Origin of the sequence: Paenibacillus contaminans, assembly GCF_003285015.1 — a bacterium.
GTDB lineage: Bacteria > Bacillota > Bacilli > Paenibacillales > NBRC-103111 > Paenibacillus_V > Paenibacillus_V contaminans.
This window is the reverse complement of the sequence record NZ_QMFB01000012.1, coordinates 230,686-285,136: the sequence shown is the minus strand read 5'-3', so window position 1 is coordinate 285,136 and position 54,451 is coordinate 230,686. Positions and strand designations below refer to the sequence as shown.

Annotated in this window: 58 protein-coding genes and 1 tRNA gene (1 of these 59 cut by a window edge); 46 read left to right on the top strand and 13 right to left on the bottom strand. The window is 49.0% G+C overall.

Annotated features, from left to right (window positions below; translation table 11 throughout):
- Positions 1-223, top strand: a 223-nt coding sequence (locus DQG23_RS43040; protein ID WP_238177961.1) for a hypothetical protein, incomplete at its 5' end; no start/stop codon positions are given.
- Between the two features lie 46 nt (positions 224-269).
- On the opposite strand, the gene DQG23_RS21355 is transcribed toward DQG23_RS43040, so the two are convergent.
- The 8 genes from DQG23_RS21355 to dnaA form a co-directional block, all read right to left on the bottom strand.
- Entirely contained in the window at positions 270-1,340 is a 1,071-nt protein-coding gene (locus tag DQG23_RS21355; RefSeq protein WP_113032899.1) for an HD-GYP domain-containing protein, read from the bottom strand.
- 85 nt (positions 1,341-1,425) lie between these two features.
- Entirely contained in the window at positions 1,426-3,924 is a 2,499-nt protein-coding gene (gene gyrA, locus DQG23_RS21350) for a DNA gyrase subunit A (RefSeq protein WP_113032898.1), read from the bottom strand.
- 134 nt (positions 3,925-4,058) lie between these two features.
- Entirely contained in the window at positions 4,059-5,975 is a 1,917-nt protein-coding gene (gene gyrB, locus DQG23_RS21345) for a DNA topoisomerase (ATP-hydrolyzing) subunit B (protein WP_113032897.1), read from the bottom strand.
- Positions 5,976-6,089: 114 nt separating this feature from the next.
- Positions 6,090-6,338: an extracellular matrix regulator RemB gene (gene remB / locus DQG23_RS21340; RefSeq protein ID WP_113032896.1), complete on the bottom strand. Its 249-nt coding sequence runs from the start codon at positions 6,336-6,338 to the stop codon at positions 6,090-6,092.
- Between the two features lie 34 nt (positions 6,339-6,372).
- Positions 6,373-7,488 (bottom strand): DNA replication/repair protein RecF, encoded by a 1,116-nt coding sequence (recF, locus tag DQG23_RS21335; protein ID WP_113032895.1) that lies wholly within the window; start codon positions 7,486-7,488, stop codon positions 6,373-6,375.
- Positions 7,488-7,703, bottom strand: coding sequence for a S4 domain-containing protein YaaA (yaaA, locus tag DQG23_RS21330; protein ID WP_113032894.1), 216 nt, complete (start codon positions 7,701-7,703; stop codon positions 7,488-7,490). The genes recF and yaaA overlap by 1 nt, the downstream gene beginning before the upstream one ends.
- A gap of 12 nt (positions 7,704-7,715) precedes the next feature.
- On the bottom strand, positions 7,716-8,858 hold the full coding sequence (gene dnaN, locus DQG23_RS21325; protein WP_113032893.1) for a DNA polymerase III subunit beta: 1,143 nt from the start codon (positions 8,856-8,858) through the stop codon (positions 7,716-7,718).
- A gap of 284 nt (positions 8,859-9,142) precedes the next feature.
- Positions 9,143-10,501, bottom strand: coding sequence for a chromosomal replication initiator protein DnaA (gene dnaA, locus DQG23_RS21320; protein WP_113032892.1), 1,359 nt, complete (start codon positions 10,499-10,501; stop codon positions 9,143-9,145).
- A gap of 720 nt (positions 10,502-11,221) precedes the next feature.
- On the opposite strand from dnaA, the gene rpmH reads away from it, so the two are divergent.
- From rpmH to DQG23_RS21255, 12 genes are all read left to right on the top strand, one after another.
- Entirely contained in the window at positions 11,222-11,356 is a 135-nt protein-coding gene (gene rpmH, locus DQG23_RS21310) for a 50S ribosomal protein L34 (RefSeq protein ID WP_113032890.1), read from the top strand.
- A gap of 124 nt (positions 11,357-11,480) precedes the next feature.
- Positions 11,481-11,864, top strand: a complete 384-nt coding sequence (rnpA, locus tag DQG23_RS21305; protein ID WP_113032889.1) for a ribonuclease P protein component — start codon at positions 11,481-11,483, stop codon at positions 11,862-11,864.
- 189 nt (positions 11,865-12,053) lie between these two features.
- Positions 12,054-12,797 carry a membrane protein insertase YidC gene (gene yidC / locus DQG23_RS21300; protein WP_420330248.1) on the top strand — a complete coding sequence of 248 codons (744 nt, stop codon included), beginning with the start codon at positions 12,054-12,056 and terminating at the stop codon, positions 12,795-12,797.
- Between the two features lie 36 nt (positions 12,798-12,833).
- Positions 12,834-13,451 (top strand): RNA-binding cell elongation regulator Jag/EloR, encoded by a 618-nt coding sequence (gene jag, locus DQG23_RS21295; RefSeq protein WP_113032888.1) that lies wholly within the window; start codon positions 12,834-12,836, stop codon positions 13,449-13,451.
- A gap of 180 nt (positions 13,452-13,631) precedes the next feature.
- The gene (mnmE, locus tag DQG23_RS21290) at positions 13,632-15,008 is read left to right on the top strand and encodes a tRNA uridine-5-carboxymethylaminomethyl(34) synthesis GTPase MnmE (RefSeq protein ID WP_113032887.1); all 1,377 of its coding nucleotides are present in this window, start codon (positions 13,632-13,634) and stop codon (positions 15,006-15,008) included.
- Positions 15,009-15,129: 121 nt separating this feature from the next.
- Positions 15,130-17,019 (top strand): tRNA uridine-5-carboxymethylaminomethyl(34) synthesis enzyme MnmG, encoded by a 1,890-nt coding sequence (mnmG, locus tag DQG23_RS21285; protein ID WP_113032886.1) that lies wholly within the window; start codon positions 15,130-15,132, stop codon positions 17,017-17,019.
- Between the two features lie 5 nt (positions 17,020-17,024).
- Entirely contained in the window at positions 17,025-17,747 is a 723-nt protein-coding gene (rsmG, locus tag DQG23_RS21280; RefSeq protein WP_113032885.1) for a 16S rRNA (guanine(527)-N(7))-methyltransferase RsmG, read from the top strand.
- Positions 17,748-18,284: 537 nt separating this feature from the next.
- Positions 18,285-19,103, top strand: coding sequence for a nucleoid occlusion protein (gene noc / locus DQG23_RS21275; RefSeq protein WP_113032884.1), 819 nt, complete (start codon positions 18,285-18,287; stop codon positions 19,101-19,103).
- A 793-nt stretch (positions 19,104-19,896) separates the two neighbouring features.
- On the top strand, positions 19,897-20,658 hold the full coding sequence (locus DQG23_RS21270) for a ParA family protein (RefSeq protein WP_113032883.1): 762 nt from the start codon (positions 19,897-19,899) through the stop codon (positions 20,656-20,658).
- The gene (locus DQG23_RS21265) at positions 20,651-21,508 is read left to right on the top strand and encodes a ParB/RepB/Spo0J family partition protein (protein ID WP_113032882.1); all 858 of its coding nucleotides are present in this window, start codon (positions 20,651-20,653) and stop codon (positions 21,506-21,508) included. Before DQG23_RS21270 ends, DQG23_RS21265 begins: the two co-directional genes overlap by 8 nt.
- A 77-nt stretch (positions 21,509-21,585) precedes the next feature.
- Entirely contained in the window at positions 21,586-22,740 is a 1,155-nt protein-coding gene (locus tag DQG23_RS21260; RefSeq protein ID WP_113032881.1) for an aminotransferase class V-fold PLP-dependent enzyme, read from the top strand.
- A 19-nt stretch (positions 22,741-22,759) separates the two neighbouring features.
- The gene (locus tag DQG23_RS21255) at positions 22,760-23,257 is read left to right on the top strand and encodes a DUF4446 family protein (protein WP_113032880.1); all 498 of its coding nucleotides are present in this window, start codon (positions 22,760-22,762) and stop codon (positions 23,255-23,257) included.
- On the opposite strand, the gene yyaC is transcribed toward DQG23_RS21255, so the two are convergent.
- Positions 23,220-23,846, bottom strand: a complete 627-nt coding sequence (yyaC, locus tag DQG23_RS21250; RefSeq protein WP_113032879.1) for a spore protease YyaC — start codon at positions 23,844-23,846, stop codon at positions 23,220-23,222. The genes DQG23_RS21255 and yyaC overlap by 38 nt on opposite strands.
- Before the next feature lie 163 nt (positions 23,847-24,009).
- Between yyaC and DQG23_RS21245 the strand changes: the two genes are divergently transcribed.
- The 7 genes from DQG23_RS21245 to DQG23_RS21215 all read left to right on the top strand — a co-directional run bounded on the left by DQG23_RS21245 (position 24,010) and on the right by DQG23_RS21215 (position 28,769).
- Positions 24,010-24,261 (top strand): putative Se/S carrier protein, encoded by a 252-nt coding sequence (locus DQG23_RS21245; protein ID WP_113032878.1) that lies wholly within the window; start codon positions 24,010-24,012, stop codon positions 24,259-24,261.
- 46 nt (positions 24,262-24,307) lie between these two features.
- The gene (locus tag DQG23_RS21240; protein WP_238177960.1) at positions 24,308-25,222 is read left to right on the top strand and encodes a mechanosensitive ion channel family protein; all 915 of its coding nucleotides are present in this window, start codon (positions 24,308-24,310) and stop codon (positions 25,220-25,222) included.
- A 4-nt stretch (positions 25,223-25,226) separates the two neighbouring features.
- Positions 25,227-25,448: a DUF951 domain-containing protein gene (locus DQG23_RS21235; RefSeq protein WP_113032877.1), complete on the top strand. Its 222-nt coding sequence runs from the start codon at positions 25,227-25,229 to the stop codon at positions 25,446-25,448.
- Between the two features lie 81 nt (positions 25,449-25,529).
- Positions 25,530-25,620, top strand: a tRNA-Ser gene (locus DQG23_RS21230).
- 150 nt (positions 25,621-25,770) lie between these two features.
- Positions 25,771-26,823, top strand: coding sequence for a tyrosine-type recombinase/integrase (locus tag DQG23_RS21225; protein WP_113032876.1), 1,053 nt, complete (start codon positions 25,771-25,773; stop codon positions 26,821-26,823).
- Between the two features lie 103 nt (positions 26,824-26,926).
- Positions 26,927-27,061 carry a putative holin-like toxin gene (locus DQG23_RS43795; protein ID WP_420330247.1) on the top strand — a complete coding sequence of 45 codons (135 nt, stop codon included), beginning with the start codon at positions 26,927-26,929 and terminating at the stop codon, positions 27,059-27,061.
- 724 nt (positions 27,062-27,785) lie between these two features.
- Positions 27,786-28,769: a tyrosine-type recombinase/integrase gene (locus tag DQG23_RS21215; RefSeq protein ID WP_113032874.1), complete on the top strand. Its 984-nt coding sequence runs from the start codon at positions 27,786-27,788 to the stop codon at positions 28,767-28,769.
- 154 nt (positions 28,770-28,923) lie between these two features.
- Here the strand turns inward: DQG23_RS21215 and DQG23_RS21210 are convergent, their stop codons facing one another.
- Positions 28,924-30,237 (bottom strand): hypothetical protein, encoded by a 1,314-nt coding sequence (locus DQG23_RS21210; RefSeq protein ID WP_146762347.1) that lies wholly within the window; start codon positions 30,235-30,237, stop codon positions 28,924-28,926.
- Between the two features lie 126 nt (positions 30,238-30,363).
- Positions 30,364-30,576: a helix-turn-helix domain-containing protein gene (locus DQG23_RS21205; RefSeq protein WP_113032872.1), complete on the bottom strand. Its 213-nt coding sequence runs from the start codon at positions 30,574-30,576 to the stop codon at positions 30,364-30,366.
- Between the two features lie 167 nt (positions 30,577-30,743).
- Here DQG23_RS21205 and DQG23_RS21200 point away from each other — a divergent pair, with 167 nt between their 5' ends.
- The 16 genes from DQG23_RS21200 to DQG23_RS21110 all read left to right on the top strand — a co-directional run bounded on the left by DQG23_RS21200 (position 30,744) and on the right by DQG23_RS21110 (position 43,400).
- Positions 30,744-31,058, top strand: coding sequence for a hypothetical protein (locus DQG23_RS21200; protein ID WP_113032871.1), 315 nt, complete (start codon positions 30,744-30,746; stop codon positions 31,056-31,058).
- A gap of 275 nt (positions 31,059-31,333) precedes the next feature.
- Positions 31,334-31,663: a hypothetical protein gene (locus DQG23_RS21190; protein ID WP_113032869.1), complete on the top strand. Its 330-nt coding sequence runs from the start codon at positions 31,334-31,336 to the stop codon at positions 31,661-31,663.
- 577 nt (positions 31,664-32,240) lie between these two features.
- Complete coding sequence (locus DQG23_RS21185) at positions 32,241-32,582, top strand: helix-turn-helix domain-containing protein (protein WP_113032868.1); 342 nt, start codon at positions 32,241-32,243, stop codon at positions 32,580-32,582.
- A gap of 423 nt (positions 32,583-33,005) precedes the next feature.
- Entirely contained in the window at positions 33,006-33,737 is a 732-nt protein-coding gene (locus DQG23_RS21175) for a hypothetical protein (RefSeq protein WP_113032866.1), read from the top strand.
- Positions 33,734-34,204: a hypothetical protein gene (locus DQG23_RS21170; RefSeq protein WP_113032865.1), complete on the top strand. Its 471-nt coding sequence runs from the start codon at positions 33,734-33,736 to the stop codon at positions 34,202-34,204. The genes DQG23_RS21175 and DQG23_RS21170 overlap by 4 nt, the downstream gene beginning before the upstream one ends.
- Positions 34,205-34,299: 95 nt before the next feature.
- Positions 34,300-34,524 (top strand): helix-turn-helix domain-containing protein, encoded by a 225-nt coding sequence (locus tag DQG23_RS21165; RefSeq protein ID WP_113032864.1) that lies wholly within the window; start codon positions 34,300-34,302, stop codon positions 34,522-34,524.
- A 124-nt stretch (positions 34,525-34,648) separates the two neighbouring features.
- Positions 34,649-34,933, top strand: a complete 285-nt coding sequence (locus tag DQG23_RS21160; protein WP_113032863.1) for a hypothetical protein — start codon at positions 34,649-34,651, stop codon at positions 34,931-34,933.
- Positions 34,934-35,314: 381 nt separating this feature from the next.
- Positions 35,315-35,668: a cold shock domain-containing protein gene (locus DQG23_RS42750; protein ID WP_202865936.1), complete on the top strand. Its 354-nt coding sequence runs from the start codon at positions 35,315-35,317 to the stop codon at positions 35,666-35,668.
- 56 nt (positions 35,669-35,724) lie between these two features.
- Complete coding sequence (locus tag DQG23_RS21145) at positions 35,725-36,528, top strand: hypothetical protein (protein WP_113032861.1); 804 nt, start codon at positions 35,725-35,727, stop codon at positions 36,526-36,528.
- 25 nt (positions 36,529-36,553) lie between these two features.
- Entirely contained in the window at positions 36,554-36,745 is a 192-nt protein-coding gene (locus tag DQG23_RS21140) for a hypothetical protein (RefSeq protein WP_113032860.1), read from the top strand.
- Complete coding sequence (locus tag DQG23_RS21135) at positions 36,738-37,508, top strand: hypothetical protein (RefSeq protein ID WP_113032859.1); 771 nt, start codon at positions 36,738-36,740, stop codon at positions 37,506-37,508. Before DQG23_RS21140 ends, DQG23_RS21135 begins: the two co-directional genes overlap by 8 nt.
- The gene (locus DQG23_RS21130) at positions 37,508-37,837 is read left to right on the top strand and encodes a hypothetical protein (protein WP_113032858.1); all 330 of its coding nucleotides are present in this window, start codon (positions 37,508-37,510) and stop codon (positions 37,835-37,837) included. Before DQG23_RS21135 ends, DQG23_RS21130 begins: the two co-directional genes overlap by 1 nt.
- 71 nt (positions 37,838-37,908) lie before the next feature.
- Positions 37,909-38,199 (top strand): hypothetical protein, encoded by a 291-nt coding sequence (locus DQG23_RS21125; RefSeq protein WP_113032857.1) that lies wholly within the window; start codon positions 37,909-37,911, stop codon positions 38,197-38,199.
- A complete protein-coding gene (locus DQG23_RS21120) occupies positions 38,189-40,252 on the top strand; it encodes a phage tail tape measure protein (protein ID WP_113032856.1) in 2,064 nt (687 codons plus the stop codon). Before DQG23_RS21125 ends, DQG23_RS21120 begins: the two co-directional genes overlap by 11 nt.
- Positions 40,253-41,962: 1,710 nt before the next feature.
- On the top strand, positions 41,963-42,529 hold the full coding sequence (locus DQG23_RS21115; protein WP_158560618.1) for an RNA polymerase sigma factor: 567 nt from the start codon (positions 41,963-41,965) through the stop codon (positions 42,527-42,529).
- A complete protein-coding gene (locus DQG23_RS21110) occupies positions 42,519-43,400 on the top strand; it encodes a hypothetical protein (RefSeq protein WP_113032854.1) in 882 nt (293 codons plus the stop codon). Before DQG23_RS21115 ends, DQG23_RS21110 begins: the two co-directional genes overlap by 11 nt.
- 112 nt (positions 43,401-43,512) lie before the next feature.
- Here DQG23_RS21110 and DQG23_RS21105 read toward each other — a convergent pair whose 3' ends face one another.
- Together DQG23_RS21105 and DQG23_RS21100 are read right to left on the bottom strand one after the other, a co-directional pair.
- Positions 43,513-43,764: a hypothetical protein gene (locus tag DQG23_RS21105; RefSeq protein ID WP_238177958.1), complete on the bottom strand. Its 252-nt coding sequence runs from the start codon at positions 43,762-43,764 to the stop codon at positions 43,513-43,515.
- 18 nt (positions 43,765-43,782) lie between these two features.
- Positions 43,783-43,971 carry a YjzC family protein gene (locus tag DQG23_RS21100; protein ID WP_113032852.1) on the bottom strand — a complete coding sequence of 63 codons (189 nt, stop codon included), beginning with the start codon at positions 43,969-43,971 and terminating at the stop codon, positions 43,783-43,785.
- 232 nt (positions 43,972-44,203) lie between these two features.
- On the opposite strand from DQG23_RS21100, the gene rpsF reads away from it, so the two are divergent.
- The 10 genes from rpsF to DQG23_RS21050 all read left to right on the top strand — a co-directional run.
- Complete coding sequence (gene rpsF, locus DQG23_RS21095; protein ID WP_113032851.1) at positions 44,204-44,488, top strand: 30S ribosomal protein S6; 285 nt, start codon at positions 44,204-44,206, stop codon at positions 44,486-44,488.
- Positions 44,489-44,528: 40 nt separating this feature from the next.
- Positions 44,529-45,008 carry a single-stranded DNA-binding protein gene (gene ssb / locus DQG23_RS21090; RefSeq protein ID WP_113032850.1) on the top strand — a complete coding sequence of 160 codons (480 nt, stop codon included), beginning with the start codon at positions 44,529-44,531 and terminating at the stop codon, positions 45,006-45,008.
- Positions 45,009-45,029: 21 nt separating this feature from the next.
- The gene (gene rpsR / locus DQG23_RS21085) at positions 45,030-45,308 is read left to right on the top strand and encodes a 30S ribosomal protein S18 (protein ID WP_113032849.1); all 279 of its coding nucleotides are present in this window, start codon (positions 45,030-45,032) and stop codon (positions 45,306-45,308) included.
- A gap of 268 nt (positions 45,309-45,576) precedes the next feature.
- On the top strand, positions 45,577-46,515 hold the full coding sequence (locus DQG23_RS21080) for a DUF2232 domain-containing protein (RefSeq protein ID WP_113032848.1): 939 nt from the start codon (positions 45,577-45,579) through the stop codon (positions 46,513-46,515).
- Between the two features lie 24 nt (positions 46,516-46,539).
- Entirely contained in the window at positions 46,540-48,501 is a 1,962-nt protein-coding gene (locus DQG23_RS21075) for a DHH family phosphoesterase (protein WP_113032847.1), read from the top strand.
- A complete protein-coding gene (gene rplI, locus DQG23_RS21070) occupies positions 48,498-48,944 on the top strand; it encodes a 50S ribosomal protein L9 (protein ID WP_113032846.1) in 447 nt (148 codons plus the stop codon). The genes DQG23_RS21075 and rplI overlap by 4 nt, the downstream gene beginning before the upstream one ends.
- Before the next feature lie 4 nt (positions 48,945-48,948).
- Positions 48,949-50,310: a replicative DNA helicase gene (gene dnaB / locus DQG23_RS21065; RefSeq protein WP_113032912.1), complete on the top strand. Its 1,362-nt coding sequence runs from the start codon at positions 48,949-48,951 to the stop codon at positions 50,308-50,310.
- Between the two features lie 250 nt (positions 50,311-50,560).
- Positions 50,561-51,847, top strand: a complete 1,287-nt coding sequence (locus tag DQG23_RS21060; protein ID WP_113032845.1) for an adenylosuccinate synthase — start codon at positions 50,561-50,563, stop codon at positions 51,845-51,847.
- Between the two features lie 410 nt (positions 51,848-52,257).
- Positions 52,258-53,046: a hypothetical protein gene (locus DQG23_RS21055; RefSeq protein WP_113032844.1), complete on the top strand. Its 789-nt coding sequence runs from the start codon at positions 52,258-52,260 to the stop codon at positions 53,044-53,046.
- A gap of 615 nt (positions 53,047-53,661) precedes the next feature.
- Positions 53,662-54,451, top strand: partial view of a M23 family metallopeptidase gene (locus tag DQG23_RS21050; protein WP_238177957.1) — the beginning only. It continues 893 nt past the right edge of the window; only the first 790 of its 1,683 coding nucleotides appear in the window; its start codon is at positions 53,662-53,664; the stop codon falls past the right edge of the window.

Sequence of the window (54,451 nt, the reverse complement as noted above, 5' to 3'; positions counted from 1 at the left end):
TGCGATTTGTTGCTTGTTTTTGCTGGCTTTATTTCGCTCATTGTTCAGTTTTCAAAGGACAATTCTTGATATTTCATTGTCGCCTCGTTTAAGCGACTTTCATATCTTACCACACATCTTTGGGCGATTGCAAGCTTTTTTTAAAAAAGTTTTTTGCTCGCTTGCCGCTTACCTATTCGAGTGTCGTGGTTTTGTGTTGTCCCTTAAAGGCGACAAGATGTAATATACCACATCGGTTAACTAGAGGTCAAGCTTATTATAAAAAATGATTAATTACGTTTCTCCAGCACTTCCATAATGAATAAATTACGCTCTGTCGTTAGATTGACAATCGCTCCGTTTACATTGACCCAAGGGCGAGTCGGATTGGCCCGGTCGGAAAAGATGATCTCCCCTATACGATTATCGCTCAGCTTGACCAGCGTTCCATTGTGAAGAGAGGTTACTCTAGTTATGAATGTCTGAACCATCGATGGATCGAGTTTACCGAACGATTCCTTCAGCACCTGTTCCAACACTAAATAAGGCGAAGAAGCCTTCTTGTGGCGGCGGTGAGACGTCATGGCGTGGAAAATATCCGCGATTGCGACAACCTTGGCGTAAGCATGCACTTTATCGCCTTTGACACCGAAAGGATAACCCGAACCGTCTTCCTTCTCATGATGCTGCAGGGTGCACAGTTTGACCCCTTCATTGATGGCGGGCAAGTTTTTGAGAAGCTGGTAGCCGTAAACGGTATGTTTCTTTACTTCCTCCATCTCGGCTTCCGTCAATTGCGACGTTTTGCCCAGAATAGCCTCATCGATTTTGACGTTGCCGATATCATGGAATAAACCGCCTAAAGCAATAGGCAGCCAGTCTTTCTGCTGGAAACCGTGCCATTTGGCCAGCTGATAGGAAGTTAAGCTCACAAGCACGCTGTTGTAGTATAAATAATCCTGCTCGCCTGAACGCTTGGGAGAGAACGTTAAAATATTATAAGAATCGATCCCTTTAATAAGCGCTTCCAGCTGCACGCGCACTTCCAGAATCGGAATGGCATGGCCGGTGTTCGCATAATTAAATACTTTCTTCAGGAGCAGTACCATATTATCGAAGGATAATGCAAAATTGCTCTGGGTTTCGTCCTCGTCATTAGCGGACACTGTTTCTTGTACGGACTGCTCCGCATCCGCCTTGGCATCGATCGATACGCTCGTTATCAAAAAAGCGCGCAAGATCTCGATGTCGCGGCTTGTTACGGTACGTCCTTTTTCAAGCAGCACATTCCCTCTTCTCGTTAAGACGGAATCCGCCAACCTTTCTCCTGATTTCAGCTGCCCAATGGAAACGTTGCCCATAGATTGGTTCCCTCACCTTATGACTTGGAATTTTACGGTTGGATAAAACAACAAGGAGGGGAAGTATGTTCCCCTCACTTGTCCTTTATTCGCTCGAATCCGGCGACTCCGACGCTTCCGATGTTTCCGATGTTTCCGACGCTTCGGTTGGATCGCTTTCTTCATTTTTTTGCACGCGGGACAACGTCGCTACCTCGTCATCCTCACGGATATTGATCAAACGAACGCCTTGCGCATACCGTCCCATCGTGGAAATACCGGACATATCCATACGGATAATGGTCCCTTGGGCGGAAATAATCATCAAGTCTTCGTCTTCTTCTACGACCTTCAAACAAACGACCGGCCCGTTCTTCTCGGTTACGTTGATCGTTTTGATTCCTTTGCCGCCGCGGGTTTGCAGACGGTATTCGGAAATCGGCGTTTTCTTCCCGTAGCCTTTGGACGTGACAATAAGCACCGCATGGTTTTCCTGCACGACGTCCATATCGATTACGGCATCGTCTTCTCCGATATGAATCCCTTTAACGCCCGTTGCGGAGCGTCCCATCGAACGCACGTCGGTTTCCTCGAATTGAATCGACAAGCCTTGACGCGTCCCCATAATGATGGACTGCTTGCCGTCGGTTAGCTTCACGCCGATTAATTCGTCATCTTCGCGAAGATTGATGGCAATCAAGCCGCCCTTGCGGATATTGCCGTAATCGTCAAGTGGCGTTTTCTTGACGATCCCGCTGCGCGTCGCGAAGAAGAGGTATTGCTCGGATTCAAAGCTTTCGACCGGAATAACGGCGTTCACCGTCTCCCCCTGCTCGATTTGAATCAGGTTGATAATCGGCGTCCCGCGGGATGTCCGGCTCAAATCAGGGATTTCGTAAGCCTTCAACCGGTACACTTTGCCCCGGTCGGTGAAGAACATCAAATAATGATGCGTATTGCTTACGAACAGATGTTCGACGAAGTCGTTATCTTTCGTATCCATCCCGATGACGCCCTTGCCGCCCCGCTTCTGCGAACGGTAAGTCGTAACGGGAAGACGCTTGACGTACCCGGAATGGGTGATCGTAATGATTACATCTTCGCGCGGAATAAGATCCTCGTCTTCGATGGCATCCTCGCCGATTGTAATTTCCGAGCGGCGCTCGTCGCCGAACTTTTCTTTAATTTCATGAAGCTCCTGGCTAATGATCTCAAGGATGAGCTTTTCGTCGGCCAAAATCGCTTTAAATTCCGCAATCTTCAGCTGCAGTTCCGCATACTCCTCTTCGATCTTCTCCCGCTCCAAGCCGGTTAAACGCTGCAAACGCATGTCCAGTATCGCTTGGGCCTGGTCATGGCTGAGCTCGAATTGGGACATCAAGCCTTCGCGCGCTTCTTCAGTCGTTCGGGATGCACGGATTAATGCAATGACCCGATCGAGATGGTCGAGAGCAATCCGCAAGCCTTCGAGGATGTGCGCCCGCGCTTCCGCTTTACGCAAATCGTATTCGGTACGGCGGCGGATAACTTCCCGCTGATGGAGCAAATAATGATGCAGCACTTCTTTCAGGTTCAATACTTTCGGTTCTTTGTTGACGATAGCCAGCATGATGATCCCGAAATTGCTTTGCATTTGCGTATGCTTATACAAATTATTCAATACGACGTTCGGATTAACATCACGGCGCAGCTCGATAACGATCCGCATCCCGTTCCGGTCGGATTCATCGCGGAGATCGGTAATACCGTCGATCTTCTTCTCGCGAACAAGATCGGCGATGCTGACGATCAGCCTCGTCTTGATGACTTGGTAAGGCAGCTCATGCACGATGATGCGAGCCTTGCCGTTATTATCCTCGATCGTAGCTTTAGCCCGCATCGTAACGGAACCGCGCCCTGTCGAATAAGCCTGCTTGATGCCTTCCCTGCCGAGGATATATCCGCCTGTAGGGAAGTCGGGGCCTTTAATATATTGCATTAATTCAAGCGGAGTAATCTCCGGATTCCGAATCATCTCTTGAATCCCGTCAATGACTTCCGCGAGATTGTGCGGCGGAATATTCGTCGCCATACCGACAGCGATACCCGTTATACCGTTTACGAGCAAATTCGGAAAACGCGACGGTAAAACCGCAGGCTCCATCTCTTCGCCATCGTAGTTCGGTACGAAATCAATCGTTTCCTTGCCGATATCACGCAGCAGCTCCATCGAAATTTTCGATAAGCGAGCCTCTGTGTAACGCATAGCCGCAGCCATATCGCCGTCGATCGAACCGAAGTTTCCATGACCGTCTACAAGCATGTAGCGATACGAAAAATCTTGCGCCATCCGCACCATCGCCTCGTAAATGGAGGAGTCCCCGTGGGGATGGTACTTACCGATAACTTCGCCGACGATCCTTGCCGATTTTTTATACGGTTTGTCAGGGGCCATGCCGAGCTCGGACATCGCATACATAATCCGGCGGTGAACCGGCTTCAAGCCGTCTCTTACATCCGGCAGCGCACGGCTGACAATAACGCTCATCGCATAGTCCATAAACGATTCGCGCATTTCCGAGCCGATATCTCGTTCTTTGACTTGCGGAATTAATTCCTCGGCCATCATTTACCTCCTACCGGAAATCCAAACATACTCGGACTTCAAACACTTGATGTCACTTCGTAGAAACTTTCTATCTTCCCCCTCCGTCAGAGGCTCGCTTACCGCAGTGCGGTTTCCGCCTCGTGGAGAGCGTTCTATACATCCAGGTTTTTCACGTATTTGGCATGGGCCTGAATGAAATCGCGGCGAGGCTCTACGTTATCGCCCATAAGCGTGTCGAACACCTCGTCGGCATCAATTGCGTCTTGGATCGTAACCTGAAGCAGCGTGCGGGATTCCGGATCCATCGTCGTCTCCCACAATTGTCCCGGATTCATCTCGCCGAGACCTTTGTAACGCTGGATGTTCACTTTAACGCCTTCCCCGAATTCTTGGAGTATCAGGTCCCGCTGCTTATCGTTATAAGCATATTTAAGCGTTTTGTTTCGCTCGATTTTGTATAACGGCGGCTGCGCGATATACACATACCCCGCCTCGATCAGCTTGCGCATATACCGGAAGAAGAACGTCAGCAGCAAGGTCCGGATATGCGCGCCGTCAACGTCGGCGTCAGTCATTATAATAATTTTATGGTAACGTGCCTTGGTAATATCGAAATCATCGCCGATCCCCGTTCCAACCGCCGTGATGATCGCACGAATCTCAAGGTTGGACAAAATTTTGTCGAGTCGCGACTTTTCGACGTTCAAAATTTTACCGCGAAGCGGCAGGATCGCTTGGAAATGACGATCCCTTCCCTGCTTAGCCGATCCGCCTGCGGAGTCGCCTTCGACAATATACACTTCGCTGATCGAAGCGTCTTTGGAGGAGCAATCGGCCAGTTTGCCCGGCAAAGAGCTAACCTCAAGAGCGCTCTTGCGGCGTGTCAGCTCCCTCGCTTTACGGGCGGCTTCGCGCGCACGGGCTGCCTGAATGCCCTTCTCCATAATTTTCTTCGCAACGGCCGGATGCTCATCGAGAAACTCTTGCAGCTTCTCGGCAAAAAGAGACTCGACAATCCCTCTTACTTCGCTGTTGCCCAGCTTTGTTTTGGTCTGTCCTTCGAATTGCGGCTCCGGAATTTTGACGGAGATGATCGCGGTAAGGCCTTCGCGTACGTCATCGCCGCTCAAATTGGCGTCGCTTTCTTTAATCGAATTGGACTTCCGGGCGTAATCGTTCAAAATGCGGGTGAGCGCGCTTTTAAAGCCGGATTCATGCGTGCCGCCCTCATGCGTATTAATATTATTGGCGAAAGAATAGATGCTTTCCGAGTAGCTCTCGTTATATTGGAGCGCGATTTCCACCTGGATATGATCCTTCTTACCTTCGGTATAAATAGGCGGAACGTGCAAAGGCTCGCGCTTTTTGTTCAAGTACTCGACAAACTGGATAATGCCTCCGTCGTAACGATGCGAATGAGACATATCGGTGCGTTCGTCCAACAGATTGATTTCAATGCCTTTATTCAAAAACGCCAGCTCGCGCAAACGCGACTGCAGAATGTCATAATCGTATTCCGTCGTTTCCGTAAAAATCGTCGAGTCGGGCAAAAAGGTAATGCTGGTACCCGTTTCGTCGGACTCCCCGATCTCCCTGACATCGTATTGCGGCGCACCGCGGCGGTATTCCTGCTCGTATACCTTTCCTCCGCGCTTAACTTTTACGATCAGCTGCTCAGACAGCGCATTAACGACGGAAACGCCGACACCGTGCAAACCGCCCGATACTTTATAGCCGGATTCGTCGCCGCCGAACTTGCCGCCTGCGTGAAGCACGGTCAAAACGACCTCGAGCGTAGGCCGTTTCAGTTTCGTATTCTCGCCCACGGGAATCCCGCGTCCGTTGTCAATGACGGTAATGCTGTTGTCTTTGTGCACAATGACGTCGACTCTCGTACAGAAGCCTGCGAGCGCCTCGTCGATACTGTTGTCCACTACTTCCCAAACGAGATGGTGAAGCCCGCGGCCGCTTGTAGACCCGATATACATGCCGGGACGCTTCCGAACAGCCTCAAGTCCTTCCAATACCTGAATCTGACTTTCATCATACGTATTCTGATTTGACGACATGGACCGATCACCTACCCTGTAATATCGCTTGGCCTTCGATTCACAAACTCAAACGAAGGCTACGAGGAAATGCATTGTATATGCAGTTGCCGTTCCTATGACCGAGGGTTATCCTCAAATCATCAAAAGATGGTTTGCCCGTTTCTTCAATGTCCCGGAGGAAATAGGGGAATAGTACACCTTCGTCGTCGTGACGACAAGCGACTTGCTTTCTTCCTCTCCGATGACTTCCACCTTCTTCTCTTTGCCTGCATAAGTCAAAAATTGCTTCGACAATTTCGAATTTTTCTCGATGGACACGTCAAATATCGCGATCAATTCCGATGCCCGAATGATTTTCTCTCCGCCCAAATGGATAAACATGCCAGGTCCACTCCTTACCGGTAATCATTGTCCGTCATTCGGCGACCACGGTGCCGCTTCTTACCTGGAAGATGGCCGCGCCGCTGATTTTATCCAGATTGACGCTTTCAATGCCTGTCGTCGTAATAAACGTCTGCACTTTATCTTGAAACGTCTCGATAAGCTGGGTTTGCCGATAACGGTCGAGCTCGGACAGCACATCGTCGAGCAGCAGAATCGGATATTCCCCTACTTCCTCGCGAATAAGCTCAAGCTCTGCCAGCTTAAGCGATAAAGCGGTCGTCCGCTGTTGTCCTTGCGAACCGAATGTTTGTACTTCCTTGTCGTTAATATAAAACAACAAATCGTCGCGATGCGGTCCGACCAGCGTAGTGCCCCGGCGCACTTCCTGTTCTTTCACCTTTGATAACTTTAACATAAACTGGTCCAATAAGACAGCTTCCGCTTCCTCGGGAGGACACTCCAGTGACGGAGCATAGCGAATCAACAGCTGTTCCTGGCCGTTCGTGATGCCTGAATGAATGCGTTCCGCCCATTGCTGAAGCTTCTCTATAAAGCTTTGACGTTTTTTGATAATTTTAACACCATAGCCTGCAATCTGTTCATTCCATACGTCAAGCATCGCGCTTCCCGAGCTGTTTGCAGCGGCCGGCGTTTTCAAAAAATTGTTTCGCTGCAGTAATATTTTCTGATACTGGGTAATATCGTACAAGTAGGACGGTTGAACCTGTCCGATTTCCATATCGAGAAAACGGCGCCGAATGCCCGGAGATCCTTTGACGATTTCCAGATCCTCCGGGGCAAACATTACTACGTTCATTGCGCCTACATAGCCGCTCAGCTTTTTCTGCTCCAGCCCGTTCAGCTTTGCCTTCTTGCCGTTCTGCGAGATAGACAGCTGCAGCTTGATAGGGCCGTATTTCTTATCCAGTTCGCCGTAGAGCAAAGCCTGCTGCTTATCCCAGCCAATTAATTCTTTATCTTGATGGGTCCGATGCGATTTGGTTAAAGCCAGCACATAAATCGCTTCAAGCAAATTCGTCTTGCCTTGCGCGTTCGGTCCGATAAAAATGTTGACGCTGCTGTCCGTTCGAAGCTCGAAGTCCGCATAATTGCGGTAGCCGCTCAATCCGATCGATTTGAGGAACATCAGGCTCGCTCCACACGAAATTCGCCGTGTCCCTGAACGAGAACGACGTCGCCGGCAACGAGCTTCTTGCCTCTGCGGTTCTCTTCCTCGCCGTTAACCCGAATCGGGACATCCTGAAGGAAGCCCTTGGCTTGCCCGCCCGTGCTGATGCAATCGGTCAGCTTAAGAAATTGGCCTAGCGTTATATAATCCGTCTGTATCGTGACGTTCTTCATCGGCTCGTCCCCTTAGTTTACGGTACGGTACGGCAAAATGAGCTGAAGCATATTCGTCCCGTCTTCCGGCGTAATGATGATCGGACTCATCGGACCGGTAAAGCGGAAGCGGATCGATTCGCTGTCCAGCGCCTTGAGCGCGTCCATCATATATTTGGAGTTAAACGAAATTCGCAGCAAATCCCCGGTCAACTTCTCGCAAGCGAGCGTCTCCGTCACTTTACCCAGCTCGGTGGAACTGGACGATATTTCGATCGTGTAGTCTTCCTTCATGACCATCTTGACGATATTCGTCTTCTCCTCGCGGGACAGCAAATAAGCGCGGTCGATCGATTCCGTCAATAGCTTGGCTTTAATGACAAGCTCGGTTTGAAACGATTGCGGGATAACCTTTGTCATATCCGGATACGTGCCGTCAAGAATACGGGAATAGAACAATAAATTGTTTAGCTTGAACAGCACTTGGTTGTCCGAAACGACAATATCGACAAGCATATTTTGATCCGGCAAAATTTTGCTCAGCTCGTTCAGCGTTTTCCCTGAAATAACGATGTTCTGGAACTGCTGTTCGGACGGCGCTTCCATAACCACCTCGCGGGAAGCGAGACGATGCCGGTCGCAAGCCGTAAATTTTAGCTGGTTGTCGGTAAGTGTCCAGAGAACTCCTGTAAGAATGGGGGTCGTTTCGCTCGTCGAAACGGCGAAGGCCGTTTGTTTGATCATTGCCTTCAGCAAGTCGCTGGCCATGGAAATCACTTTATTCTCTTCCAGGCTCGGCAGCACCGGATATTCTTCCGGATCAAGGCCGACCATTTGAATTTCCGATGAACCTGCACGAATGGTCGTATGGAAATGGTTCGATACTTCGATTTCAATCGTATCGGAAGGAAGCTTTCTCGCAATCTCCATAAAAAATTTGGCCGGAAGAACGACACTGCCCTTCGTGAAAAGCGTTACGACTTGCTCATTGTCAATCTCATTCGGAATATGCGATTGAATGGAAATGTCCGTATCGCTAGCCGTCAGCGTTACGCCGCTGAAGTCGGCATCGAATTTAATCCCGCTCAAAATGGGAATCGTCGTTCTGCTCGAAATGGCTTTGGAAACGTGCTGGATCGCTTCGTTCAAATATTCTTTCGAAATGGTCAGTTTCATCATGTCACTCCTACGATATTCATGAAAATTTGCGAACTGGAAACAAAAGAAACGATTCGTGTCCGCCTTGGGCGATGGATGCGTTGACGCTATACATTCTAATCTTTTTTTATTAACAGTAGTAGTAGGCGCGTCTAATATGTGGATATGTGCATGAAACAGGCAAAGGAGAAGCCTATCCACATGTGCACAGTTTGTGTATAGGCTTCCGGGAAAATTGTATTGTTTTCAGGGCTCCGTGCAAAGAGGCGCGAAGGCAACAATACCTTCGCTTGCATGGATTGCTAGCTTGGATTTTTTATTTTTTCCGTGATGTTATGAATAATTTTATACAGTTCCTGATCTTGCTTCAGGTTGCCGGATATTTTCTCGTGAGCGTGAATTACCGTCGTATGGTCCCGTCCGCCGAACGCTTCTCCGATCTTGGGGAGGGAATAGTCCGTAAGCTCACGGGATAAATACATCGCTACTTGCCGCGGGAATGCGACGGCTTTCGTCCGTTTGCGCGCTTTGAAATCTTCGAGCCGCAATCCGTAAAATTCTCCGACCTTCTGCTGGATATCCTGAATCGTTATGGAACGCGGACGGCCTGCCGGAATAATATCTTTCAGCGCCTCCGCGGCCAAATGGGCCGACACATCCTGATTAATGAGCGACGAATAAGCGACGACACGAATGAGCGCGCCTTCCAGCTCACGAATATTGGAATCGATTTGATTGGCGATATAGGCCATTGCTTCGTTAGGAATATCCAGGTTCTCGGCTTTGGCTTTCTTGCGCAAAATCGCGATGCGCGTCTCTAAATCGGGCGGCTGCACGTCCGTTATGAGCCCCCATTCGAAGCGGGAGCGAAGCCGTTCTTCTAAGGTTGGAATTTCCTTCGGCGGCCGGTCGGACGAAATGACGATCTGCTTGCTGTCCTCGTGAAGCGCGTTGAACGTATGGAAAAACTCTTCCTGCGTTCCTTCCTTGCCGGCGATGAATTGAATATCGTCAATCAATAACACGTCGATGTTCCGGTATTTATTGCGGAAGCTTTCCCCTCGATTGTCCCGGATCGCATTAATAAATTCATTCGTAAATTTCTCGGACGAAATGTACATGACCTTAGCCTTCGGGTTATGTTCAAGCACATAATGGCCGATGGCATGCATTAAGTGCGTTTTGCCGAGCCCTACTCCCCCGTACAAAAAAAGCGGGTTGTAGGCTTTGGCCGGCGCTTCGGCGACGGCAAGCGACGCGGCATGCGCGAACCTGTTGCCAGGCCCGATGACGAACGTTTCGAACGTATATTTCGGATTGAGCATATGCGAAAAGGGCTCTTCCGAAACCGCAGACTGCGGGGGCGGCAACGTAACGGCCGGCGATGGCTGTGCTGCTGCGCTTGATTGTCCGTCGTCGATGACGATATAAACGTTGACTTGGCGGCCCAGCACCTCATAAACGGTAGAACCGATGAGTTTCTGGTAGCGGCTTTCCAACCATTCTTGTGTAAACTTGTTGGGTGTGCAAATGACCAGCTCCGTATCCGTAAACGACAATGCTTTTGTCGATTTCAGCCATGTATCGAAGCTTGGTTTGCTGATTTTGGTCTGAATGACGGATAATACCTGCTGCCATAAATCGTGCGTATGGCCTTCCACAAACGTTTCACTCCTTCATCTTGCACTTGCGGGAAAGGCATGGGAATTGTCGTTTCAAGGACCCATTTGTCGAGCAATCCACATTAATCAAAGAATTATTTATGAGATATTAGGGATTATTGGAGTTTGTTCACAAGGTTATCCACAAGTTGTTGATAAAATTGCGGGGAACAGTTAGCTATCCACAATCAAAAGTAATATAAATATAGCAGACGAAAGTCTTATTTTCAACGGAATTATTGGGATTATCCACAAATTCAATAACTTGTGTACATGATTTATTCACAGCACTACATATTGTGAGCAATATGTCGATAGATCGACAAAAACCAGCATTTTCCGAAAAAATTATGCACATGTGGATAGCGAATATTCGCGAAAATCGGTTTGTGGATGAAATGGATGTTTTCGGCTTGCTATGCACATGTGGAAAAGTGGCGTTCGAGCAAAAGCTATTAGATAGTAGAGGAGTTGCAACTTTTGATGAGAAGAAGACCGGCGGATCGACGTCATGCGCGGCTGCCAGTTGCGTTCCGGAAACAGAAGGGCGAATGAAGGCATGGAAGGGCGGGGGACAGACGGATTCCGTTCGAAATTTCTCGGGGATTTACCAATTTAATATGCCCTTGGAGGAACGGTTCTTAAGTTGACATTTGTTGCGCATAATGATTTAATGGAGGAAGGTGTTTTTTCAAGAAGTCATTCGGGGAGGTGCAAGGAATGAAACCGACATACAAACCTAATGTACGGAAACATAAAAAGGTTCACGGATTCCGCAAGCGGATGAGCACGAAAAACGGCCGTAAAGTGCTGCAAGCTCGTCGCCAAAAAGGCAGAAAAGTGCTTTCCGCTTAATCAGAAGACCACTGCGAAGTGGTCTTTTCTTTGTTCCTTGTTAGATGAGCGGTACATAGTATGAAACTGGTGCGGATTTGTGCATCATAATGAAATGAGACCAATCGCGGCGTGAGGCGTTTGTATGCATAGAGAATATCGGTTAGCGAAAAGAGAAGATTTCAATCACGTATACCGCCGGGGAAAATCGGTAGCCAATCAGCAGTTCGTTCTGTATGCGATGGCGCAGCCGAAGCAGGAGCATTTCCGTTTGGGCGTATCCGTCAGTAAGAAAATCGGCAATGCCGTTGTGCGCAACCGGATCAGGCGGATGATGAAAGAGATTGTCCGGCTGCACATCCCGGAGATCGACGGCGGCGTCGACTTCATTATTATTGCGCGTAAGCCTGCCGCCGATCTTGAATATGCACAGATGGAAAAGAGCATAATGCATGTATTGAAACGAGCCAAATTAAGAGAAAACGGCCGTCCGGGAGAGCGTCGAGCCGAACCGAGATCGGGCGAATGAAGCATCCGGAGAAGACGCTGCGCCTGAGGCGTGCGGCTGTTTGTCTCGGGATGTTTTTTTGTATCAATTAATGCTATATTTGTTTTTATAGGAAATGATCCGTCACTGCGCCCGTTCGCCGTACAAGCAGTCCTGTTTGGCATGGAGTAAGGCTGTCGGTCACAAGAGCATAAATAGGAGGATTTTATTTTGAGTCGTCGTTTGTTACCCGCCATTTCGTTAGCGTTTACGTTCATGCTTCTGGCCGGCTGCGGCACGAACCCGTCGAAGATTGCCGAAAGCGGTCAACGCTCCGGTTTTTGGGATACTTACTTCGTAGGGCCGATTTCGGATGTATTGGACTGGTTTGCCGAGCTGCTGTGGAATGAATACGGTTTATCGATCCTGGTCGTTACGATCATTATCCGGCTTATCATTTTGCCGCTAACGCTGAAGCAATACCGCAGCTCGAAGCAAATGCAAGCGATTCAACCCGAGCTGAAGAAGATGAAAGAAAAGTACAAGGACGATCCGAAGAAGCAGCAGGAAGAAACGATGAAGCTGTTTCAGAAGAACGGCGTCAACCCGCTTGCCGGATGTTTCCCGCTGCTCGTCCAGATGCCGATCCTGATCGGATTGTATCAAGCGATTATGCGTAACCCCGATATTAGCGGCCATACCTTCTTATGGCTGGAGCTCGGAGCGAAGGATCCGTACTTCATTCTTCCGACAATAGCGGCAATTACGACATACTTGCAGCAGAAAATGATGTCGTCGCAAATGAATTCCCAAATGCAAGCTCTGTTCATCATCTTCCCGGTACTGATTTTCGTCATGTCGATGCAATTCGCTTCGGCGCTGCCGCTGTACTGGATCTATAGCAATACCTTTACGATTGTCCAATCTTATTTTATTTACCACCGTCCTTCTAAAGCTTTGGAAGCGGGTAAGTAATGTCGTCCATCTAAATCATAGGGGTGGCCTGTCCAAATGAAAAAGATTGTGGTATCGGCAAAATCGGTTGAAGAAGCGGTCAAGCAAGGCTTAGCGCAGCTTAACGTATCGGAGGACCGGGTTAACGTGTCCGTATTGGAGCAGCCCTCCAAAGGATTGTTCGGCCTGATCGGCTCCAAGGGAGCGAAAGTGGAGCTTGAAGTGATTCCGGATCCGATTGAAGAAACCATATCATTTCTACAGAATGTTTTTCGAACGATGGAACTTAACGTTCGCGTCGAGAAACAGTCGGACAAGGATGGCGTATTGTTGAATTTGACGGGAAGCGAGCTTGGCATTTTGATCGGCCGAAGAGGGCAGACGCTTGATGCGCTGCAGTATTTGACGAATATCGTGGCCAATCGCTTCTCTACCTCACATGTAAGAATTGTACTTGATGCCGAGCAATTCCGGGAGCGCCGGAGGCAGACGCTGGAGCAGCTTTCCGAAAGACTTGCTTCCCGCGTGATCCGCTCCAAGAAAGAGGTTGTTCTTGAGCCGATGTCGCCGCAAGAACGAAAGGTGATTCACTCGCATTTGCAGGATCACCCCTCCGTTAAGACGTACAGCAAAGGCGAGGAACCGAATCGCCGCGTAGTCATTGTAATGCGATGAATCGCGGATTGTTAAGCCGGATTATGAAACGATAGAATGCGCAATGACTTCAGGCAGTATCGCGAGGTCATTGCTTTTTTTGATAAGGTTGCATTTTTGAATAACGTCAAGTAGTAGGAATAACATGCTGATTCTGCGTATGCTTGCGCGGTTGTCTGTATGCAAGTTGGAGTGTGAAAGATGATTCACGATACAATTGCCGCTATTTCAACCCCGACAGGGGAAGGCGGCATCGCGATTATTAGGGTGAGCGGATCCGAAGCGGTCCGTACGGTTGAACGGATTTTTACAGCCAAGGAGAAGTTGTCCGAGGTACAAACGCATACGGTCCATTACGGATATATTTACGATCCCGAGACGAATGAGCGTTTAGAGGAAGCGCTTGTTACGGTCATGCGCGCTCCGCGTTCTTTTACGATGGAGGATGTGGTCGAGATCGGCTGCCACGGCGGGTTCGTATCCGTTCGGAAAGTGCTTGAGCTGCTTCTGGGCAATGGGGCGAGACTTGCGGAACCCGGTGAGTTTACGAAACGCGCGTTCCTGAACGGACGTATCGATTTGTCCCAGGCGGAAGCGGTTATCGATCTGATTCGCGCCAAGTCCGACCGGGCATTCAAGATTGCGTTGAAACAGGTTGAGGGCTCCTTATCCAAACGAATCAAAGCGCTGCGTCATCAATTGGTTGAGCTTATGGCCCATATCGAGGTGAACATCGATTATCCCGAACACGATGTGGAAGAGCTGACAAATGCATATATTAAAGACAGATGCCGGCTAGCGATCGCGGAAGTCGATGATTTGTTGAAAGCAGCCAGTCAGGGAAAAATGCTCCGGGAAGGTATTGTGACGGCGATCGTCGGGCGTCCGAATGTCGGGAAGTCGTCGCTTCTTAACGCATTGACTCAGGAGAATAAAGCGATCGTGACGGATATACCGGGAACTACGCGAGATGTCATCGAAGAGTTCGTTACCCTTAACGGCATTCCGCTTAAATTGCTGGATACCGCCGGTATCCGCGAGACAAGCGATGTCGTCGAACGGATCGGGGTCGAACGCTCAAAGCACGCATTAGCGGAGGCCGATCTTATTTTGCTCGTGCTCAACCATAACGAAAGCTTGCATGAGGACGACCTGAAGCTGTTGGAAGAGTTAAATGATCGTCAGCTGATCGTCATCGTGAATAAAACCGACCTGGATCGTAAGCTGGATACGGAGCAGTTAGCCCGGTTCGTTCCTCCGGAGCGCATCGTGATGATGTCGGTGCAAGAGGAAGAGGGCCTGCGTGAGCTTGAACAGGCGATCAGCATGATTTTTTTCGAGGGCAAGCTGGAATCGAACGATTTGACCTACGTCAGCAATGTCAGACATATTCAATTGCTGAACAAAGCGAAAGCTTCCTTAAATGAAGCGATACAGGCTGCGGAGTTGTTTACGCCTATCGATATGGTTCAGATCGATGTCCGGAACGCATGGGAAGAGCTTGGTGAAATTATCGGCGATTCCATGGGCGAGTCATTGATCGATCAAATATTTTCGCAATTTTGTTTAGGGAAGTAGAGGAGCAAGTGCGAGTATCATTTGCCGGCTGGAAGAGCGGCTTGGAATGTAGCTGGCGGAGTACAGTCAAACGGTTATGAATTTTCTTTTGTAAAAGGAATGTGTTTAGGAGGGAAAAACGATGAGTTACCATGCAGGCGAGTACGATGTACTCGTTATCGGAGCCGGCCATGCGGGAAGCGAAGCGGCTCTTGCTTCCGCCCGAATGGGCTGTAAAACGCTGCTTCTGACGATCAATCTGGATATGGTCGCATTCATGCCTTGTAATCCGTCGATCGGCGGACCGGCTAAAGGGCATGTTGTTCGTGAAATCGATGCGCTGGGCGGAGAAATAGGACGCAATATCGATAAAACCTACATCCAATTGCGTATGCTTAACACGGGCAAGGGACCGGCCGTTCATGCGCTGCGTGCGCAAGCGGACAAGTATTTGTATCAGCATATGATGAAGCAAACGATCGAACGTACCGAAAATTTAACGATGAGACAAGGTATGGTCGAAGAGCTGATCGTTGAAGACGGCGAGTGCAAAGGGGTAGTAACGAAGACGGGAGCGCAATATTTTGCCAAAGCGGTCGTTCTTACGACGGGAACGTATTTGCGCGGCAAAGTGATTATGGGAGAGCTGATGTATGAGAGCGGTCCTAATAATCAACAGCCTTCCGTCAAGCTTTCGGAAAATCTTCGTCAGCTGGGTTTGGACCTTGTTCGATTTAAGACAGGAACGCCTCCGCGTATTCACAAGGATTCGATCGACTTCAGCAAAACGGAAATACAGCCCGGAGACGAGAATCCGAAGTTTTTCTCTTACGATACGACGGATCCGGTGCCGAATCAGCTGCCATGCTGGTTGACTTACACGTCGGAAGAAACGCATAAAATCATCAGTGATAATCTTCACCGTGCCCCTATGTTTTCCGGAGCGATAGAAGGGGCGGGAGCGCGTTATTGTCCTTCGATTGAGGATAAAATCGTTCGTTTCAGCGATAAGCCTAAGCATCAAATTTTCCTTGAACCGGAAGGTCGTAATACTTCTGAATATTATGTTCAAGGGCTTTCGACAAGTATGCCGGAAGACGTGCAATTGAAAATTTTGCGCACCATTCCTGGATTGGAGAAGGCGGAGATGATGCGTACCGGTTATGCGATCGAATATGACGTTGTCGTGCCGACGCAGCTATGGCCTTCACTGGAGACCAAGCTTATTAAACGGTTGTTTACTGCAGGGCAAATTAACGGAACGTCCGGTTATGAGGAAGCGGCCGCGCAGGGTGTAATGGCCGGCATTAATGCTGCGCGATTGATTCAAGGGAAAGAGGCGGTCGTATTGGATCGTTCCGAGGGTTACATCGGCGTTCTTATCGATGACCTCGTAACCAAAGGCGCAAGCGAGCCTTATCGGCTGCTTACTTCACGTGCCGAGTATAGGCTTTTGCTCCGCCACGACAATGCGGATTTGAGACTGACGCCGATCGGTTACGACATCGGTTTAATAAGCGAAGAGCGGTATCAACGCTTCAGCAGCAAGAAAGCTACGGTTGAGCAGGAGCTCGATCGGCTGAAATCGACGAAGGTCGGACCCGAGCCGCACATCCAGCAGATACTTGAAGAAGCCGGCACAGTGGTCTTGAATAATCGCGTGGATATCGTTTCGCTGCTTCGCCGTCCGGAGGTTACTTATGCTCATATCGAGCGGATGTCGCCATCCCCCTATGTCTTAACGGATGAGATGAAGGAGCAGGTCGAAATACAAATTAAGTACACAGGGTATATCGAGAAACAATTGGCGCAGGTCGAACGTCTCAAAAAGATGGAAAAGAAGAGAATTCCGGAAGATATCGTGTACACGGATGTTCATGGTCTTGCGAACGAAGCCAAGGACAGACTCTCTAAAATTCGTCCGGTCTCGATCGGGCAAGCAACTCGTATTTCGGGGGTTACTCCGGCGGACATTTCGATTTTGCTCGTTTATTTGGAACAATACAATCAAGTCGTTGCGGCACGAGGGTAGGGAATATGGATCAAGTGATTTCAGATTTTCAGACTAGACTTTCAGAGCATGGCATCACGCTCACGGAACATCAGTTCGTACAATTTGAACAGTATTTCCGTGAGCTTGTGCTGTGGAATGAGAAGATGAATTTAACGGGAATAACGGAGCGGGAGCAGGTGTATGTAAAGCATTTTTACGACTCGCTTTCTCTCGCTTTTTATGTCGATCTCACTAAAGTGGAAACGCTGGCCGATATCGGTACCGGAGCGGGATTTCCGAGCGTTCCGCTCAAAATTGCTTTTCCTCATTTGCGTGTCACTTTGGTCGACTCCTTAAACAAACGCATTCAGTTTTTGTCGCATGTGCGAGATACGCTGGGATTAAAGGATGTGGCTTGCGTTCATGGACGAGCAGAGGACTTGGCGCGGAAGGAGGAGTATCGCGATCAATTTGATGTAGTCACAGCCCGGGCTGTAGCGCGTTTGGCTGCGCTGAATGAATTTTGTTTGCCTTTTGTGCGTAAAGACGGCGTCTTTGTATCCATGAAAGGATCGGATCCGCAGGAAGAGGTGAGGGAAGCGGGGCTAAGCTTGCGGGAGCTTAGAGGTAAACTCATGCAGGTTCATCAATTCGAGCTTCCTATCGAGCAGGCGCAGCGGCACTTAGTGGTCATTCGCAAAATTGCTGCAACACCGGCCAAATATCCCCGAAAAGCGGGGACGCCTTTGAAAACGCCTTTGATTTAACTGGAGCAAACTTATCGTTAAAATTTGATTTTCATTGAGCGTGTTTCACGTGGAACAATTTATTGTCTAATGCAGGAAATAAGCATAAGTTGTTGAATTAGTATTATATGGTGATTGGGGAATAGGAAGTGAAGAGATCGCTTGTTTTTGCGGTGTCTCTTCTTCGTATTCTCTGAATATAGATCTGATCCATGCTGTCATTTCGTTTCATGTAAACTTGAAATGTCTTTAACGAACCGTTACTAAGTCAGTTGTCTGTGGTCTAAGGGAAAACCACTTTAAGTCTCTTGAGATCATGATGCTCCAATAGACAGCTGATTTCCTTTTACGAAATGGCATGGTCGCTGGATCGAATAATTGTATCATAGTTGTTGACTCGTCGGCGCATGGATGATTATCGTTGCTAGACAAGAACGTGATCTAGTTGAGAGTTTGCTAGAATGATAGATTATGGCATCGGCTTCACTTATATGTTGATGAATAAGTACCGGTACCTTTGTCAGACGATTTTTCATGTTAAGGTGGTTATGCATCGATATGAAGGAGCAAATCTCGAGAATTTTTGGCTTTGCGGAGCGGAACCCCAATGAAGAAATTAAAAACTTAGCAGTCGGCGACGTTGCTCCGAGCCCTTATCAACCGAGAACCATTTTTGATGAAGAACGAATCGACGAACTGTGCCAAACGATCAAAACACATGGCGTCATTCAACCGATCGTCGTTCGCGCGCGTAACGGAAAATACGAAATCATTGCGGGTGAGCGTCGTTGGCGAGCTGTATGCAAGCTGGGCTATGAAACGATTCCTGCGATCATTCGTGACTTTAACGATTCGCAAGCGGCCTCTATCGCATTAATTGAGAACTTGCAGCGTGAAGGGTTAACGGCGATTGAAGAAGCTCTAGCATACCAGAAACTCATGGAGTTGCATCAGCTCACACAAGAAAGCTTGGCTCAACGGTTAGGTAAAAGCCAATCGACGATCGCCAATAAAATTCGGCTGATCCAGCTTGGCGAACCGGTTAAAAATGCGCTTATGGATCGTAAAATAACGGAGCGGCATGCCAGGGCATTGCTTTCTTTGGATTCGGAAGAGCTTCAGGAGAAAGTGCTTCAGGAGGTCGTGGCCAAGGATCTCAACGTCAAGCAAACGGAAGCGAGAGTTGCCTTTTATAATGAAACTGAAAAGCTGAAGAAGCGGAAGCGCGTTTCATTTTCAAAGGATATTCGACTTGCTGTTAACACGATTCGTCAGTCGGTTGAAATGATCACGAGCTCAGGAATGAACATTAAATCGGATGAGAAAAACTATGAGGATCGTTTAGAAATTATTATTACGATACCGAAAAATAAATAAGAACGTACCCGTTTTTTTGCGACCTCAATGATTGTGGGATGTTACATAAAAGGCAGGTATTTCTAAATATTTTCTTTTCTATCAACGTGCAAAATTTTTCAGAAATGGTATAATAGAAGAGTTCTTCAGCAATGGCTCCGTTATCGGGGCTTTTCTTGAAATTTCAGAAAGTGTTTCTCTCGGATTGTTCGATTTCCTGGTAAACGTGCCTGCCTGTAAGCATATATGCTTACGATATCGCTTTCTTCGAAAACGTTAGGACAGCGAAGCCGTTTATCTTTGAAATGTGAGAATAATTCTTCGCTAATGTTTCCATTTTTGGGTGAATGTAACTCAACTGAGCATGCGAAGTCGCTTATTTCGAGAGCGATTAAGCATAGTGAGGCAAAGTTGTCCCTGGCTGAATGTGAAGTATATGGTGGGTGAAATACTGACCTGCGATAAGCGTTAACGTCTAAAGGCCAAGTCTGAAATGTGAGCTAGTTATATAGGTGAACTTCAATAAGGGTACTTCAGCAAGGGCCTTTATAGCGATTAGCTTTAGGATGCTTGTTGTTGTTTGGTTCCATAGGTCTGATCGTTTTCAAGAGAAACTTTTGTTATTGCAAGTCCGAATTTGGGCGTAGCCGTTTCTTCTGAAGCAACAGCTCCTTCGGTCCCGATCAAGCTAGGTGATAGAGCAATTTTTTTGGAATAACGGCTAATTGATACATACCTGCATAAAGCTGTTATTCATTGGCTCCGGGATCAGATTTGCCGAACGGGGCACAATTTTCATTTGAGGTGAAAGGTTTTGTCCAAGATCATTGCGGTCGCAAACCAAAAGGGCGGGGTCGGGAAAACGACAACCTCCGTCAACTTGGGTGCGTCTCTGGCTCAGCTAGGGAAAAGGGTTCTGTTGGTCGATATCGATCCCCAAGGGAATACAACAAGCGGGATCGGCGTGAATAAAGCTGATGTCGTCAATTGCATATACGATGTCATCATTAATGATGTGCATCCCAAAGATGCAATGATGGAAACAAAACTCCCCAATCTAAAGATCATTCCTGCAACAATTCAACTAGCCGGCGCTGAAATCGAACTCGTCCCTACGATATCCCGTGAAGTACGTCTGAAAAAGTCTTTGCATCTTGTGAAGCATATGTTTGATTATATTTTAATTGATTGTCCGCCTTCTTTAGGTATTCTTACGATTAACTCGTTAACGGCTGCAGACTCCGTCATCATTCCTATTCAATGCGAGTATTACGCATTGGAAGGCTTGAGTCAATTGCTCAATACGGTTCGCCTTGTACAAAAACATTTGAATACGACCTTGCAAATCGAAGGCGTTCTGTTAACGATGTTCGACGCGCGCACGAATCTGGGCATTCAAGTTATCGAAGAAGTCAAAAAGTATTTTCAAAACAAAGTGTATCAAACCATCATTCCTCGTAACATAAGATTAAGCGAAGCGCCGAGCCACGGACAGTCAATTATCACCTATGATCCTCGTTCTAAAGGTGCGGAAGTTTATTTGGAACTGGCAAAGGAAGTGGTTTCTTATGAATAAACGCTTGGGGCGCGGTTTGGATGCTTTAATCCCATCCCTTAACATTAGCGAAGACGAGAAAGTAATCGAGATTCCTTTGGCGCAGCTTCGAGCCAATCCGTATCAACCGCGTAAAACCTTTAATGATGAAAGCATTAACGAGCTTGCCGCATCAATTAAGGAACATGGCGTCATTCAACCGATCATTGTAAGAACGGTTCTTAAGGGATATGAAATCATTGCAGGGGAAAGAAGGTTCCGCGCATCGCAAATAAGCGGAAAAACTTCAATTCCGGCTGTAGTGAAGAAATTTTCCGATCAGCAAGTGATGGAGATCGCTCTGATTGAGAACGTTCAGCGTGAGGATCTGAATGCGATGGAGTTAGCTGTCGCTTACCAGTCGTTGATGGATTCGTTCTCGCTTACGCAAGAAGAATTGTCTTTGAAGGTTGGGAAAAGCAGATCGCATGTTGCAAACTTTTTGAGATTGCTTCACCTGCCTGAGGAAATCAAACAACATGTTTCACGTGGAACAATCTCAATGGGTCACGCAAGAGCGTTAGTCGGCATCAAAAACAATAAAGTTCTGCTCGAGCTCGCGAATCAAACGATTCAGTATCAATGGAGCGTTCGGGAACTCGAAGAGGCAATCAAAAAGCATGAAGAGACATCAAGCAAGCCGGTAAAAAATGCAAAGGCCAAAAAGAAAGCTGATCCGTATATCGATCAACTGGAAGAAAGCTTGCGCGGCATGTACCGGACGACGGTTAAAATCAAGCACAACAATAATAAAGGGAAAATCGAATTGATGTACTATTCAAAGGATGATCTGGAACGATTGCTCGAGCTTCTTCAGGGTAAAATATCGTAAGAAACATTCGAAGCATACCGTACCTTTCTTTTGAAAGGACGGTATGCTTTGTTGTTGGAAAAAGAGGTGAATAACAAATGAAAACCTACTACTTCGATCATGCCGCTTCCTCGTGGCCTAAACCAAAAGAGGTTGTAGAGGCGATGAGTACTTGCGTGCTTGAATACGCAGCCAACCCGGGTAGAGGAAGCCATCAAATGGCTGTCAAGGCAAGCAGGACGATGTTTGAAACACGCAAACAGTTAGCTAAGCTTTTTCACATTGCAAATCCGAACGATATTAGCTTCAGTCTGAACACAACGGATGCTTTGAATTTGGCGATTAAAGGTTTCATAAGAGAGAACGATCATGTAATCTGTACATCGATTGAGCACAATTCCGTGCGAAGACCGCTTGAATATTTGCGGCGCACGAAACAAATTGAAATCACTTATGTTCAAGCAGACCGCGAAGGAAAGATTGATCCTGCCGAAGTTCAGAAAGCGTTTAAGGCGAATACAAGGTTGTTTGTGTGCAGCCATAGCTCAAATTTGCTCGGTACCATTGCGCCGATTGAAATCATCGCTGAAATGTGCAGGGCCAAGGGGGTAAGGTTGCTTGTAGATGCCGCTCAGACGGCCGGTACGGTGCCTATAGACGTGCAGGCTATAGGAATTGATATGCTGGCCTTTCCGGGTCATAAAGGGCTTCTGGGGCCGCAAGGAACAGGCGGGTTGTATGTTCATCCTGATATAGAATTGGAGCCTCTTATTCATGGAGGGACAGGCAGCCAATCCGAAGCGATCGACCAACCAAGCGTGAGGCCGGATCGATACGAATCGGGGACACAGAACACGCCGGGCTTAGCGGGATTAAATGAGGGAGTGAAATTCATTCTCCGGGAAACGGTCGAGAAAATCCACCATAAGGAATGGATGCTAACGCAGCGGATTATGGAAGGTTTGCTGGGAATGGCTGGAGTAGAGGTGCTTGGCCCAAAATTAGGGGAAAATAAAACAGGAATCGTCTCGTTCCGAATGAACGGTATCGATGCTTCCGAGACAGCTTTTATTCTCGATCAATCGTTCCAAATTGCGGTGCGGGCCGGATTCCATTGCACACCGCTTGGTCATGAAACGGCGGGAACCACGGAAACCGGGGCGGTACGCGCTAGCGTGGGGTATTTTACGAATGAGGAAGACGTAGACCATTTGATTTATGCGATCGGTGAGATCGGCAAACATTATACCTAACGCTGGAAGGAAGACATAGATGGAATTACAGGAGAGCGAGCTGCAAACTGTATTGTTGACGCTTTTAGGCCTTACGGTGTTTTTGTTGATTAGTCATATTTGGTTATGGTTACGGGTTGGACGGATGAGAAAGCGTTATAAGGCTATGATGAACGGTATGCAGGCCGGAAATGTAGAGGAGTTGCTCATCACCGTACAAAATCATTTGAACGACCTGAAAGGAAAGGATGAAGAGCAAAGACAGCAAATCGAATTTGTTCTAGCCCGGCTGCAAACGATGAAATCGAACATGGGATTCATTAGGTATAATGCATTTGCGCATCAGGGGAACGATCTAAGCTTTTCATTGGCCATTCTCGATGAGGGACAGAACGGGGTCGTGTTAACCGGCATTCAAAGCCGTGATGATTCCTATTTGTATGCAAAACCAGTGGAAAGAGGACAGTCGTCATACGCACTGTCCCCGGAAGAGAAAACGGCTATTGGCCAAGTCGGGTCGCGGAAGCATTCGCAGTGAAAGTCGCAATTCGTTTGGCGTTAAGCAGAGAGATGTAAATGGATTTGGCGATTACTTCCGACATATTCATAACAAGACTGAGCCTGGTGTTCTGCAGGACGAAATATTCCATGAACCCCCCGACATTCACGATGCCGGTCATGTGGATATCGCCTACGGCTGGCAGCTCCTTATTGACCCCGGCGCCCGGTTTTAATGGCCCGGAGGCTAATTGGATGCAGCCTACGCTGGAAAGCTGGCCAAGGCAAGCGTCGATGCCTACAAGGTAAGGAAGCGTGTATTGATCCTGGATGGAAGCTAACGTATCTTTTAAATTCATGGCATGAACCGGATCGTCAAGTGTACCGTATAAATTGATGTCGGAGAAGTTGTATTTTTTCAGCCGGCTTCCGACAAGGGGACCTAATGCATCGCCTGTAGAACGATCGGTGCCGATACAAACGAAAACGATCGGTTGATAAGAGGGAATGAGCTCAAAGTAGGCAGTGAGCTGCTTGGAAAGCAAGTGGCTGGTATGCTGTTCCGTGTGATGGAGCTTTAATGGCTCCGGCGGCATCTGAAATAATTGCGGATCGAGTGAAAGTTCCATCGTATTCCCCCAGGCGATAGATGATGGTGGAGCATGCGCTTCCGAATTTAACTATGTAGGAAACCTTCCTGTACACTAGTTAGTATATGAAGGTGAAACTATATTTATACATATTCAGTAGAAAATAGAGAGTGAAATCGATCGAACAGGTAGGAGGAGCAAAATGGACACGGTCATGTTGATCGCATTCGATTCCACCCAGCAGGCATTACGGACGGAAATGCTGCTCGAATATGCCGACATCGAGATCGATATAAGGCCGACACCGAAGGAAATAACGGCCGGCTGTGCGCTGTCCATCGAGTTTCCCGGGGCAAGCTTGGAGCAGGTTCGGCATATTATTGTAAGCGAGCATGTTGAAGTAAGAGGTATTTTTGCAAAAGAGGGGGAGCGCTATGAGCAGCTTGAGCTGTAGCTCTCCAATCGTCAGAGGCGATGTTAAGGAGTAGGGAGCGATCGACTTGCCGGAAAACAACGAAGGCGTAGTGGCTAAAATAACGGATGCGGCAGGGGAAACAAGGACCATCGTAGAGGAAGCTGTCGCCTACTTTACGGATCCGGCAATATGGGTTAGTTTTATTATTATCGTCATCAAAATAATCGTCATCTTTATCGTCGGGCGCATCGTAAGCCGGATAGCGAATCGAATGATCGAACATATGATTCGCGAACGGGAAAGCAGCCCGTTGAAGTTCGATCAGCGACGAACCAAGACGATCGGCAAGCTCATCGGTAACGTAATCGGCTATACGATTAACTTTATTTTGCTACTGCTTATCCTGAATCAGCTGGGCATTAACTTGGCGCCTCTGCTTGCAGGGGCAGGGGTACTTGGATTAGCGATCGGTTTCGGCGCTCAAAGCTTGGTGAAAGACGTCATTACCGGATTTTTTATTATTTTTGAGGATCAATTCGGCGTGGGCGATATTGTACAAATTGGTAATTTTAAGGGGACCGTAGAAGAGATTGGCTTGCGTGTAACACGTGTCCGCAGCTGGACGGGGGAAGTGTTTATTATCCCGAACGGCTCGATTCGCGACGTAACGAATTTCTCGATTTACAATTCAGTAGCTGTCGTAGACATCTCCGTAGCCTATGAGGCCGATGTAGATAAAGCACTGGAGCTGATGCGCGAGACGGCCAAGCGGCTGTTCGAATCGAATGAGGACATTGTTAAAGAACCGGAAGTGCTGGGTGTGCAGAACATCGGAAATTCCGATGTGGTGTTACGGATGACGGCGGAATGCAAACCGAATAAGCATATCCCTATATCGCGTATTATTAAGGCGGAAGTTCGTAAAGCTTTTGAAATGAATAATATAGGAGTTCCGTATCCGAAAATAGTCAATCTGACGCGGATCGAGAGGGCGGAGTGAAGCGATGGAACGCAAACAGTACGAGCTGGGCGATATCGTTCAGATGAAAAAGCCGCATCCGTGCGGCAGCAATGAAATGGAAATCATTCGAATGGGAATGGACATACGGATCCGCTGTGTCGGCTGTAAACATAGCGTGCTTGTCCCGCGCGCCAAATTTGAAAGCAAGCTCAAGAAGGTGCTGCGCTCCAAAGCTGCGGCAGAAAAACCGGAAGAAGCGGAATGATTTTTTTGTAAAAAAAGATTACAAAAACAGTTGCGCATTCTACAATGTCTGTGATACAATATTCCTTGTCTCACCTCGAACGGAAAGGTACCCAAGAGGCCCAAGGGGGCTGACTCGAAATCAGCTAGGCGGTGCGAGCCGTGCGTGGGTTCGAATCCCACCCTTTCCGCCATACATACAAATCCCGTAACCACGCGGTTTGTAAGGCGTTCGTGAACGAAAGCTGATCGCGATACAAGCGAACGTTACGCTAACTGATTCGGTTACGTCTAACTGATTACAGCACCTCTGCGCAAATCAAGCGTGGAGGTGTTTTTCGTTTATGGAACGGAATGATAAACGGAAGGGTAAGCGGACGGTAACGGAGCGAGTACCGGCCGCAGAAGTCGGATTGCCGTCGTATACACTGGAAGAGGCGGTCGCGTACGTAGTAAGAGTGAAGCGCGCCCGTAACTTGAAGGAACGCACGATCGACGGGTATGTCCAAAATATGCAGTATTTGATCGATTGGGTGAACGAACGGTACGGTGAAGCAGCGTCCGAAATAACGATACAAGATGTAACGGTTGATATGTTGCGCGAGTATGTCTTATGGTGCGCCAATGACAAAGAGTACTACGGCGGACATCCGTTTAAATCCGAATATGCGAAGGATCGGCGCGGGCTTTCGCCGGCATCCGTAAACGTCCGAATCCGCGTTCTAAGGACATTCTTCGCCACGTTACATACAGAAGAAGTTATCGATCGGAATCCGGCGGCAAACGTGTCTCTAATGCGCCAGGACGTTGATACAGTCGAGCCGCTTACTGACGACGAGCTGAAGCGGTTCCTTAAAGCGCCGGATCAGAAACAATGGGCGCAATGGCGCGATTATGTGATTATTGTTACGATTCTCGATACTGGCATGCGCTTGAACGAGATATGCTCGCTTGAAAAGGCGGAAGTCGATTTCGTAAGGAAACAAATCACGCTGCCGGCTTCAAAGAATAAGAACCGTAAGAGCCGCGTATTGCCGATTTCTACCGAGACGGCCCGCTTACTTAAGCAGTTAGTAACGGAATCAGCGCAGCATTTCGAAACGACGTTCGTATTTACGACGAACTACGGCGAGCAATTAAGCGAGAAGACGGTTCAGAAGGCGTTCGATAAATACGCGGAACGGGCGAAGCTTGGCCGGAATGTATCACCGCATGTTTTGCGTCATAACTTCGCGACAATGGCGGCTGAGAACGGAATGAGCGTGTTTCATTTACAGAAGCTTATGGGACATGCGGAAATCGCTACGACGAGGAAATACGTGCAGCTGAGTTCGGAGTCGATCGCGGAGCAACATAAACGGTTTAGTCCGCTAAGCCGGGTTTTACGAAGGAATTAGTTAAGGAAATGAAGAACTCTATAAGTCCGCATCTCATCGTACGCGAAGAAGCGACCAATTGTTTATTGGACGAGTATCTTGTATAATATTAGTAGCAAAGTAAGTGAGGCGAGGGGAGGTGTTTCCCTTGTCAACATACGAATCAATAACCCTAATGTTAGCGTTCGGAGTCTTTATAGTAACTTTTATGGGCGTAATTGTGACAATGGTAATATTCGCGGCTCAACGAAAAAAGTAGCCCCTCCGACCAAGAAGAAGACTACTTTTTGCTGAAAATTATTCATTTACTTTGCTAAAGACCTTGTAGTGCTACCAACACTATAGGGTCTTTTCCCTATATACAATAATACATTTTCAATTTATAAAAGTAAAGCGTTATAGAATACCATCAATTTTTAATTTTTTCAACTGTATTGACAAATGAGAATGTATATGAATGAAGCGGAGCAAATTAAAGCGCCAGTTATCGGATAGTACCGGTAATTGGCGTTTTTTTTTTGCGTTTATGTATTAAAAACGGAACCAAGAAAAGGTGTAACCACCTACGAACCAAAAGAGGAAGAATACAATACACAAGGTCAGAAGGCCTGCGCCGAACTTCCATACCGGATTGTTGCCATTTTTATTGGATGGAGACGAAGGCGGATCGGACTTAATCGGCGATTTCGTTAAATTGGACACTTATCACACCACCTCAATAGGTAAAGTATACCAAATGGTTGTAGCTATTCCAATATTTATCTATCCATACAGGAGATACGTCGCTTCTGTCGAAATGGTTCCGCAAGGAGGTGAATTGTAATGAGTAAGCCGGGGTTATCGGATCGTTTACTGCGCCAATGTAGCGCAATTACAGCCGGAGAAGCAGTCTCGAAGATTGACGAAAAGAAAACGAAGAAATAACGAAGCCGTTACGCGAATATGCGTAGCGGTTTTATTTTTACTATCCGGAGGTGTATCGAATGTCAACGGAACGATCGCTAACGCACTTTATCGAAATTTTTTTACGCGCAAGAACATCCGAGGGAGTACGAAAATCCACGATTGGACAGTACAAGGATAATTTTTCGTTTTTTATCGAATACTTAGATCGGAAATCTATGTGTACGAACGACATATCATTGATAACAAGAGAGGTAATCCGCGATTACATTAACTGGATGCTGTACGAGAAGATTAGGTTCGAAAACTGCGGAGTTTTTATGCCTGACTACTCAAAGACCGTGGGTATTTCACCGGTTACGGCCAACCTTAGAATTAAGACTTTGAAGGCGTTCTTTAATTTTCTTATGGCGGAAGAGTACGTCATTAAAAATCCATGCAGCGGGCTAAGGAAGGTGAGGGAGGATCAAAGCGAGATAAGGGTGCTGACTGCCGAACAACTACGGATCTTACTGTCTGCCGTAAGTAAGAGTTCGTATGCCAGCTACAGGGATTACGTATTGATAAACGTCCTTATAGACGGATTCACTCGTATTTCTGAGACGCTACTGATAAAAACAAATGACATAGATTTCAATCAGGGCGTTATAGTTATTGCGGCCGGAAATGCGAAGGGCAGGAAGTCGCGCATCATCCCCTTGAAGAAACGGACTATGAATTTATTAAAAAACCTCCTTAATAAAAATGAGAAATTCAGCAGTGATTTCGTTTTTCTAACTGATAACGGAGAGAAGATGGACGGGAATAGGTTCAGACACAGACTAAGGGAGTACGTAGAAAAAGCAAGACTTAATGTCAGAGTACATCCACATCTATTTAGGCATACCGGAGCTACGATTTACTTACAAAACGGAGGCGATATCCGTCACTTAGCACTAATTTTAGGCCATAAGGATTTACGCATTGTTCAAAGATACACGCACCCTTCCGAAGAGTCGATAAAGAAACAACATAACGCTTATTCCCCGCTTAATAACCTTTTTGGAGACGACGAAGAGGTATAGAACGCAAAGAAGACCCTTACTATTAGGGTCTTTGTTTTTGCCGCAAATCCCCACGAAATAGCCGTTTTACTCGCGTTGAAAGGGGTATGTACTAGCGACGGACATAAGGCGCTAATTTGACGGGAAAATCACGTTAAAAACGATATCAGTTTAATTAAAATAATTCCGCTTGAGCACTATCGTCAACGGGATTTGGTATCTCTTCAAGCACATCGTTTACATCCGAGAATTTCAAGAAGAATAATAAAGTAGAGTCAATTACTTTTAGTCTTTTGTCAGACCTATCGTAATCAAAAAGTGGCGGGATTATCGACTTCTTACTTTGTAATTTACTTAGACCATGAAGTAAATTTGTCATATCACCCGCTCTAACTCTATCGGGCTCATGATGAACTTCTTTAATTTTATTGTGAAGTATTGGGCGCTTGATCCCAGACTTTAACTCAAGGACGTCAGAAAGAACAATAATTTTTACAATGTAATATGGAAGAAATAGTCCCGATTCGTAATGCCTACTCGCGTCTGCGATACTTTCTAAAGCCCGCTCATGCCTAGACGTATAGTCTTCAACTTTTATTTGAATTGCTTTTTGTAAATATTTTTCATCGTAAAAATTTTCATGCAAAGGTTTTTTTAAAAGCACACCATAAGCAAAGCAAAGCTCTTTGCATAATTCTTGAACAATTCCAATATTCCCAAAGGAGTAATTCTTTATGTTATTCTTTATCGAATCACTGAAAGATATGTTAAGTAACTTACAGCCCTTATCTATTACTAGATCGAAATCTTTATCTTCCCAAGGTTCAACAGGAATTTCAATAATCCGATCAATCAAGTCGCCATTGAATTGATTTAGACGATTTCTCTCTCTCCATATCCCCAATATGATAACTCTAACGCCCATGTCTTGAAATGTTCTCAAGTCAAAAGCAAGTCGCTTTTGAATTTCGTCGTCCAAGTAGTGAAAATTCTCAAGGACGATAAACTTATTAAAACTAATGCCATTTAGGACTTCTCCAATATCTTGAGCAATTTCAATATTTATTTCTATGGACTTATAGTTAACAATCCTTTCGTTACTCTCCCCTTCTTTTCCACCAAATTCTGCATCTACTTCGCCAAATAACGGAATTTTAGCCTTGATTTTAGCTTTCGAGTCAGAATCATCGTGAGAAAGTACTTTTTCACTGATTGACGTTTCCATTTGAACTCCGGATTGTCTTAAAATTGAGCTGTATATCGATACTATGTCATGATTAGGTACACATTGTATGAGAACTTCTTCGTCCATTGATACGTGTTTTCGCCGAAGCGTGGACTTTCCTTGTTTAGATGCCCCATATACGACTATGTGGTTATCCGTTTTTAAGGCCCTCTTAAATTTTTGGTCAACTTGTTCTCGCTCTATATAACTTAGTACCATTTCTTTTTTGACCCCGAAAACATTGGCAACTTCAATATTATCCAAATCACACACCGGCCTCATATTTGGTAAACTCTTCTATTTCGATTATATCATACATTCTTGAAGAGGCGGTGTGTGGATAAAAATATAAGAATAAAGTAAAAAGACCGCGTAAAAGGTACGCGGCTACTAGTCATTGTCCGGAATATATTCGATTAGGTCGCCCGGAAATACTCCGAGTCCTCTGCATAGGCCTTCGAGGGTATCGTAATCAATCCGTTTTGTCGCATTAGCCGCTAGTGACGTTATTGTGTTGCGGCTGACACCGGTTAATTCTACGACGTCCTTATTCGATAATCCGCGCTGTTTCATTATATCTCCAAGCCTGCATCGAATACGCATAAAATTCCCCCACAAATTAATGCACAATATGTTGACATGTTATGCAAAAGGGGTGTATTATATACCCATGCACAACATGTTGACATTTCGATATGCTGACATTGCTATTCATACGTTCATCTTAGCAAAACGTCGCAATTATTTCAATAAACGGGAGGTATTCCGCTATGCAAAAAACGTTCACCGTCGACGTATTCAACGCCACCACCGGCCAGTTTGACATCGGCACCGTCACGCTTACTCCGTACCATCATCAAATCGGTTATTACCGCGACCACCGCAGCCAGAACTATATCGTTTCGCTAGTCGATTCGAAGAAGTTGCGTCAACAAATCGTCGTCCTGCCCGCTGCCTTCTTCCGCATCCTGCCGGAACTGGCTGACGATCCGATCGCCGGCCTTGCCATTATCACGCGGAAACAGTTGCTATCGCTCGGATTCGTGTTAACGCGTGGGGAGGTGACGTTCGATGCAGTCAGCTAGACGTCGTAAAACGCCTCGCGGCCGTCTTCTTGCGCGCCTACTCGGAGTTATCGCCGGCGAGTTCCTGCGCGGCATGATTGGTGGTGCGCTGCAATGAACCGTAACGTCCGCCGAATGGCGTGGTACATGCGCAAAGTCAACGCCTACAATCGCGCTCGTTTCGATCTTCTTAGGGGCCGTACCGATCGTGTCCCGCCGTCCAATCGTCCTGCTCGTCTGCTTGCGTACAAGCTCGCAATGAACGAACGCCTGCGGGCTGGAAGGAGCGTGCCGACGTGTTAAAACGGATTCACATCGACATTGACGTTTTTGAAGACCGCCGGCAGCTCGTTCCGGGTTACCTAGTAGAAGACCGGCACGCGATGTACATTGACGATAGTGGCGTGTTATGGCTGATTCGCGTTAGCCCTACGGAGAAGGAGCGCGTCTATTCGGAGGACCCGGTAAACTCGCTTATACTCGCAACTAATGTCCGGGCTGACGATGTGATCGAGCGGATTTATGCCCGGCTTGCTGCGATGACCGGATTTGACTTTTTGATGACGATTCTCATACCGATGGGCGCGGACATTGATTTCGAATTTGTTGATACTTTTTCCGCCTGACGAGAGCCGGACGGCAACCGGCCGAAAGGGATGACGCCTTGGACGTTTTCCCTCGCGGATTAGCCGCTTTTACGGACTGTGTACGCGTCACAGCCGTTTTTACATACATTTTGAGGGTAACGCAGACCGACGGCAATCGGTCCGCATCGCCATGCCCTTTTGAGCCGCCAGCACCACGCCAAATCGATCGCGAATAATGATCTTGTCGTAATGTCCGTGCCGGTTGCAGCCGGATCGCTACTCGGACAGTTTAGTCTCACACTGCCGGTTTGCGCTAACATTCCAGCGGTTTCAACAAATCGGCTCGCTTGCGGCAACATGTCGGGCTACGCGTCAGACGGTGGAACGAACGCTGTCTGACGTTTTCTATACTCTATAGTACGAACATTTGTTCTGTTTGGTTTCATGATTTCAAAAATAATTTTAGGGAATGTGCGAGATTGGGAATTGTCTCGTGTAATAAAGTAAGAACGATTTTTCGCCAAAGTGTGCGAGATCGCAAACAGCGGCGTCTATGTAAGTGAAAGACGTCAGATGATGAAGATGACGCAATCCAAACGAAGAGGGAGACGATACCATGACGACGAAAACGATGACGAAGAAGGAACTACGGGCGGAATTAGCGCGGCGGAAGCGATTGGCTGACCGTATGGAGGCGGGCGAACGATTGAGCCGCGACGAATTCATAACCGCGAACGAGTTGGATTGGGCGGAGATCGGTCGGCAACTCCAAGAGGACCGCATTACTTATCAAATCACATTATCCGATGCCGCGAAACGGATTGGAATTGCGGCTAGTACCCTGCGGCGCTTTGAAAACGGGGAACCGGTACGCTCGGCTCGCATTATCGAAAGTGCCTACGAAATGATGCTGGAGGTAGTAGACTTAAGGCAGGCGGACGAGGCCGGAGTTGTTTAGTACCCGATTCAACGCGCGGAAGTTTCGTTCTTAACCGGCGAGGCTCCGCGCGGTCTATTTTTCGGCAAAGTTACGTATAATTCCGACTATTTTAATCGGCTATGAAGGAGGAGATGAATTGGAACCGATAATTCGGATTCACTCGAAGTATATGGCGGGCTGGCTTCTTTATCATGGGCATGAATTATTCGAAGTTGTTTCGGACGACGCAGGCGGTCGTGACGGTTTTAATGTTTTCATATTCCGTCGTACTGTTCGATTAAGGTCGGATATGGAACGGTATCAAAAGCCGGATTGTAAGGCGGAGTAGTGTACGGAGGCCCAAAATGGGCTTACGTAGTATATATCGTAATTTTATATGTGTTTGTGGCAGGCAAATCGAAGAAATTTCGAAAATATTTTATTAAATTTCGGAGGGTTTACATGTCGCTATTCACTAAAGTTGGGAAGGAAGTTGCGGACTCTTTTTTCCAAGACGATGTAAGGAACGAAGTAGACGCCGCCTTCTATTATGCAAACATCTATTTCCAAGAAACACAGGGCGACATGAGCGAGTTTGAAGCGTTCGTCAGACGGATTACCGATCCGCTGGACCCGTCATCAAACCGATTACTTGACCGCAAGGCCCGACGTTATGCGGCCAGGTATCGGAAGCTACGGATTTACGAAGACGATTTTCGGTCCGAATTTAATACAGTGATAGCGGTCTTCATGGCGCGATTATCTCGAGGTGAGTTTACCGGCGACAATATTATGAAGCAGCTTTCTAAGGCGTTCCACTATCGGGCGGTCGATCTTGTTCGGAAGGCAAAGTCGAAGACATACTCCATAAATCACCTTGTCGCGCGACTTGATGATGCTGTAATAAAAGTCAATGGACAGCCTGCGCTCTTAATCGACGCAATGGCCGCGTCGGACAATACGGAGAAACAAGTAATAGATCGGACCACGATCGAGGAAATGGCGTCCGAACCGTCTTTGACAGAACAAGAGCGGAAACTTTTCGAATATCTCCGGACTGACCCCGAAGCGACGCTACAAGAAATGGCGGATACGGTCGGACTTCGAGATAGGAAACAAGCACAGCGCGTTCGTCAGCGGTTGGCGGATAAATTGCGGAAGTATATCGAATATGGCGAGGAGGCCGCGTTATGAACGAATCACCAGGAGCCGGCGCGCTCGAATATGCCCGCACTTTGACCGAAGGTTTATCGCGTGACGAAGCTGCCGTCGTCATCCGCAGACTTTTGACGGAACCGCCGGCCGATCCGCGCGTTAAACGGTGTGATTTCTGCAGCTATCCGTGGCGGGATAGCAGTCTGCGGAATACCAAGCGGACATGTTGCGACGAGTGTAAGACGGGAGCTAAATCGTTCCAAAAGCGGCAGCAGCGGGCGGACAAAGCGCTATTGACCGGTAAGGTGAGGAAGCGGACGAAGCGTGACGAGTATTACGTATGGTGGCTGGAATATCCGTTTTGGCTCGATGAATACGAAATGTTGAAACGTGCGTGGAAATATGAGGTCCCACACGGCGTGGAGTTGATCGATACTGTACGCAGTCAGAACGAAGCATACGGGGACGGCAACCGGAAAAGGGGAGCACATGCCGCCGGTGAATAACGGTTTAAGTGGCGACAAAAAGGTATAGGTGACAGGGGAAGTATTTTATTTCCCCATTTTGCGTTAAATCAAATGAGGAAAGGGGTTTGTTATAAATGGAAGGTACAGGCCTACGCGGTATCCGGATTATGGACGGATTGACGCAGGCGGAGTTTTCGAAAAAGCTCGGTGTTAGTCAGGCGTTAATATCCGATGTCGAGAACGGCCGGCGCGCGGTAACGAGTAACTTGCGAATCCGGATTGCACAGACGTACGGAACAGGCGACGAGATCATGCAAGCGATCGCGGCCGCAAAAGCTTCGGCAAACTTGGCGCTATAGAGGCGCTTTTTATTTTGCGCAAAAACGTCCTACGAGCTGACGTAAAACGGTCGGGCTTCACGCGGGCAAACCAATAAGAGACGGATGCTAACCGCAAGCGATCCGCACGGGGAACGATTTCGGAATGAAACTGAAGTTTGAACGATGTATGCGCGTTAATCACTCGATCGAGAACGTAAACGGGATTGCGGAGCATGTTGTCCGAATATATCCGCCTACTAGTCCATACGTACATAAAACTGGCCGGTGGCCGGTATCCGAAACGGAAACGTCGCTCGACGCGATTTGGTCCGGCGTATTTGAAGCGCGGGATTCGTGCGAATGGTTCGACGCGGACGGTATCGCGGTTTATTCAACGGATAAGGAAGCGTTCGAAGCGTACTGCGCGGAGCTATCAGCGGATGAGTAACGCAACTCGCCAGGATGCCGCAACTTACTGTGACATGTACAGACCGGACGACGAAACATGCGCAATCATGGCAGCCTTAACGAATCAATCGAATCCGCAATGTAAATGTTTCCGCGATCCGGCCGAAGATTGCCGATATTTGCGACACGTCGTTATAAGGAGGAGTCACCGTTGATTGCTCGCGTTATGATCTGCGAACCCGGCCGCGACTATCCGGTCGGTGACAAAACGAAGATAGCCCGCGTCGTCCTTACCGACGGGCAGACGCTTACTTTCCGGCTCGGTGAAGATTGTAGCGAGGAACGGGCGCTATGGCTCCTGCCGACGCTCGTTAGTGATGCGCGTGGTAAACGAAGAAGGAAATAACAGGGGGATACATCAATGAGGACATTTTATGAATCGAAAACGTGGGACGGCGGCGAAGGGACCGGCGATATGCTCGACCTAGGGCCGTCAATCGCGACAAGTCCGCGCAAGCCCAACAAACCGAGAAAACAGAGCAAGCCGGGACAGATGCAGAAGGTTAAGCCTAAATATACCGGAACAGTTACGCTTTATCTTAGAAACCGCGATTACGGGTTTATCCGTCCGGATGACGGAGAAGTCGACGTCTTTGTTCACTATGATGACCTGCAAATGACCGGAATCATGTCGCTGAGAAAAGGCGACCGTGTGGCGTTTGATGTACGTCAGGATGGTAAGAAAACACGGGCCGTTAACGTAGAGGTATCGTAGGGATTCTTTTCATCCATCAATCGCTAGTAAACAATCAACATATTGGGGGAATAGAAATGACAAAGAAAATTGAAAATGCACGAAAGTATCTTCAACAAGCACATGAAATTAAAGGTACGTCTATGGGATTCCTTCGAGAAAGGGTATTCAGCATGAGGGAAGAACTTTCGAAAATTAGAGGCGACAAAAATCTCTCCGCGCAAGGGAAGAGCGTAAAAACAGCTCAGGCTAAAGCAAAGCGAGGAGTTGAGTTCTTACAACAAACGCACACCCGTCGTCAGGAGTACGTGCTTAATCTTAAAAAGGCAGTCCGGGAAGCGGAAGGTGTGATTTATGAAACCGTACAGAAGCCGGACGAAACAAAGTTAGAGAGATTTGAGTCCGAAATGCGTACGTTGAAAACGGAGCTTCTACTATCTATGCGTAAAGACACCGCATTGAGGAAATTTAGTGAGTTTATTAGCCGCATCGATGACGCATACTTGGCGAGCATTGTCCGCGAACAGTACGCAGACTTTGCAGGACCGATTATCTCTCTTGCGGGAACGGACGTTAGTGTCAAAGGGGAATTAGCCAGAACATTTGAGCAGCTTAAAACCGGATTTGAATCCCCCGAAGTCGCCGAGGCACGAATGATTCTTGAATCGGCAAATGCTTTCCTAGAATCACCTCGACTTTTTGCTCCGGGTCTTGCGGATGAGGCAGTAGACGAAGTGTTTTCGTACAGCGAAAGGGACTTAGAAATTGAGGGTCGAACGCCAGGCAGTCGTAATGTAACTATCAGACAGTATATAAACGACACTGATACGTATTTTCAAGCGTATCCAGATAAAAAGCCAGCCGATTATGTTGGCCAATAAGTTCCACAAACAAGGAGGCACGTTATTGTTTACGCCAGAACAGCAAACAGAGATTGATCGTATCGTTAAGGAACGGCTTGCAGCTGGCCGTAAAAAGCACTATCAGGAAATGGCCGAAATAAAGGCAAGAGCCGCAGAATTGCCGAGCTATAAAAAGCTTTATGAAGAAGCGTCGGCAGAAATAAAAAGACTGACGGGAGAGGTGACGAATGGATAAACAAGTATATATGACTCGTTTCTATGGGAACGGTGACGGGCGATTTGAGGCGGACGCGGTTTATTTAGTGCGTCCCGAATTAGCGGATACGATGCTAGCGGAGGGCGCAGCCGTACTGTTTAATTATCCGACGCTGAGTGAGTTCGGGCGAAAGGTTAATGTCGCGGTTGATGCGTACAGAAAGCACGCCAAACAGTTAGAGGAAAACGTGGTATTAGAACCGCTTGAAAAACAAATCCAGGTATGCCACGCACAGAAGGTTCTAGCCGATCGTATCGAGGATATCCGCTCCGAACACGAAGTTGAATACAAGGCCCAAAAGTTAATCGCGGCGCAGGAAGCGTTTAAAATTGCTAAAGTCACGGACGAAGCACGCGAGTTTGCTGACAGCATCGTTCTAGAACTCCGGGCAACCGGTAACGGCGCAGTAGTGGCGGAAATGTTGGAATCTGCGATCCCTGTGCTTAGTCCGGAGCAAAAAGCCGCCGTCTTGCAGCGAATGCCTGAAATCCGAACAGAAGCCGGCAAGGATGCCGATAAATTTGGAGCGCTAATTCCGGGTTTAGCCGACAATGCCGCGCAGATGCAGTATCGACAACTCCAAGCATACGGCCGGAACGCTAACCCGGCGACGGCGTACGATACGCTTAAAATTGTCCATCACACGTACAAGCCTGGTTATTTGAGCGCGGAAGTTTGGGGACAGGTAAGTGCGCAAAAATCCGGCGAGGATTACCGCAAAGCGCTAGAGGGCGATAAATAATGTACACCCAGGAGGAAATGGACGCAGTACTAGCGCAAAAGGCCGATGTAGTACTTGCGCTAAAGCGTCGCATGCTCGGTGAGTCCGGAGTTAAAGGCCTCGACGTATTTGATGCGCTACCTCACATCATGGGCGAGGACGAGAAGGAGATATCGGAATCAATTACAGGGCTGGCGGAAACTCTGCCGGTTCTTATTCGTGCGGCGCAGGCCAGGCGTACGGTCGATCCTAACCCCGGTAACGGACGTAGGACCGCTCCAAAACTGCCGGACCCCGCTGCGGAAGCGAGAGCGCGGTTTGACCGGTTAAAAAAGGCCGGCAAAATATAGAGGACACAATCAAACGAGAAGGGTCGGCGTTCACAGCGTCGGCCTTTTTGCGTTATATCGGAGGAATCAGAATGTTTACAAATGAAGAATACAGGCTCATAGAATCGGTGGTCGCGTCATACGAACTAGCCTGCGATGATAGGCGTGAGTACAGGCGGTTTCTACAGGCTGCGGAGCCGCTAAAGCACAGTGAAAACGGTAATCTGCGAAGCTTATTCGTCGCACTACGAGAAGCGGTAAAACTCGTTCACGCGGCGAAGGAAGCGCGTACGCCTCGCCAAACTGCGAAAGTACGCGAGCAAATCGACCACTTGAAGCGTAAGTTCGCCCGCTTGATGGGATGTGACGCGCTTGTCAATTAAGTTATCCGCGACGATTTCACTCGTCGATAAGATGACGCCGGGGCTAAAGTCGGCAACTAGCGCCGTCAAGCGGATGGAGCAGGCGAACAAAGACCTCGCGGCATCCGGAAACAGGGCGTCTGACGCTAACGACAAGCAGACAAGAAGCGCGAATATGCTCGAAAAGGCTAACGATAGAGTAACGAGTTCCACGCGAAGAATGGTGAGTGCAGCCGGTAAAATGGCCGTCGCGGGAGGAGCCGCTGCGGTTGCGGTTGGCGGCATCTTCGCAGGTTCAGCGATCAGCAAGGCAATGGACTTCGAACATCAGCTTAAATCGGTCGAGGCATTAACCGGACTCGCAGCGGATGAAATGGCGAAAATGGAAAAGCTTTCGCTTGATATGGGCAAGGCTACGAAATTTAGTGCATTGGAAGCCGCGAAGGGACTCGAAGAATTGCTGAAGGCCGGCATGTCTCCGGCAAACGCGCAAGCCGGCGGGCTTGAAGCGGCGCTTAACCTCGCTACGGCGGGGAGTTTGGACTTGACGGAAGCTGCCGAAACAATGGCAACCGCAATGAACGCGTTCCGCAAAGACGGCCTATCTGCGGCACAGACTGCGGATATCATGGCGGGAGCGGCAAACGCTGCGGCTACGGACGTTCGTGGTATCGGTTACGCGCTTGCGTCAGCCGGCGGAGTTGCGGATATGGTCGGTATCTCCTTCTCGGACTTGAACGCAGCGATCGGCCTTATGAGTAATGACGGACTTAAGAACGGATCAGACGCCGGTACTTCGTTTAAATCGATGCTTATGTATTTGCAGCCTCAAACGGACAAGGCAGCGGAATTGTTCGAACGGCTCGGACTTGGTATCGGGAAAGCGAACAAATTCTTTAAGAACGGAAAAATCAAAGACCTCGCTGAAGTGGCGCAAGTCCTACGCGATACGCTCGGTAGCATGACGGAACAGGACCGGACAGCGACGATGCTTGATATCTTCGGAACTGATGGCGTGAAAGCGGCTACTACGCTGTATAAAGCCGGCGCTAAAGGCGTAGCTGAATTCCGCGATGAAATGAGCAAAGTTACCGCGCTTCAAGTCGCGAATAAGAAGATGGAATCGGCGGCCGGCTCGGTCGAGTTATTCAAAAGCGCATTCGAGTCACTGCAAATCTCGCTAGGCAAACCGTTCCTGCCGGTTATGCGCCGCGTAATGATGGGGCTTACGGATACAGTAACGAAGTATTCGCCGGCTATTATCGCGTCGGTCGAGAGCGCCGTCGACCGGGCTTCGAGATACGTTAAAACGAACTTTCTGAACAATCCGGAATTTCGCAACTTAGACGGAATACAGGCGAAAGTATCGTTCGTATTTGACAAGCTTACGGACTCTATCAATCACTGGTACGCGAACGGCGGCAAAGATCAAATCAAGGAGTCGATGAATGATCTTTCGAATTTCATGAAAGATAATTCGGAACCCTTGCTGAAGATGGCGAAGACGCTTGGCGGAATGGTTGGAGACGGGATTACGGTAGGCCTCCGTGAATTTATGAAGAATAGCCCAGGTATAGCGGCTGCTCTTACGTTCATTGCTACGCCTGGTCCCGCCCAAGCGAAAGCACTCGCGGCCGCAATGGTAGCTACTGAAGGGTATACGCAACAGACCAAAGACAGTTTTGCGTCAACCGGTATTCCGAAGAAGGTTACGGGCTGGCTTGACAATGTCGGGAAATGGCTTCCGGACTTTTCGCCTTCGCCGGGTACGGTCAAAGATATGGTAACGTTTAAGGACGTACTCCCGCAGACGAAACAAAAAGCGGACGGATCACATGCCGGCGGCTTAGCGCGTGTTCCTTACGACGGGTATACGGCTAGGCTCCATAAGGGTGAGCGCGTCATGACGGCGGAGGAGAACCGGGAGTATTCGCGGGGCAATGGCGGAGGTAACACGACGTACAACTTCGGCGGTATTACGATCCAAGGGACAGGATACACGGAAAAAGATGTTGATGCCTTGATGGGAGCGATCTATCGGGAATTGAAATATGCGGCCGAAGGTGGCGCATGACACAGAACGTACTAAAACAGCGGAGTTGTGGCGGCTTGTATAGCGTCGCGGCTCCGCTCTTTTTTTGTCCGTGTTAACCGCGAATTGATAACGTCATAATGATGGTTTCAATAGATGAAACGCGACTTAACGTTGATTAACGTAGGTTAACAATGCTTAACGTAGAAGAGGCGAATTCCGCAAATCATCCGCCGAGTGCCTGCCGGACGTGTGTCTCTTGAAACTCACGGGGGTCAACGAATATTTATGCGCCATATGACCGGAATCACCGGCTGAATACGCTGCATAATCGTATGAGAACCGATTTATCGCGTAACCATGCGGCTTGTGAGCGGTGACGATACCGTTATGATTACCAATCAGCTAGGCATCCGGTTGCATATGAATGAATAACCGTAACATTCGGGCATAGGGGGCGGGGGTGTCTGCCGGATGGGCCGTTTACCTGGTCCGCAAACATTTCTTACAAAAATTTTACCTCATGGGGTCGACGTTGATTCCGCACTCTATACGCTATATAATAGGAAAGAACCTAATAAGCGCAGAAGTGCCGGAATCAGTACGCTATGTGACCGTAAGCTGACCGTTGATACTAACGGGACTGTACGACTTATAGCGGCAAATACGTGACTCGAAATCAGCTAGGCGGTGCGAGCCGTGCGTGGGTTCGAATCCCACCCTTTCCGCCATACATACAAACACAGCGGTCTCTCATGAGAGGCCGCTTTTTTGTTGCTTTTGAAGAGGTGAAGAAGGGGGTAAGGGAAAACGTATTTAGGAATATATTTAAAGAGGTCTAGCGTGATGCTGGGCCTTTTTTGTTGATCTTTTAAGGTCATTATTAGACCGGAGACCCTCGGTCGTGCAGTAAGCCGTGACGAGTACTGACATGGTCGTCGATACATTTTGTAACGCACTGTGCAGCCGCGATCCATTAGGGAGCAGCCGCTTTAACTGAAGGTCGAGGTTAAGGTTCGCAGTTCTGGTGAAAGGGGATGGGGCAGTGGGGCCGTAAGATTACGCGTCTGTCACTGTCACTTTCAACAAAGCTAGGGGCTGTCCTCGAAGTCATTCCGGGGGCTGCTTTTATGCCATTGCGAAGAGCCTTCAGTCCACGTTATAGCGGCTTTAAGATTCCTTTGACGTCCGTGCTTTCCTTTCAGGCGCCTTTCTAAGAACGCGAATGTAACCTTTCAGCACATCCTAGGCCAAGCTCCTACCAAGCCATGTAAGGTGTGAAATGATCCATTGCCCATATTCAATGGAAATGCTCGTCGGAAGATTCCAGGGCCCTGCAGCTAGATGCAGCAAGGGAAATCAAGTTTCCGGCTGTACCGGCTGCACGAGGATTGACCGCCGACGTGTGACCAAGCACCGCGTGCCGCGGTTCGGAAAACTCTTAAACGGTTCGATGATAAGATCAAGCTGTTCCGATACGGATTTTTTTTAACGAGGTCAGTATTTAAAAGGGATTCCAAGGATAGCTTAGGAAAGCTCTAAATCGCTATCCACCTGTGGATAAATCCGAAAATAAGCGAAGTTTTCAACATGTGAATAACTTCCCGCAACAAGGATAGCGCCTATTTGGGGTGGTTATCAACACTGTGGATAAGTGCGGGGATAATTATGATCGGAACAAATAAGTGCAGATCGGTGTCACAAACCGGGCAAAAGCATTGTTAACAGATAAGAAGGGAGGGAGGAATGAACATGGAAGAGCATCTGGAGCACCTCGTTAGCTTGGCGAAGCAAGGCCGGCAGGATGCCTTTTCGGAGCTGGTGCGCCATCTTCAGCAAAAGGTATTTCGGTATTGCTACCCAATGCTCGGCAATCGGCAGGATGCGGAAGACACTGTACAAGAAACATTCGTACGCGCTTATGAGCAGCTGCACCGGTATGAGGAGACCGGCGCTTTTGTCGGTTGGCTTCTGACGATCGCCCACCGCATGTGTCTCAACAAAATGAAAAAGAGAGGACGACTGCTCGCCTTGTTTCGAAGGATGGCCCATGAAACGGCCGTGCAAGGAAGCGGCGTAAAGACTGACGAATCGGACGCCGAAGTAATGGCTTTGCTGGAGCCGCTTCCGCCGGATGCGAGGGGACTGGTCATCCTTAAAGTCATCCATGGGATGAGTTACGAGGAAATGAGCGTTATATTCAAGGCGAAGCCGGCCAGCTTGCGAAAGCAATTCGAAAGAGCGAGGAAGAAACTGCAAACGACGGAACGGGTACAAGTGCAAGATAACCTAAAAGGAGGGGTGCAGATTGATCACTAATCAAACGATAGAAAAGAAGCTTGAGAAGCTCGCCATCCCGGAAATCGACGTTCACGACGAAATCATGAGACGGGTAAAGCTACCTTATAATAGGAAACGTTACAACATTACATCGAGGACAGTTATTTTAGCATCGGTGCTGCTGCTCGCATTGGTGGGCAGCGGCTATGCCTATTTCACGTCGATATCTCTTTTTAACGATAAAGGCGATCAGACGCTTTCCATTAGAGCATATGATCAAGACAACAAGCCGTCTGTGTACACGGCGGAGGAGCTGGACGCTGCCCTGGAACGCATTCAGCCCGGTGAGGCGGTAGCGATATATAAGCAGGAAGGAAATCCGGAGGGCATCGTAAGCGTCATGGAAAAGCCTCTCCGTCTAACCAGTCTGGATGTGTTGAGAAGCCAGGCAGGCCCATTGTTTGCGCTGCCTTGGCAAGACAGCGAATCTATAGCATTCGTGGAGGGGAGTATCCAGCATCATGTCGGTGAGCCCGACATTGCCCAACTGCAAAAGCAAAGCATAACGAACGAAGGGCAAATAGCTGCGTTGCTGGTAAACGTAGAAGAAGAAATAACCGGTGTGACGGTGCGCGCTCTTGTAGAAGGCGAGTCTGTATCCGCTTCGATTACCGAAGCCAAACGGTGGGGGACGTATTACACCGATTTAAGCAAGATGTCAACAATCGGCAAAGTGAACATAAGGGGCGCCGAAGGCTTGCTTTCGACGAACGAGAGCGGAACGGAGCTGGTATGGAGATCCGGTATGGGTAATTCGGGATTATTTTATCGGATATCGGCCGAATCGAATTCCCCGCATACAGAAGCAAAACTGATGGCAATGCTGGAGTGGCTGCTTCAAGTGAAATAAGCGAACAGATCGTGTCAGGAACGAAAAAGCTATCTGGCTAACGCCGCCGGTTTGCCGCAATCCAATTTAAAAACCTTCAAGGCTTACGCTTTGAAGGTTTTTCTTGGAGAGCTTATTCGCTATGGCGCCGGGTTCTGTATTTTTGAACGTACCAATCGATGGCATACCCCATCAGTCCCCAGGAAACGATCGTCAAGAAGTAGGCAAAATACAAATTGACGTCGCGGATGTCGGCGAAAATGGGGACGAACCACAGCGGCACGCTAAACGAAAACAGCAGCATGTTTTTCGGATCAAGCCCGATAAAATGGACAAGACAAAGCGCTGCGCCGATTAGCGTCAAAACGATCGTAAATTTTCTCATCCGCATCTCATCCTTATGTTAGGAGTGTCTGGTTTTCGTCGTCCATTTCCGATTATGGTTGGTCGTGTTCGGAAAGGCGTCGCCTTTCTCCAAGGTTACGGTTTTGGGATTTTGGATGCCCATGTGGAAATCGTTCTCGCCAATTTCGATGTAGTCGCCGCTCTTCGGCACGGATTCGCCCGGACGGAATTCGGTTCTTTCACCCATCGCACTCACCTCCGATATCGGTTAGTATGAGCGGATAACAGGGAAGGCATGTAAACCTTCGGCATACAATTTGAGGGAAATGAAGGGGAATGCATCGGTTTGGTTGTAACGCACAACCGAATCTGGTATAGTATTATGGTGCGAGTTTTCTGGGAATACCAAGCATCCTCGCTCCTTGCTCTTTCCGTAGCTGCGGAAGGGGCCGTTTAGACCAAAAGGAGGTGAATCAACCATGCGCAAATACGAAATAATGTACATTATTCGTACCGACATCGAGGCTGAAGCTGTTCAGTCCACCATCGAGAAGTTCCAAGGCATCATCGAGAACGGTGGCGAAGTAACAAAAAGCGATGTGATGGGCAAGCGCCGTCTTGCGTATGAGATCAACAAGCTTCGTGACGGGCACTTTGTTCTCGTCCACTTCAACGGTACGCCGGCTGTCGTAGCGGAGCTTGAGCGTGTAATGAAGATTTCCGATGAAATCATTCGTTACCTGATCGTTAAAGACGTAGCGTAAGACAAGCTTTTTGTTAGTTCGATCGTTGGAGGGGATTACTTTGTTGAACCGTGTTATTCTGATCGGCAGACTAACGCGTGATCCGGAGCTGCGGTATACACCTGCGGGTGTGGCGGTAACTCAGTTTACGCTTGCGGTCGATAGGCCGTTCTCGAACCAGCAGAAGGAGCGCGAAGCGGATTTCATTCCTGTCGTCGTTTGGCGGCAGCAGGCGGAGCACTGCGCGAATTATTTGCGTAAGGGACGTCTTGCGGCAGTGGAAGGCCGTATGCAGGTGCGCAACTATGACAATAACGAAGGACGCAAGGTATACGTGACGGAAGTCGTTGCCGACAACGTCCGTTTCTTGGAATCGGCCAACAGCCAGAACCAAGGCGGCGGAGGCGGAGCGGCGCGCGATGAATTCGCACCTCCGGCACCGAGCCAGAATCGTTCCTTCGGGGGAGCACGCAACAATCAAGATCCTTTTTCTGACGATGGAAAACCGATCGATATTTCTGACGATGATTTGCCATTCTAATGGAGAAAGGACTGAAACGAAATGGTCTTCAAACAAAGAGATGGCGGCGAAGATCGCGGCGACCGCAAGTTTTCGAAAAAAGGCGGACGCAACAAACGCCGTAAGGTTTGTTACTTTACCGTTAACAAAATCCAACACATTGATTATAAAGACATCGATACGCTCCGTAAGTTCATCAGCGAGCGCGGCAAAATTTTGCCACGCCGTGTGACCGGTACTTCCGCGAAGTATCAGCGCATGCTGACGATCGCTATCAAGCGTTCGCGTCAAATCGCGTTACTGCCATACACTACCGAGTAATTTCTCGGACCGGGCAGCAAGGGAAACCTTGCTGCTTTTTTAATTTATCGGAAAGCAATTGAAGGGCGAAGCTTGCACCGGAGCAAACTAAGCGCAGGCGGGCACTAGCACAGACCGGTCCGGTTTATGGTATAATCTAGCTATTAAGCGGCCGTTACGGGATGGTTCTCCGATGCGGTCAGGCAAACCGGACATCGCGAACGTCAGGTTATGCCTCGATATGGGCAGATAGGGTTACACTCTGGTTTAGGGAGTTGGATGATTCGCAGTGAACCGGGACTCGAAAAGCATTTTTCCGACTATCGTTTGGTGCGTGATTTACGTATTGCTGATGTTGTCTTTTTTGACTCCGCTTAACGGCATAACGAGCAGTTTTCTAATGGTTCCGCCGCTCGTTTTGTACATGTTGCTGGATAGCAAGCGGTTTACTTTCGTTTATGTGATTCTGCTTCTCTTGCTGTATATCCTGACGGGCAAGGTCGGGCTATTCCTCATCCTGCTTTCCCTGTTCTTCCTCGTACCCGTCATCGTTATGGGGCGCCTTTACAAAAAGAAATGGTCGGCTCGCGGCGTAATTATGGCGGGGACTTTGACGCTGCTCGGCGAGATGCTTCTTATTCTGCTCGTGGCCTCGCTGTTAGGGGCGAACCCGATCGGGGCGTACAAAGATCTGCTGGACGATACGATCGCATCGATGGGCGAGTTGATAACCGGCGTATTGCCTAAAGATAAGCTGGATCTCCTCGTAAGCATGATGGTGCAGATGATCCCGATGTTCATGATTACCGTTTCGGCGTATTTCGCTTTGGTGACCCACGCGCTGACTCGGTGGCGCCTGAAAAGCTCAGGCCTTTATTTGCCGGGGCTGCCTCCGCTTCGCGAGTGGAGAGTGCCGAGGTCGGTCGTGCTCTACTACGCGATTACGATCGTTTTGGATTTTTTCATGGATATTCGATCCGACTCCGCCCTGGTAACGATCGTACTTAATTTGTATCCGCTGCTGACCATTGCATTCGTGATTCAGTCTCTTTCATTCTTGTCGTTTGTTTCGTATCAGAAGGGCTGGGGAAAACGGCTGCCGATCGCCGCAGTAGCGGTTATGGTCGTGCTCTATCCGGTAATACCGGGATTCGTTACGCTGTTTAGCCTGCTTGGGCTGCTGGATGCCGTTTTTCCGCTTCGCAGCCGCTTCACGAACAAGAGTTAGCAAGGAAAGAGGAGCGAAGCTGTTATGCCCAGATTTCTTTTAAAACGTTGGCACGGCCTGCATATGATCTGGACCTTCGTTTTCGTAGCGGCGTTAGTCGTCGTATTGTTCGTGTTTAACTGGATAATCGCAACAGCCGCGCTTCTGATCAGCGCATTGCTGGGATATTACACGCTGAAGGCGGAGAAGGCGTTTCAGAAAGACTTGAACCATTATATCGGTACGGTCTCGCAGCGGGTGAAGAAGGCGGGAATTACCGTCGTCAACGACCTTCCCATCGGGATTGCGCTGTATACCGAAGAGAAAACGATCGAGTGGCACAATGCTTTCGTGTCGACGATGCTAGGCAAGGAGTCCGTCATCGGAGAGCCGCTGTACGAAATCTTCCCGGCGCTTAAGAACCGCAAGGACAAAGAAACGAAGTTCGACGCCAAAATTGGAAAGCTGCTTTATCAGGTTATCGTAAAGCCCGAGGAGCGGCAGATCTACTTTCGCGACGTGACGGCGTATGACGACCTTCTCCGGCGTTATCAGGACGAGAAGATCGCAATCGGCATTGTCATGATGGACAATTTGGATGAGGCGACTCAAGGGATGGACGACCAGAACCGAAGCATTCTTCTGGCCAAGGTTACGGGCGAGATCAACGAATGGGCGATGCGCCATCAGTTGTATTTGCGGAGAACCGCATCCGACCGTTATTTGATTTTCATGAACCAGAAATCTTTGCAGCAGCTGGAGCAAACCCGTTTTGAAATATTGGATGAAGTTCGCGAATGCGTGGTCGAGCAGAAAGTGCCGTTCACGCTGAGCATCGGTATCGCCGCCGGCTTCGACAATCTGATCGAGATCGGACAGATGGCGCAAACGAGTCTCGATATGGCGCTCGGGCGCGGCGGCGATCAGGTGGCGGTCAAGATCGGACAGCGTATTTCGTTCTACGGCGGGAGGACGAATGCGATCGAGAAGCGCACGCGCGTACGTGCAAGGGTTATTTCCCACGCGCTTCGCGATCTGATTAAAGAAAGCGACAAGGTCATCATAATGGGGCATAAAAACCCCGATATGGATGCGATCGGCGCGGCGATCGGTGTGCTCAAGGCGGTACAGGTCAGCAACAAGGAAGGCTATATTCTGCTCGAAGGGGTAAACCCGTCCATTCAGAAGCTGATGGATGTGATCCGCGAGGATGAGAAGCTTATCCGCTGGTTCGTAACGCCGGAGCAGGCGCTGCAAATTACGACGCCGCGGACGCTGGCGGTTGTAGTCGATACGCACAAGGCGTCCATGGTCGCAGTGCCTAGGCTGCTGCAGCTGACGCCTCGTAAGGTCGTCGTGGACCACCATCGGCGGGGCGAGGAGTTTATAAGCGACGCTATGCTGGTCTACATGGAGCCGTATGCATCGTCCACCTGCGAGCTTGTGACGGAGCTGCTGCAATATTTCAACGAGCGTCTGACGATGGATATTTTGGAGGCGACGGCGCTTCTGGCGGGCATAACGGTCGATACGAAAAGCTTCAGTCTGCGGACGGGAGCGCGAACTTTCGAGGCGGCGTCGTTCCTGCGGCGCAGCGGAGCCGATTCGGCGCTTATTCAGCGGCTGCTGAAGGAAGATCTGACGGCTTTCGTGAACAAAGCGGAAATCATCAAACACGCCGAAATCTTGAATCAGCATATCGCGCTGGCGGTGGCGGAGCCGAATCGCAAATATTCTCAGTTGCTGATTGCCCAGGTTGCTGATACTCTTTTGAATATGACGGATATTATGGCCTCCTTCGTGATCAGCGAACGGCCGGACGGCTTAATCGCCATCAGCGCCAGATCGCTCGGGCAAATCAACGTTCAGCTTGTCATGGAACGGCTCGGCGGCGGCGGGCATTTGACGAATGCGGCGACCCAGCTGGAAGGCACGCTCGAAGACGCGGAGAAACGGCTAAAGCAATTGCTGGAACAAATGGATGAAGAGGAGGGGCTTTTCGAATGAAAGTCATTTTGCTGAAGGATGTTAAAGGACAAGGGAAAAAGGGCGAGATCAAGGAAGTATCCGAAGGGTACGCAGTGAATTTCCTTATCAAACAGAACCTGGCGGTGGCCGCATCCGATTCCAATAAGAAGGTGCTTGATCAGCAGCAGCTGTCCGAGCAAAAACGTAAAGATAATGAAAAGAAACAAGCGCAGGAGCTTGCGGAAAAGCTTGGCGAGATGACGTTGGTGATGAAGGGCAAAGGCGGCGAAAGCGGCCGATTGTTCGGTTCTATCACGACCAAGCAGATCGCTGAGGAGCTGCAGAAGCAGCACAAAATCGTCATCGATAAGCGGAAAATGGTGCTGGACGATCCGATCCGCACGCTCGGCGTAACGCAGGTGCCGATTAAGCTTTATCCGGAAGTGACGGCTAAGCTTAAGGTACAAGTAACGGAGGAGTAGGATGATGAACGCGGAGCAACTGCTGGAAGGGCGCGTACCCCCGCAAAATACCGAGGCCGAATGCGCGGTGCTCGGGGCGATTTTGCTGGACAGCGATTCGCTCATTACGGCGATGGAACGCGTTCGTCCGGAGGACTTCTATCGCACGTCGCATCAATATATATACGAATGCATGATCGACCTCGCGGAATCGAACGAACCGGTCGATTTGATTACCGTGACGGCGCTGTTGCAGGATAAGCAGCAGCTCGAGGAGGTAGGCGGGGTCAGCTATTTGACCCAGCTAGCCAATTCGGTGCCGACTGCGGCCAATATCGACTACTATGCGGCGATCGTCGAAGAGAAGTCGATGCTGCGCCGGCTCATACGTACCGCTACGCAGATTGCCAGCGACGGCTACTCGACAGGGGACGACGTCGGGCTGCTGCTAGGCGATGCCGAGCGCAAAATATTGGAAATCTCGCAGCGCCGCACCGGCACCGGGTTCGTGGCGATCCGCGACGTTCTGATGGAAGTGTTCGACAAGATCGAATACTTGTCCCAGCAGAAGGGCAATTCCACGGGCGTGGCGAGCGGATTCCGGGATCTCGACAAAATGACCTCGGGCTTTCAGCGTTCCGACTTGATTATCGTGGCGGCGCGTCCTTCCGTCGGTAAAACCGCGTTCTCGCTGAACATAGCGCAGAATGCGGGCGTCCGCGGCAAAGAGACCGTCGCCATCTTCAGTCTCGAGATGGGCGCCGCCCAGCTTGTACAGCGTATGATTTGCGCGGAGGCGAATGTCGACGCGAATGCGATGCGGACCGGCGACTTGAAGCCGGACGATTGGGAGAAGCTGACGATGGCGATCGGCGCGCTTTCCGAAGCGAACATCTATATCGACGATTCCGCGTCGATTACGGTGGCCGACATTCGCGCCAAATGCCGCCGGTTGAAGCAGGAGAAGGGGCTCGGCATGATCCTGATCGATTATCTTCAGCTAATCGCAGGCCGGGGCAAGGGCGACAACCGTCAGCAGGAAGTATCCGAAATATCGCGTACGCTCAAACAGATCGCGCGTGAGCTGAACGTGCCGGTTATCGCGCTGTCCCAGCTCAGCCGGGGCGTCGAGCAGCGGCAAGACAAGCGGCCGATGATGTCCGACTTGCGGGAATCGGGCTCGATCGAGCAGGATGCCGACATCGTGGCGTTCTTGTACCGGGACGATTACTATGACAAAGAAACCGAGAAGAAGAACATTATCGAGATCATAATCGCTAAGCAGCGTAACGGGCCTGTAGGCACCGTAGAGCTGGCGTTCCTGAAGCAGTACAATAAATTCGTCAGTCTCGATCGAGCGCATCAGGAGCCCGGCAAGGGCGCTTAGAAGCCATTATCTTCCTAATATAGAGTGACTGGCGCAAAATAAGCAATAAAGCCTATTGCACGGCAATGCGGCTATCTATACGTAGTTCTTATAAGATATAGCTTAATTCCCGAACAATCGTACACGCCTGTGTGCGATTGTTCGTTTTTATTGACTTTCGAGGGGCTGGCTGATACACTGAAATTGCTGTGTGAAAACAGCAGATCAGCAAAACTCGGGTGCGTGAAGTGCTCGCAAAGGGGTTGTGCGTATGTCAACCGTAGTAGTTGTCGGTACCCAATGGGGCGACGAAGGTAAAGGTAAAATTACTGACTTTTTGGCCGAAACGGCAGAAGTGGTAGCACGTTATCAAGGCGGTAACAACGCGGGCCACACGATTTTGATCGAAGACAAAAAATATAAGCTGCACCTTGTCCCGTCGGGGATTTTCTATAAAGATAAGCTGTGTGTCATCGGCAACGGTCTTGTCATCAATCCTGCGGCTCTAATCGAAGAAATCAATTATATCCACGAGAACGGCTTTACTACGACGAATCTTCGGATCAGCGACCGCGCGCATGTGATTATGCCTTATCACATCCTGTTGGACGGACTCGAGGAAGACCGCAAAGGCGACAGCAAAATCGGAACGACACGCAAAGGGATCGGTCCGTGCTACGTCGATAAAGCGGCTCGCAACGGCATCCGGATTGCCGATCTGCTGGACGCCACGGAATTTGAAAGCAAGCTGCGCCGCCTCGTTGGCGAGAAGAACGAGCTGATCGAGAAGATTTACGGTGCGGAGCCGCTCGATGCGGATGCGATCTTGAAGGAATACTTGGGCTACGCAGAAGTGATTCGCCCTTATGTTGCCGATACTTCGGTATTGTTGAACGAGCTGATCGACGAGAACAAACGCGTGCTGTTCGAAGGCGCGCAAGGCGTTATGCTCGACATCGACCAAGGTACTTACCCGTTCGTAACATCCTCGAATCCGACGGCAGGCGGCGTTTGCAACGGCGCAGGTATCGGACCGACAAAAATACATCAAATTATCGGTGTCGCGAAAGCTTACACGACCCGCGTAGGCGACGGCCCGTTCCCGACCGAGCTGAACAATGAAATCGGCGACCGGATCCGCGAGGTCGGCAACGAATACGGAACGACGACGGGAAGAGCGCGCCGCGTAGGCTGGTTTGACAGCGTCGTCGTGCGTCATGCCCGCAGGGTCAGCGGAATTACCGGCTTGTCGCTTAACTCGCTTGATGTCTTGACCGGGCTTGAAACCGTGAAGATTTGTACGGGATACAAATACCGCGGCGAAATTATTCAGCATTATCCGGCTAATCTCGGCATGCTGGCCGAATGCGAAGCGATCTACGAAGAGCTTCCGGGCTGGTCCGAAGATATTTCCGGCGTACGCAAGCTGGAGGACCTGCCGGCAACGACACGCCGTTACGTCGAGCGCGTTTCGGAGCTGACGGGTATCCCGATCGCAATTTTCTCGGTCGGCCGCAACCGTGAGCAAACGAACCAAGTAGCGCCGATTTACGTATAAGAGCTTTCCTTACATGACGTTTTTTCTCTCTTCCTTCTATATAGAGCACTGGAGATGACCTCTCCGGTGCTCCTTTTTTTGTCTATCGGCAAATTGCGGAAGCTGCTCTTGACCTGCGGTAAACTCGTTCGTCCCAAGGACGGGCAGCTATTTTTTTTACGAAAATGGTGCGAGAACAGGCTGCACTTCTCTCATCGCCGTAACCTGACGGGGCATAAACGTTTACCCTTGCACGAAAATGCACATTTGAAACGGTTATTTAGCTATGGAGCGTTAAACCTCACTTTTTCCGTCAATACTGGTTAGCATATGCTTGCAGGATAAGGTTTTCAAGCATGTTTAACCGTAAGGCGTTTTCTGAAAGGAAATGCTTTACATGACTACGAAAGACGGCAGAGGTGGAGCGAAGCGTGATAAAATGGCTGAACCGGTTGAGCAAATTGATCGTGATGACGGTGCTGGTATCCGTATTGACCGTATATGTCACTTGGATGACTGTACATTTGTATGTAGAAAAGCTGCTCGGGCAGTTTCCGCTTAGCGCAAACATGAAAAAGCTTCATTTCTCGGACTTATGGGATCAGATGATAGGTGACTGGAAAGGGCAGGATCCGGTTGCGGGCAGCCAGAGCGGTACGGGCGGCGGAACCGGCAGCGGGACGGGGTCCAAAGGAGCCTTGGCGGATAACGGTACGGGATCAAACGCGGCGGGCGGCGATGCGCCGGTTAACGGCAGCCCGTCGGCGGGTGCAGACGGCAGCGGCACAGGTTTGGATGGAATGAACGGCGGCAGGGGGATCGACGCGGGAACAAGCGGGAGCGGGAGCGGCGGTACCAGTACGGGAGCGGGGGGATCTACCGGCGGAGCCGGCGGAAACCGCGAGGAATATGTTCCGGACAATGCTCTGCCTGTATTCGGCCAATCTTCCGGCTCGGGCAGCGACGCCTTGGACAAGAAGAAGCTGATCATGACGGCGGAGCAGTTCAACCAGAAGAGGGAGCTTCTTTCGGACGCGGATAAAATGAGAATTTTTACGCTGCTGCTCACGCGTTTGCCCGAAGAGGAGCTTCAGAAATTTTCGCAAATGGTGGAGGATGGCATTTCGTCGGACGACCTGAACGTGATGGACAGTTCGGCGCAGAAATATTTGAAGTCGGAAGAGTATGAAGAGCTTATGGACATATTAAAGAAATTTTGATGCAGGTCCCGGGTGAAATGCTGAAGGGGAGGCTGGATGGCCGCCTTTTTTGCGTTTATCGGAAAATATATCGTGGAATGTCCTCCGGCGCGCATGAGATATTAATTGGTACGGTCGGCCGTGATGCCAGCAGAGGAGAGTATTTTTTCTTCACCGAATGATCAATTTTTTTATCGGTTATACGTCTTGTCCCGGAAGGCCTGGAGGCCGTGTAAACCTTGGTGTAAGGCTAAAGATTCAGGACTTGAGGAGTGCTTGTCCCTCGGATTATGTCGAGAAACGGATCGCTTTATGTTCTTGAGATGTGCGAATAGGGGTTGAAAACTCGAACAAGGCTGTGGTAAAGTAAAAAAAACGTCTAATCGTGTAAGGCAAAGTAAGCCAATTGCCGTTGAGTTGTTTAGCTAACGTAATTGCTGAAACCTGCGAAATGACTGTTTTGACTTTATAGGCATTTGGGAATGGTAAAATAAGGCTATCGCCTACGCACATCACGAAATGCAGCACGTTGTATGGGAAGCCGCTGGATGCAGCGGCGGTTTTTATTGACCAAAAACGCGATTACAAACAACCGATTGGCATGCATATGCGAATTACAGGTAGAAGGAGATCGTCATGACCGTTTTCAAGAATGAAAATTGGATCAAGAAAAAGCTTGCGTCTGCGAAGCAGGCTGTTTCGAAAATTCAATTGCAACGCTTGACAGGCAGGATGAAGTCGATGTTGAGCAAAGTCGACCGGATTCCGAACGAACGGGAAGCCGAGTCCGACACGAACTTACAGATAGAAGCCGGAAGTAAGAAGCGACCGTTCGCGAAGGAACGTATGCAATCGACGCTTGATTCGATTCGCCAGGCAGCTTGGCCCAAGGAATTGTACGCCAAGGCCCGTTATTACAGAATGCAGCTGGCTACAGGAGCGGGAGCGCTCGGTATTGCCACAGTCGTTACATTAGGCGGCAGCCAATACGTCCAGATGAATACAGTGGAGGTTTTCCACGTTTATTTGGAGAATCAAGAAGTAGGCGTCGTAAGCGATCCGCAAGTCGTGGATGATTTCAAGCTTGCCAAGGTCAAGGAAATTGAACAGAAATACCCAGATGTACATATGGTGCTGAACACCGACGAGGTCACCTTAAAAAGTGAAAAGGCTTTCAAGGCGAAAAGCGACGACCAAGGGACGCTGGATAAACTTTCCGGCATGCTGACGTCGCATGCGGTCGGCGTACAGCTCATTGTGGATGGCCAGCCGGTCGGTATTTTGAAGGATGCCGATACTGCGGAAGGCTTGTTCGATGAAATCAAAAGCAAATATGCCTCCGGCAAAGCGAAGGATGCAGGCAAAGTAATGGTGTTGTCGGCAGCCGCGCCTAAGGAGCTTCAGGCCGGGGAGTCGGAGATGCAGA

What these genes read in the sequence shown, in the direction of transcription:
- DQG23_RS21355 (WP_113032899.1), bottom strand. Translation starts at nt 1,340, where the DNA reads ATGGGCAACGTTTCCATTGGGCAGCTGAAATCAGGAGAAAGGTTGGCG.
- gyrA (WP_113032898.1), bottom strand. Translation starts at nt 3,924, where the DNA reads ATGGCCGAGGAATTAATTCCGCAAGTCAAAGAACGAGATATCGGCTCG.
- gyrB (WP_113032897.1), bottom strand. Translation starts at nt 5,975, where the DNA reads ATGTCGTCAAATCAGAATACGTATGATGAAAGTCAGATTCAGGTATTG.
- remB (WP_113032896.1), bottom strand. Translation starts at nt 6,338, where the DNA reads ATGTTTATCCATTTGGGCGGAGAGAAAATCATTCGGGCATCGGAATTG.
- recF (WP_113032895.1), bottom strand. Translation starts at nt 7,488, where the DNA reads ATGTTCCTCAAATCGATCGGATTGAGCGGCTACCGCAATTATGCGGAC.
- yaaA (WP_113032894.1), bottom strand. Translation starts at nt 7,703, where the DNA reads ATGAAGAACGTCACGATACAGACGGATTATATAACGCTAGGCCAATTT.
- dnaN (WP_113032893.1), bottom strand. Translation starts at nt 8,858, where the DNA reads ATGAAACTGACCATTTCGAAAGAATATTTGAACGAAGCGATCCAGCAC.
- rpmH (WP_113032890.1), top strand. Translation starts at nt 11,222, where the DNA reads ATGAAACCGACATACAAACCTAATGTACGGAAACATAAAAAGGTTCAC.
- rnpA (WP_113032889.1), top strand. Translation starts at nt 11,481, where the DNA reads ATGCATAGAGAATATCGGTTAGCGAAAAGAGAAGATTTCAATCACGTA.
- jag (WP_113032888.1), top strand. Translation starts at nt 12,834, where the DNA reads ATGAAAAAGATTGTGGTATCGGCAAAATCGGTTGAAGAAGCGGTCAAG.
- mnmE (WP_113032887.1), top strand. Translation starts at nt 13,632, where the DNA reads ATGATTCACGATACAATTGCCGCTATTTCAACCCCGACAGGGGAAGGC.
- mnmG (WP_113032886.1), top strand. Translation starts at nt 15,130, where the DNA reads ATGAGTTACCATGCAGGCGAGTACGATGTACTCGTTATCGGAGCCGGC.
- rsmG (WP_113032885.1), top strand. Translation starts at nt 17,025, where the DNA reads ATGGATCAAGTGATTTCAGATTTTCAGACTAGACTTTCAGAGCATGGC.
- noc (WP_113032884.1), top strand. Translation starts at nt 18,285, where the DNA reads ATGAAGGAGCAAATCTCGAGAATTTTTGGCTTTGCGGAGCGGAACCCC.
- DQG23_RS21265 (WP_113032882.1), top strand. Translation starts at nt 20,651, where the DNA reads ATGAATAAACGCTTGGGGCGCGGTTTGGATGCTTTAATCCCATCCCTT.
- DQG23_RS21260 (WP_113032881.1), top strand. Translation starts at nt 21,586, where the DNA reads ATGAAAACCTACTACTTCGATCATGCCGCTTCCTCGTGGCCTAAACCA.
- DQG23_RS21255 (WP_113032880.1), top strand. Translation starts at nt 22,760, where the DNA reads ATGGAATTACAGGAGAGCGAGCTGCAAACTGTATTGTTGACGCTTTTA.
- yyaC (WP_113032879.1), bottom strand. Translation starts at nt 23,846, where the DNA reads ATGGAACTTTCACTCGATCCGCAATTATTTCAGATGCCGCCGGAGCCA.
- DQG23_RS21245 (WP_113032878.1), top strand. Translation starts at nt 24,010, where the DNA reads ATGGACACGGTCATGTTGATCGCATTCGATTCCACCCAGCAGGCATTA.
- DQG23_RS21235 (WP_113032877.1), top strand. Translation starts at nt 25,227, where the DNA reads ATGGAACGCAAACAGTACGAGCTGGGCGATATCGTTCAGATGAAAAAG.
- DQG23_RS21225 (WP_113032876.1), top strand. Translation starts at nt 25,771, where the DNA reads ATGGAACGGAATGATAAACGGAAGGGTAAGCGGACGGTAACGGAGCGA.
- DQG23_RS21215 (WP_113032874.1), top strand. Translation starts at nt 27,786, where the DNA reads ATGTCAACGGAACGATCGCTAACGCACTTTATCGAAATTTTTTTACGC.
- DQG23_RS21205 (WP_113032872.1), bottom strand. Translation starts at nt 30,576, where the DNA reads ATGCGTATTCGATGCAGGCTTGGAGATATAATGAAACAGCGCGGATTA.
- DQG23_RS21200 (WP_113032871.1), top strand. Translation starts at nt 30,744, where the DNA reads ATGCAAAAAACGTTCACCGTCGACGTATTCAACGCCACCACCGGCCAG.
- DQG23_RS21185 (WP_113032868.1), top strand. Translation starts at nt 32,241, where the DNA reads ATGACGACGAAAACGATGACGAAGAAGGAACTACGGGCGGAATTAGCG.
- DQG23_RS21175 (WP_113032866.1), top strand. Translation starts at nt 33,006, where the DNA reads ATGTCGCTATTCACTAAAGTTGGGAAGGAAGTTGCGGACTCTTTTTTC.
- DQG23_RS21170 (WP_113032865.1), top strand. Translation starts at nt 33,734, where the DNA reads ATGAACGAATCACCAGGAGCCGGCGCGCTCGAATATGCCCGCACTTTG.
- DQG23_RS21165 (WP_113032864.1), top strand. Translation starts at nt 34,300, where the DNA reads ATGGAAGGTACAGGCCTACGCGGTATCCGGATTATGGACGGATTGACG.
- DQG23_RS21160 (WP_113032863.1), top strand. Translation starts at nt 34,649, where the DNA reads ATGAAACTGAAGTTTGAACGATGTATGCGCGTTAATCACTCGATCGAG.
- DQG23_RS42750 (WP_202865936.1), top strand. Translation starts at nt 35,315, where the DNA reads ATGAGGACATTTTATGAATCGAAAACGTGGGACGGCGGCGAAGGGACC.
- DQG23_RS21145 (WP_113032861.1), top strand. Translation starts at nt 35,725, where the DNA reads ATGACAAAGAAAATTGAAAATGCACGAAAGTATCTTCAACAAGCACAT.
- DQG23_RS21135 (WP_113032859.1), top strand. Translation starts at nt 36,738, where the DNA reads ATGGATAAACAAGTATATATGACTCGTTTCTATGGGAACGGTGACGGG.
- DQG23_RS21130 (WP_113032858.1), top strand. Translation starts at nt 37,508, where the DNA reads ATGTACACCCAGGAGGAAATGGACGCAGTACTAGCGCAAAAGGCCGAT.
- DQG23_RS21125 (WP_113032857.1), top strand. Translation starts at nt 37,909, where the DNA reads ATGTTTACAAATGAAGAATACAGGCTCATAGAATCGGTGGTCGCGTCA.
- DQG23_RS21115 (WP_158560618.1), top strand. Translation starts at nt 41,963, where the DNA reads ATGGAAGAGCATCTGGAGCACCTCGTTAGCTTGGCGAAGCAAGGCCGG.
- DQG23_RS21105 (WP_238177958.1), bottom strand. Translation starts at nt 43,764, where the DNA reads ATGAGAAAATTTACGATCGTTTTGACGCTAATCGGCGCAGCGCTTTGT.
- DQG23_RS21100 (WP_113032852.1), bottom strand. Translation starts at nt 43,971, where the DNA reads ATGGGTGAAAGAACCGAATTCCGTCCGGGCGAATCCGTGCCGAAGAGC.
- rpsF (WP_113032851.1), top strand. Translation starts at nt 44,204, where the DNA reads ATGCGCAAATACGAAATAATGTACATTATTCGTACCGACATCGAGGCT.
- rpsR (WP_113032849.1), top strand. Translation starts at nt 45,030, where the DNA reads ATGGTCTTCAAACAAAGAGATGGCGGCGAAGATCGCGGCGACCGCAAG.
- DQG23_RS21075 (WP_113032847.1), top strand. Translation starts at nt 46,540, where the DNA reads ATGCCCAGATTTCTTTTAAAACGTTGGCACGGCCTGCATATGATCTGG.
- rplI (WP_113032846.1), top strand. Translation starts at nt 48,498, where the DNA reads ATGAAAGTCATTTTGCTGAAGGATGTTAAAGGACAAGGGAAAAAGGGC.
- dnaB (WP_113032912.1), top strand. Translation starts at nt 48,949, where the DNA reads ATGAACGCGGAGCAACTGCTGGAAGGGCGCGTACCCCCGCAAAATACC.
- DQG23_RS21060 (WP_113032845.1), top strand. Translation starts at nt 50,561, where the DNA reads ATGTCAACCGTAGTAGTTGTCGGTACCCAATGGGGCGACGAAGGTAAA.